56 protein-coding genes and 5 pseudogenes are annotated in these 47,232 nt (G+C 48.3%); 52 read left to right on the top strand and 9 right to left on the bottom strand.

Features of this window, described 5'->3' with window-relative positions; genetic code table 11:
* Positions 1–58: 58 nt before the first annotated feature.
* A complete protein-coding gene (locus tag ACOI6Z_RS25310) occupies positions 59–721 on the bottom strand; it encodes a recombinase family protein (protein WP_001549893.1) in 663 nt (220 codons plus the stop codon).
* Between the two features lie 380 nt (positions 722–1,101).
* On the opposite strand from ACOI6Z_RS25310, the gene ACOI6Z_RS25315 reads away from it, so the two are divergent.
* From ACOI6Z_RS25315 to ACOI6Z_RS25330, 4 genes are all read left to right on the top strand, one after another.
* A complete protein-coding gene (locus ACOI6Z_RS25315; RefSeq protein WP_000516402.1) occupies positions 1,102–1,764 on the top strand; it encodes a division plane positioning ATPase MipZ in 663 nt (220 codons plus the stop codon).
* A 99-nt stretch (positions 1,765–1,863) separates the two neighbouring features.
* Positions 1,864–2,148, top strand: coding sequence for a hypothetical protein (locus tag ACOI6Z_RS25320; RefSeq protein ID WP_001185481.1), 285 nt, complete (start codon positions 1,864–1,866; stop codon positions 2,146–2,148).
* A gap of 205 nt (positions 2,149–2,353) precedes the next feature.
* Complete coding sequence (locus ACOI6Z_RS25325) at positions 2,354–2,665, top strand: hypothetical protein (protein WP_000469598.1); 312 nt, start codon at positions 2,354–2,356, stop codon at positions 2,663–2,665.
* 35 nt (positions 2,666–2,700) lie between these two features.
* The gene (locus ACOI6Z_RS25330; protein WP_001043731.1) at positions 2,701–2,985 is read left to right on the top strand and encodes a hypothetical protein; all 285 of its coding nucleotides are present in this window, start codon (positions 2,701–2,703) and stop codon (positions 2,983–2,985) included.
* A 20-nt stretch (positions 2,986–3,005) separates the two neighbouring features.
* Here the strand turns inward: ACOI6Z_RS25330 and ddp1 (ACOI6Z_RS25335) are convergent, their stop codons facing one another.
* The 3 genes from ddp1 (ACOI6Z_RS25335) to ACOI6Z_RS25345 all read right to left on the bottom strand — a co-directional run bounded on the left by ddp1 (ACOI6Z_RS25335) (position 3,006) and on the right by ACOI6Z_RS25345 (position 5,012).
* Entirely contained in the window at positions 3,006–3,359 is a 354-nt protein-coding gene (ddp1, locus tag ACOI6Z_RS25335; RefSeq protein WP_000877224.1) for a DNA distortion polypeptide 3, read from the bottom strand.
* Between the two features lie 187 nt (positions 3,360–3,546).
* Positions 3,547–3,990 carry a hypothetical protein gene (locus ACOI6Z_RS25340; RefSeq protein ID WP_001074369.1) on the bottom strand — a complete coding sequence of 148 codons (444 nt, stop codon included), beginning with the start codon at positions 3,988–3,990 and terminating at the stop codon, positions 3,547–3,549.
* 8 nt (positions 3,991–3,998) lie between these two features.
* Positions 3,999–5,012 carry a replication initiation protein gene (locus ACOI6Z_RS25345; RefSeq protein ID WP_001348704.1) on the bottom strand — a complete coding sequence of 338 codons (1,014 nt, stop codon included), beginning with the start codon at positions 5,010–5,012 and terminating at the stop codon, positions 3,999–4,001.
* A gap of 610 nt (positions 5,013–5,622) precedes the next feature.
* Between ACOI6Z_RS25345 and ACOI6Z_RS25350 the strand changes: the two are divergent.
* The 31 genes and pseudogenes from ACOI6Z_RS25350 to ACOI6Z_RS25500 form a co-directional block, all read left to right on the top strand.
* Positions 5,623–5,775: pseudogene (locus tag ACOI6Z_RS25350) on the top strand (DNA-binding protein); the annotation flags it as partial.
* 589 nt (positions 5,776–6,364) lie between these two features.
* Complete coding sequence (locus tag ACOI6Z_RS25355; protein WP_001025390.1) at positions 6,365–6,880, top strand: DnaJ domain-containing protein; 516 nt, start codon at positions 6,365–6,367, stop codon at positions 6,878–6,880.
* A gap of 58 nt (positions 6,881–6,938) precedes the next feature.
* Complete coding sequence (locus tag ACOI6Z_RS25360) at positions 6,939–7,175, top strand: hypothetical protein (RefSeq protein ID WP_000792381.1); 237 nt, start codon at positions 6,939–6,941, stop codon at positions 7,173–7,175.
* Between the two features lie 59 nt (positions 7,176–7,234).
* On the top strand, positions 7,235–7,786 hold the full coding sequence (locus ACOI6Z_RS25365) for a hypothetical protein (RefSeq protein ID WP_000662998.1): 552 nt from the start codon (positions 7,235–7,237) through the stop codon (positions 7,784–7,786).
* Between the two features lie 8 nt (positions 7,787–7,794).
* Positions 7,795–8,064 carry a hypothetical protein gene (locus ACOI6Z_RS25370; RefSeq protein ID WP_001006717.1) on the top strand — a complete coding sequence of 90 codons (270 nt, stop codon included), beginning with the start codon at positions 7,795–7,797 and terminating at the stop codon, positions 8,062–8,064.
* Positions 8,054–8,296 (top strand): hypothetical protein, encoded by a 243-nt coding sequence (locus tag ACOI6Z_RS25375; RefSeq protein ID WP_000008707.1) that lies wholly within the window; start codon positions 8,054–8,056, stop codon positions 8,294–8,296. The genes ACOI6Z_RS25370 and ACOI6Z_RS25375 overlap by 11 nt, the downstream gene beginning before the upstream one ends.
* Before the next feature lie 93 nt (positions 8,297–8,389).
* Positions 8,390–8,728: a hypothetical protein gene (locus ACOI6Z_RS25380; RefSeq protein ID WP_001099725.1), complete on the top strand. Its 339-nt coding sequence runs from the start codon at positions 8,390–8,392 to the stop codon at positions 8,726–8,728.
* Between the two features lie 74 nt (positions 8,729–8,802).
* On the top strand, positions 8,803–8,967 hold the full coding sequence (locus tag ACOI6Z_RS25385) for a hypothetical protein (protein WP_000004083.1): 165 nt from the start codon (positions 8,803–8,805) through the stop codon (positions 8,965–8,967).
* Positions 8,964–9,221 (top strand): hypothetical protein, encoded by a 258-nt coding sequence (locus ACOI6Z_RS25390; RefSeq protein WP_004199355.1) that lies wholly within the window; start codon positions 8,964–8,966, stop codon positions 9,219–9,221. Before ACOI6Z_RS25385 ends, ACOI6Z_RS25390 begins: the two co-directional genes overlap by 4 nt.
* Before the next feature lie 340 nt (positions 9,222–9,561).
* Positions 9,562–10,107, top strand: a complete 546-nt coding sequence (gene ddp1, locus ACOI6Z_RS25395; RefSeq protein ID WP_001348698.1) for a DNA distortion polypeptide 1 — start codon at positions 9,562–9,564, stop codon at positions 10,105–10,107.
* Positions 10,108–10,109: 2 nt separating this feature from the next.
* Positions 10,110–11,270 carry a MobP1 family relaxase gene (mobP1, locus tag ACOI6Z_RS25400; protein ID WP_004199101.1) on the top strand — a complete coding sequence of 387 codons (1,161 nt, stop codon included), beginning with the start codon at positions 10,110–10,112 and terminating at the stop codon, positions 11,268–11,270.
* Positions 11,271–11,622: 352 nt separating this feature from the next.
* Positions 11,623–12,132, top strand: a complete 510-nt coding sequence (locus ACOI6Z_RS25405; RefSeq protein ID WP_000455437.1) for a transcription termination/antitermination NusG family protein — start codon at positions 11,623–11,625, stop codon at positions 12,130–12,132.
* A 232-nt stretch (positions 12,133–12,364) separates the two neighbouring features.
* Positions 12,365–13,009, top strand: a complete 645-nt coding sequence (locus ACOI6Z_RS25410; protein ID WP_000953538.1) for a lytic transglycosylase domain-containing protein — start codon at positions 12,365–12,367, stop codon at positions 13,007–13,009.
* Entirely contained in the window at positions 12,993–13,283 is a 291-nt protein-coding gene (locus ACOI6Z_RS25415; RefSeq protein ID WP_000916156.1) for a TrbC/VirB2 family protein, read from the top strand. Before ACOI6Z_RS25410 ends, ACOI6Z_RS25415 begins: the two co-directional genes overlap by 17 nt.
* A 24-nt stretch (positions 13,284–13,307) precedes the next feature.
* The gene (locus ACOI6Z_RS25420) at positions 13,308–16,061 is read left to right on the top strand and encodes a VirB3 family type IV secretion system protein (RefSeq protein WP_015060057.1); all 2,754 of its coding nucleotides are present in this window, start codon (positions 13,308–13,310) and stop codon (positions 16,059–16,061) included.
* Between the two features lie 9 nt (positions 16,062–16,070).
* The gene (locus tag ACOI6Z_RS25425) at positions 16,071–16,841 is read left to right on the top strand and encodes a type IV secretion system protein (RefSeq protein ID WP_000716326.1); all 771 of its coding nucleotides are present in this window, start codon (positions 16,071–16,073) and stop codon (positions 16,839–16,841) included.
* Between the two features lie 9 nt (positions 16,842–16,850).
* A complete protein-coding gene (locus tag ACOI6Z_RS25430) occupies positions 16,851–17,108 on the top strand; it encodes an EexN family lipoprotein (protein ID WP_000759841.1) in 258 nt (85 codons plus the stop codon).
* Between the two features lie 11 nt (positions 17,109–17,119).
* Positions 17,120–18,175, top strand: coding sequence for a type IV secretion system protein (locus ACOI6Z_RS25435; RefSeq protein WP_000235886.1), 1,056 nt, complete (start codon positions 17,120–17,122; stop codon positions 18,173–18,175).
* A gap of 194 nt (positions 18,176–18,369) precedes the next feature.
* Entirely contained in the window at positions 18,370–19,098 is a 729-nt protein-coding gene (locus ACOI6Z_RS25440; RefSeq protein ID WP_004199085.1) for a virB8 family protein, read from the top strand.
* Positions 19,099–19,103: 5 nt separating this feature from the next.
* Positions 19,104–20,033, top strand: coding sequence for a TrbG/VirB9 family P-type conjugative transfer protein (locus ACOI6Z_RS25445; RefSeq protein ID WP_000783386.1), 930 nt, complete (start codon positions 19,104–19,106; stop codon positions 20,031–20,033).
* Positions 20,030–21,244, top strand: coding sequence for a VirB10/TraB/TrbI family type IV secretion system protein (gene virB10 / locus ACOI6Z_RS25450; RefSeq protein ID WP_001295060.1), 1,215 nt, complete (start codon positions 20,030–20,032; stop codon positions 21,242–21,244). The genes ACOI6Z_RS25445 and virB10 overlap by 4 nt, the downstream gene beginning before the upstream one ends.
* 1 nt (position 21,245) lies before the next feature.
* The gene (locus ACOI6Z_RS25455; protein ID WP_000629109.1) at positions 21,246–21,443 is read left to right on the top strand and encodes a DNA-binding protein; all 198 of its coding nucleotides are present in this window, start codon (positions 21,246–21,248) and stop codon (positions 21,441–21,443) included.
* Positions 21,440–22,474, top strand: coding sequence for a P-type DNA transfer ATPase VirB11 (gene virB11, locus ACOI6Z_RS25460; protein ID WP_000650512.1), 1,035 nt, complete (start codon positions 21,440–21,442; stop codon positions 22,472–22,474). The genes ACOI6Z_RS25455 and virB11 overlap by 4 nt, the downstream gene beginning before the upstream one ends.
* Before the next feature lie 2 nt (positions 22,475–22,476).
* The gene (locus ACOI6Z_RS25465; RefSeq protein ID WP_000053822.1) at positions 22,477–24,312 is read left to right on the top strand and encodes a type IV secretory system conjugative DNA transfer family protein; all 1,836 of its coding nucleotides are present in this window, start codon (positions 22,477–22,479) and stop codon (positions 24,310–24,312) included.
* Positions 24,309–24,701 carry a cag pathogenicity island Cag12 family protein gene (locus ACOI6Z_RS25470; RefSeq protein WP_000738524.1) on the top strand — a complete coding sequence of 131 codons (393 nt, stop codon included), beginning with the start codon at positions 24,309–24,311 and terminating at the stop codon, positions 24,699–24,701. The genes ACOI6Z_RS25465 and ACOI6Z_RS25470 overlap by 4 nt, the downstream gene beginning before the upstream one ends.
* Before the next feature lie 87 nt (positions 24,702–24,788).
* Positions 24,789–25,103 carry a TrbM/KikA/MpfK family conjugal transfer protein gene (locus ACOI6Z_RS25475; protein WP_000754496.1) on the top strand — a complete coding sequence of 105 codons (315 nt, stop codon included), beginning with the start codon at positions 24,789–24,791 and terminating at the stop codon, positions 25,101–25,103.
* 85 nt (positions 25,104–25,188) lie between these two features.
* Positions 25,189–25,515 carry a hypothetical protein gene (locus ACOI6Z_RS25480; RefSeq protein WP_004208538.1) on the top strand — a complete coding sequence of 109 codons (327 nt, stop codon included), beginning with the start codon at positions 25,189–25,191 and terminating at the stop codon, positions 25,513–25,515.
* Positions 25,512–26,006: a thermonuclease family protein gene (locus ACOI6Z_RS25485; RefSeq protein WP_001215543.1), complete on the top strand. Its 495-nt coding sequence runs from the start codon at positions 25,512–25,514 to the stop codon at positions 26,004–26,006. The genes ACOI6Z_RS25480 and ACOI6Z_RS25485 overlap by 4 nt, the downstream gene beginning before the upstream one ends.
* 82 nt (positions 26,007–26,088) lie before the next feature.
* Positions 26,089–27,351, top strand: coding sequence for an AAA family ATPase (locus tag ACOI6Z_RS25490; protein WP_000517490.1), 1,263 nt, complete (start codon positions 26,089–26,091; stop codon positions 27,349–27,351).
* Between the two features lie 3 nt (positions 27,352–27,354).
* The gene (gene topB / locus ACOI6Z_RS25495) at positions 27,355–29,682 is read left to right on the top strand and encodes a type IA DNA topoisomerase (protein WP_004199098.1); all 2,328 of its coding nucleotides are present in this window, start codon (positions 27,355–27,357) and stop codon (positions 29,680–29,682) included.
* Between the two features lie 11 nt (positions 29,683–29,693).
* Positions 29,694–30,149, top strand: a complete 456-nt coding sequence (locus tag ACOI6Z_RS25500) for an H-NS family nucleoid-associated regulatory protein (protein WP_001293458.1) — start codon at positions 29,694–29,696, stop codon at positions 30,147–30,149.
* 37 nt (positions 30,150–30,186) lie between these two features.
* On the opposite strand, the gene ACOI6Z_RS25505 is transcribed toward ACOI6Z_RS25500, so the two are convergent.
* Positions 30,187–30,837: a YkgJ family cysteine cluster protein gene (locus tag ACOI6Z_RS25505; protein ID WP_000351937.1), complete on the bottom strand. Its 651-nt coding sequence runs from the start codon at positions 30,835–30,837 to the stop codon at positions 30,187–30,189.
* Here ACOI6Z_RS25505 and ACOI6Z_RS25510 point away from each other — a divergent pair.
* The 7 genes from ACOI6Z_RS25510 to dqlB all read left to right on the top strand — a co-directional run bounded on the left by ACOI6Z_RS25510 (position 30,827) and on the right by dqlB (position 33,939).
* Positions 30,827–31,093: a hypothetical protein gene (locus ACOI6Z_RS25510; protein ID WP_032072053.1), complete on the top strand. Its 267-nt coding sequence runs from the start codon at positions 30,827–30,829 to the stop codon at positions 31,091–31,093. The two genes, ACOI6Z_RS25505 and ACOI6Z_RS25510, sit on opposite strands and share 11 nt — an antisense overlap.
* A gap of 16 nt (positions 31,094–31,109) precedes the next feature.
* Positions 31,110–31,289, top strand: coding sequence for a hypothetical protein (locus ACOI6Z_RS25515; RefSeq protein ID WP_000136657.1), 180 nt, complete (start codon positions 31,110–31,112; stop codon positions 31,287–31,289).
* Positions 31,286–32,107 (top strand): SprT-like domain-containing protein, encoded by an 822-nt coding sequence (locus tag ACOI6Z_RS25520; protein ID WP_000196235.1) that lies wholly within the window; start codon positions 31,286–31,288, stop codon positions 32,105–32,107. The genes ACOI6Z_RS25515 and ACOI6Z_RS25520 overlap by 4 nt, the downstream gene beginning before the upstream one ends.
* A 109-nt stretch (positions 32,108–32,216) precedes the next feature.
* Positions 32,217–32,471, top strand: a complete 255-nt coding sequence (locus ACOI6Z_RS25525; protein WP_000510385.1) for a hypothetical protein — start codon at positions 32,217–32,219, stop codon at positions 32,469–32,471.
* A 17-nt stretch (positions 32,472–32,488) separates the two neighbouring features.
* Entirely contained in the window at positions 32,489–32,764 is a 276-nt protein-coding gene (locus tag ACOI6Z_RS25530; protein ID WP_000557557.1) for a hypothetical protein, read from the top strand.
* A complete protein-coding gene (locus ACOI6Z_RS25535; RefSeq protein WP_001093608.1) occupies positions 32,761–33,039 on the top strand; it encodes a hypothetical protein in 279 nt (92 codons plus the stop codon). Before ACOI6Z_RS25530 ends, ACOI6Z_RS25535 begins: the two co-directional genes overlap by 4 nt.
* An 804-nt stretch (positions 33,040–33,843) precedes the next feature.
* Positions 33,844–33,939: a DinQ-like type I toxin DqlB gene (gene dqlB, locus ACOI6Z_RS25540; RefSeq protein WP_000609145.1), complete on the top strand. Its 96-nt coding sequence runs from the start codon at positions 33,844–33,846 to the stop codon at positions 33,937–33,939.
* 251 nt (positions 33,940–34,190) lie between these two features.
* Here the strand turns inward: dqlB and ACOI6Z_RS25545 are convergent.
* A pseudogene (locus ACOI6Z_RS25545) lies at positions 34,191–34,703 on the bottom strand (Tn3 family transposase); the annotation flags it as partial.
* 143 nt (positions 34,704–34,846) lie between these two features.
* On the opposite strand from ACOI6Z_RS25545, the pseudogene ACOI6Z_RS25550 reads away from it, so the two are divergent.
* The 7 genes and pseudogenes from ACOI6Z_RS25550 (at position 34,847) to ACOI6Z_RS25580 (ending at position 41,495) form a co-directional block, all read left to right on the top strand.
* Positions 34,847–37,864, top strand: a pseudogene (locus tag ACOI6Z_RS25550) (Tn3-like element IS3000 family transposase).
* Between the two features lie 234 nt (positions 37,865–38,098).
* Positions 38,099–38,206, top strand: a pseudogene (locus tag ACOI6Z_RS25555) (helix-turn-helix domain-containing protein); the annotation flags it as partial.
* 70 nt (positions 38,207–38,276) lie between these two features.
* Positions 38,277–39,257, top strand: coding sequence for an IS5-like element IS5 family transposase (locus ACOI6Z_RS25560; protein ID WP_000019402.1), 981 nt, complete (start codon positions 38,277–38,279; stop codon positions 39,255–39,257).
* 130 nt (positions 39,258–39,387) lie between these two features.
* Positions 39,388–39,570 (top strand): annotated as a pseudogene (locus ACOI6Z_RS25565) (IS30 family transposase); the annotation flags it as partial.
* A 100-nt stretch (positions 39,571–39,670) separates the two neighbouring features.
* Entirely contained in the window at positions 39,671–40,483 is an 813-nt protein-coding gene (locus ACOI6Z_RS25570; protein WP_004201164.1) for a subclass B1 metallo-beta-lactamase NDM-1, read from the top strand.
* 3 nt (positions 40,484–40,486) lie between these two features.
* The gene (gene ble, locus ACOI6Z_RS25575) at positions 40,487–40,852 is read left to right on the top strand and encodes a bleomycin binding protein Ble-MBL (protein WP_004201167.1); all 366 of its coding nucleotides are present in this window, start codon (positions 40,487–40,489) and stop codon (positions 40,850–40,852) included.
* Between the two features lie 4 nt (positions 40,853–40,856).
* The gene (locus ACOI6Z_RS25580) at positions 40,857–41,495 is read left to right on the top strand and encodes a phosphoribosylanthranilate isomerase (RefSeq protein ID WP_004201168.1); all 639 of its coding nucleotides are present in this window, start codon (positions 40,857–40,859) and stop codon (positions 41,493–41,495) included.
* 10 nt (positions 41,496–41,505) lie between these two features.
* Here ACOI6Z_RS25580 and ACOI6Z_RS25585 read toward each other — a convergent pair whose 3' ends face one another.
* Complete coding sequence (locus ACOI6Z_RS25585; protein ID WP_004201169.1) at positions 41,506–42,537, bottom strand: protein-disulfide reductase DsbD domain-containing protein; 1,032 nt, start codon at positions 42,535–42,537, stop codon at positions 41,506–41,508.
* A 4-nt stretch (positions 42,538–42,541) separates the two neighbouring features.
* Positions 42,542–42,871, bottom strand: a complete 330-nt coding sequence (gene cutA / locus ACOI6Z_RS25590) for a divalent-cation tolerance protein CutA (protein ID WP_004201171.1) — start codon at positions 42,869–42,871, stop codon at positions 42,542–42,544.
* A 193-nt stretch (positions 42,872–43,064) separates the two neighbouring features.
* On the opposite strand from cutA, the gene groES reads away from it, so the two are divergent.
* From groES to ACOI6Z_RS25605, 3 genes are all read left to right on the top strand, one after another.
* Positions 43,065–43,355: a co-chaperone GroES gene (gene groES, locus ACOI6Z_RS25595; protein WP_004201172.1), complete on the top strand. Its 291-nt coding sequence runs from the start codon at positions 43,065–43,067 to the stop codon at positions 43,353–43,355.
* Between the two features lie 55 nt (positions 43,356–43,410).
* A complete protein-coding gene (gene groL / locus ACOI6Z_RS25600; protein ID WP_004201176.1) occupies positions 43,411–45,051 on the top strand; it encodes a chaperonin GroEL in 1,641 nt (546 codons plus the stop codon).
* A gap of 236 nt (positions 45,052–45,287) precedes the next feature.
* Positions 45,288–46,769, top strand: a complete 1,482-nt coding sequence (locus ACOI6Z_RS25605) for an IS91 family transposase (protein ID WP_032723056.1) — start codon at positions 45,288–45,290, stop codon at positions 46,767–46,769.
* A 210-nt stretch (positions 46,770–46,979) separates the two neighbouring features.
* On the opposite strand, the gene ACOI6Z_RS25610 is transcribed toward ACOI6Z_RS25605, so the two are convergent.
* Positions 46,980–47,232: hypothetical protein (locus ACOI6Z_RS25610; RefSeq protein ID WP_094909534.1), on the bottom strand; the 253-nt coding region annotated here is incomplete at its 5' end.

Genomic DNA, 47,232 nt, shown 5'->3' on the forward strand with positions numbered 1-47,232 from the left:
GCATATACAGTATAAAGAATCAGTTTTATTCTTCAACACACTGTTTATTATGTTGTAACTACTCCCTACCTTCAGGTTCATGGTTCATTTTGTTAACGGTCTGTTGCTTCACAGCTTTGCTGATAGTCGCCCGGCTACAACCCAGCACTTTTTGAATCTGGCTCCAGGAGCTGCCGCTCGCAATCAGCCTGTTTATGGCGTCATAGCGAGACTGATTAACCTGGCGGCCTTTATACTTCCCTTCCCTTTTCGCCCTGGCGATCCCCTGCTGCTGCCGTTCCCGGCGCTGTTCATAGTCTCGCCTGGCGACGGCGGCCAGCATATCCAGCAACATATCGTTTATGGCCGAAAACATTCGGCTGTCAAAATCATTGTGACCCGATGCGAGCCAGGTTGTCGGAACGTTGACGGCCACAACCCGGATATCTTTCTGCCGGATCATTTTCTTCAGTGTGTTCCAGTCCTCCCCTACCAGGCGTGAAAGCCTGTCCACATCCTCTACCAGCAAGATATCGTTTTGCTGACAATCTTTCAGGAGCCGGAACAACTCAGGGCGTTCAAGCTTAGAACCTGATTCATTTTCAATGTAGTAGTTACAGATGCTCAGGCCGCGCTCGATGGCGAAGGTATTTATCGTGTCCAGGGCGCGTGTTGCATCCTGTTCAGTCGTGGATGCGCGTAAGTAAGCTCTGACAAAGCCTTTCGGTACTGTTTGAGTCATTATAGGGAACCAGTTCATTTTGAGTTAACCAGACACACCCATACAGTACCCATTTCAGTTGGTTCAGGGAAGGCACACTCAAAAAGAACCAGCAAACAGACCCCAGCCCTATAGTGACAACGTCACACTAAAAATTTACAACATAAAGATGATGTAAAGACACACCAAGATTTACACCATAAAGCGCACATAAAGACACAGCAACATTTACCATGTAAAGACACCATAAAGATAAATATATCTTTATTTGTGCTTTACATGGTAAAGCCATTGCATTATAAAGACACTGTAAAGACAAAAGTATCTTTACGAAAAACACACCATGTAAAGACATTCATATCTTTACATGAGCTTTACAACATAAAGAGAGGGATTCTGAAATGGGTAAAATCTTGCTTGTCGTATCAGATAAAGGTGGGGTAGGCAAAAGCACCTACGTGGCTAACACAGGCTCAATGCTGGTCAACAAAGGTAAGTCGGTAATTATCCTGAAGACAGATAAAAACCACGATCTGTTGAGCTGGAACGAAAAGCGGACAGATAACGGCTTACTCACTATCCCGGTTCACGCAGCTTACGGAAACGTCAGCAACGAAATTAAGCGCCTTAGTAAGCTGTGTGAAGTTCTCATTGTCGATTGCCCCGGCCACGACAGCCAGGAGTTCCGTAGCGCCCTGACAGTATCAGATATCGTGGTGACACTGGTTAAGCCGTCCTCTGATTTCGAAAGCGAAACACTGACCAGTGTTACAGAGAAAATCCGCACCGCTCAGAAAGCTAACGCAGCTCTGGAACCGTGGGTGCTGTTCACCAGAATCAACTCAGCGAAACCCCGCCACAGAAAAGCGGCCATTGATCTGGATAAATTACTGCGTTCGGACAACATCTGGATTCAACCTCTGAAAACCCGGATATCCGAGCTGGATGTGTATGAAAGCGCCTGTAATGAAGGGGCAGGGGTACATGACGTTAGCCGGGCATCGAGCCTTTCAACAGCGAAAGCACAGATTGAACTTGTGGCACAGGAAATTGGCATTTTATAGAAATATCAACAATATTCATCGAAATCTTTACATTGTAAATACACCATAAAGATACTATGATATTTACAATTAATGCATACCGTACAAGGGGAAATTTTCATGGCTTTAAAACTAAACCGCCCGAACATCGATGAATCTCAGCAACCAGCAACAAACGCAGAAACCGCGCGTTTTATCTCCGGCGCTACCAGAGCGCCTGTAGCGGGTAAACCAAAGTTGATGAACTTCAGACTGCCAGCGTACTTTGAGGAGATCCTGGAAGCGGAGGCGCAGAGAACAGGCCAGAGCAAGACAACCGTTCTAAAGGCAGCGCTGGCCGCATTCGATAACCTGGACGAGAACCTGAAAAACCACTGGCTGCTTGAATCTGCAAAATTAGGGTAGCGTTATGGCTAAGAAAAAGAGATATGTTGTGATGGTTAGAGATAAACCAAATACAGCGGCAATCAGCGATTATTAGCCTGGTTAGTATGGTTCGCTAACAGGCATAATAAGGCCGTTGCCTATGACTGCGGAGAATGGATTGTCGAACCATCACATTGGTTAAGAATTGGAAATCCAAAATAGAAAGAAACCTAAGGAAAGAAAAATGTTCATATTCAGATATATTAAAACTCTTATTAATATCTACTTGTTATACATCCAACCGATATTGGGGATGTTCCTTATAGGTATAGGCTTATGGGGGTTCTATGCACCTGATGAGGGAACTTGTACTAATCTCAATATTGAGTTATGCGCTGTATCAGCTATTGATGTTCTGAAGCCTGCTATTTTTGTATTTTTAGGCATTATTACCGTTGCCGGATGGTACTTTACCGAACTTCAGCCGAAGCTAAGGGGGGAGGGCAAGTATATGAAGGTAAAAACAGGTGTAAAACCGGAAGATTTCGTTAAGTAAAAACCGAGCCTAAAGACGTTAACCGTGGGGGATTTATGAATAAATCATGGCTTGAACAACAGGTGCAAAATGAAAAATTAAAAAAAGTACAGGAAGAGAAAAAAGATGGCACTATCCAAAAAGGATTGTACAGGGTTCGTATAAAAGACAAATACAGGTGGGATTTGTGGGAAAATGATTTCAGAGTTGTTATTGCTTATTCGAAAGATGATGCAGAGCTAAAATTTACAGAAATGACAGGTTTTAATGAGCATTACTATATAGAAAGCATTGAAAAAATAGTGCTTTCAGATATAGAAAAAATCTTACTGGAAAACTGAAAAGATAGTTATCCAGAGGTTTAGTTAAATAATGGCGTCAGTTTTTCAACCAGTAGCAGATCGCTTAAACCGTCTAAAGAAACAACTTCTATACCAGAATCAACAAGTGAATCAACTCCACATACTTCACCGAAGCCGATAACCATAATCGGCTTTCGGTCTATCAAATCAAAAATCACCAAAGGCAATATTACACTGTTAATCGCTTCAAACTCCTGAAAAAACATTTCAGAGCCGTATTCGCTGGCAGGAAAAAGAATCTCACTTAATCTCAAACCATAAAAAATATGGTAGTGTTCTTTAAGGTTATCCTTTAAAATATTAACAGCCTTAGAATATTTTTCGTTAATAAACTCTTTAACCTGATATTTCATAACTCTCTCCAACAAGAACCGACTGTAGGTCACCGGGCAAACGTTGCGGAATGGCGTCAGAGACGTCATTTTGCGGCGTTTGCCCTATCCTGCATCGCAGTGAAAAGAACTCGCCTCGTGCGCTATGATTAACCGATGATAAAAGGCTGAAAGAAGCACTGCAAGCCGACTGGATAACATTGTTGCTTCACGGCTGATCATCATTGGTTGCCTCAGTGCTAGTGTGCTTTGCATCAGGAACCAGAAGACGATACCACGGCATTTTTTTGTTAAGCAGCTCCATCAGGGGAGTGGCAAACAAACTCAATCCCCACAGCGTTACGATTACTGGAATCGTGAAATTTTGCGGCGTCCAGAACTGGCGCTCAAGGTGGAACCATGTAACAACACAGAGCATTCCACCAATCCAGAAAATAGCTTTACTGAAAGCCCCCAGGACTGCCAGAGAAATAACAGAGACTAAATGCAGTGCGCCAGCCGTAGCAAGACGTAGATAAAACCAGAACCATTTAGCGTGCCGGATAACCGGGTTACCGTTCGTTTCTCGCAATCGTTTTTTACGTTCCCGGATGATTTCTTTTTTCAGCTTACTTCGTTCGGCTCCCTGCGGAAACTCATATATTTTAGCCATGTTTTGCCTCACTTATTCTTTTTTGGTGGAACGACTTTGTCAAACTCCTCTAAAAATGCCATATCATCTTCCGAAAAGGATGAGGATTTTTCATTTATACTAAACTCAAATCTAAGCATGTGAGCCATTCTCCCTTTTTTCCCAACAACAGAGAAAGATAACTGATTTATTTCCGTTTTCTCAATTATCTCATTAATGCTTTTATTGATAACATCACGAACAAAAAATGAGTATTTAGGATACTTATATTTCTTCTCCCCTTCCTCAATAGTATAAAGTCCCATTTCCTCTTTTAAATCATCCACGGATATATCAAAAGATTTTTTTGAACTATTCTGACTGTAATATTTCCTAATGACTTGATAAAGGTTTGTTGAGTTTACACTGTTCAACAACACAACTGATTTCAATACCTGAGTGGTATATCTATTTTCAGAACCAATCAACTTAGAAAAATATCGCTTAGCTGTATTTGTGAATTTTATCCGTACAGTTGCAAGATGATCGTAATAGGCACAGAATTCTGTTAAGTTTAAATCCAAGCGATCAGGTATTTTATTCTTAGATGATAGTATCCCAAGTTCATCAGCCAAATTTTTTAAATCATCTCTGTTTAAAACTAACGTAGTTGAAGAAAGAACTTTAGCTCCCTCTTTCAGAGCTGCATAAGAGGCATATTTATCTAAAGAAGTAGCTTTTGAAAAAAAGTCAGCATCAACCTCCAAAATATCATCATCTAACATTTCCTTTGTATCAATCTGGCAAAGAGCCAGAAAAAGCACTCTTTTTGCTGAAAGGGAAAGGGATGCAAGAGTTACCCCAACTTCATTTCTATGTCTAACTTTCGTTAATCCCGTTACTGTCTTCACGATAAGCCTCATATAACCTTTCCTATGTAGGCAAATCATAACCCCACAAAGGTTGTAATTCAAGACAACAATACAACCTTTAATTAAAAAACCTCTCACCTTTAGATATGAAGATCTGAGGATCTTCATATCTAAAGATAGCAACAACCGCATGTTTCACTTGATGTTCAGTCAAACTGTGGAAACCGTTAAAAATCTTCTCACCTTACGTGAAAAATCCTCTCATCTTTAGTGAAAAATCTAACTACCTTAACTTAAAAATCTTCTCACCTTACGTGAAAAATCCTCTCACCTTACGTGAAAAATCCTCTCACCTTTAGCAATTTTTTTCCATAATTTTCAGGTAATTGAAGCGAGCTAAGTTTTTAAGTTTTTAAGATCAAGAAGAAAATATAAGGCTTTTAATGCACAGCGTCTGTGGATAACTCAGCATAAATCCAGAGGATAGATCCGTCTGGCCTCCCTGAGCACTGCACCACCAAAAATTGAGCAAATATTAACCTTAGCGCGTAAGTGCTCTATTGAAACCCCGTGGAAATTCCGCTTCCTCGCTCACTCGCGGGCTTCGCCCTGTCGTTCGGCTGCGGCGAGCGGTGTAATCTCTCTAAAAGATCCAGACGGGATCCTTTTCCGATCCAATTCTTAAATGCTCTCAAAAGCCCTCAGAGGCGTTTTAACCGCTTTAACCCGGTCATGGTTCAACGGAGCGGGTAAAATGCGCTTAGAACGTCATACAGCTCGTTTTTAACCTGATCCCTAATCAGGGGGTATAACAGAGGCGGCCAAAAAATCCGGCCTTGCTCGTCAGAGTATCTACCGCGCATTATCCCCGAACGGAAACCCGACCATCACAACACTTGCACAGCTTGCAGCAGTAGCCGGGTTACAGTTCACTCTCAGTAAGCCCAACCACTAACCTTTCAGACAAGCCCCTCATACCGGGGGGATTATTTCTTATGCCAGCAAAATTTCACGACCGGCGAGGATGGCCAAGTGTTTTTTGCTGGCAATTTTCGTGCAGCAGCTGGCGCCCGGATTCATTTTTTGCTGTCAGGCATCAATCGGTTTCAGCAACCCGCCCCGTAATTCGCTGCTAACGCATCTCATAACGCGCAGATACAGCGCCCCGCGCCAGTGTTTCACACTGACCCGGCGTACCGTTCGCAAGCTCACGCGCTAACTGCGACAGGCTAAACATCGTCTGATAGTCAGAAATTGGCCTGGCAGGGGTGAGGGGGGTTATCGCTCTCATTCGGGCTTGTTGGTTCGCCAGTCCTGGCGAACGTCTCCGGCGCGATGTTACGACAGCGCATTATGTAACTACAGTTCGCGCCTCTTTCGGAAATCCCTTCATGCGCGGTAAAGCAATATACATCTTTATGTAATCTTTACAATGTAAAGCATTAAAAATGATTCCATAACCATCATTTGATGGTATAATGAATTTGTTGGTTGGGAATGGTTCCCTGCCAGATTCCAGAAGCCCACACGGGCGGGAGCGAAAAATGAATATTCAGGAAGCATTAAACGTTTTTGGTTTATCCGGTGATCTGACTGAAAAGGACATCAAGGCGGCATACAAAAAAGCGGCTTTAAAATATCATCCAGACCGCAATCCATTGGGTGCCGAGCTGATGAAAGCAGTAAATGCTGCGTTTGATTTTCTCATGGCTAACATTGATAAAATCAATCAGTTTCAAAGCACTGATGAAAACGCACGTTACAACTACGGTGAAGATCTGGAAAAAGTTCTGAATACGCTTTCCGGCCTTACAGGGATTGTCTATGAAGTTATTGGTAATTGGGTCTGGATTAGCGGAGAAACTAAAGAACACAAAGACATTTTAAAGGAAATGGGCTGTAAGTGGGCATCTAAGAAAAAACAATGGTTTTACCGTCCTGAAGAACACAAAAGCCGCTGGAACCGTAAAGAACACAGCATTGAAGAAATTCGTGAAATGTATGGTACAGCGGGTAAACGTAAGGCGTCAGGCTGGACACGTGTAGAAGCAAGCGCATAACCGGAATGGGGGCGAAAGCCCCCTAGAACATGGCAAAGATTGATTCGGAGACACGTTGATGAAAAACAAGACCATAACGGAAGCGGAGCTGATAAACATTTTTGAAAGTTACGGAGCCTACATTTGCCCGGATGAGATCGAAGTTACAGCCAAAGAATGCAATGAAAATGGTTCAGTCTTGCACCGTGGCTTAAACGCAGAAGGATGGGCGCATCTTTTTGCGAAGGAAGAAGCATATCAGCAGGAATGCGAAGCCCAGGAAGCTGCAAGTGATGATGGACACTTTGATGAATAGTCTTAAAACTGCCGTAATTCGATTTACGGCTTTTTTATTGAGTTCAAAAGGCTGAATCGATGAAAGAACAGAAAAATTTCTTTGAACGGTATAAACCGGTGTTTGAAATCGTTTGTCGAATCCTGGGGAACGGCTGGCGTGTAAATCTGCTCGATGATTGCCAGTACAGGATTAAGCTAACCTCACCTGATTTTAAAAATTACTCTATACATATTCGAATGGAGAAAGGAAGGTTAGTTATCATTGGAAGCGTAGATAGTCGCAGCTGGAGAAGTCCTTACCATACTTGCACAGTATCGCCAGAGCGTAACCCTGTAGAAATCGCCGCCGATATTGAAAAGAAAATCCTGTCGGATGCTTTAGATAATGTAGATATGGCGCGAGAGTATGAACAACAGTTACAGCAAAAACGCGAGAAAAAACTGATCCTGAAAGGAATGCTATCTCGTTTAGTGCATCTTGAAAGCTGGCATGGGACATTGACCGGGTTTAAAGTTGAGAATGGGTTAGATGGTAACGTATCAGAACGGGGCGACGGATATGAAATGGTAATTCGTGGCCTGAGTGTAGATCAGCTCATAAAGGTAGCGGGGTTTATTAAACAGCTATGAGGCAAAAAATGAATGAAGTCCTGAGCGACAGGAAAAACAAAGGTAATGTAACATACAGGATTGTTGTGTCTGAAGATGCAACACGTTTGTTTATTGAACTTGAAAAACTGATGAAGGTACGCTCTAAAGAAGCGGATAAAAAAACAACTAAAAAGATTGTTTTCCAAAAATCATTTTATTACGAAGAATTCTCGAACGTTAAAGATGAAATTGATGATCCAATTTTATTGAAATTCTATACAGATACTATTGTGAAGGTACAAAATCATGAGTTTTAAGCCAACACCTGAAGAGGTGAAACAAGCACGTATTAAAGCTGGCTTTACGCAGCAGGAAGCCGCTGAACGGTTTGGTTTTACGTTATCAGCCTGGCAAGCCAAAGAAACATCCGGTAAAACGTCTCGTGGTTTAGCCGCTGGTACGTATGAATTACTTTTGCTCCTGGCTGATGAACATCCAGATTACCAGCTCGTTAAGAGAGAAAAAAATCAGGATAAAGTGACTAAATAAATTGCATTACCATCATATGATGGTATAATTTATTTGTAGGTCGGGAATAGTTCCTTACCATGATCCAGTAGCCCAAACGGGCGGGAGACTAAAATGAACACGTATGTTATCACTTTCCAGGCTTTAAACACTAAGAAAGAAAAAATCACCTGCTCTGCTTTTGTCCATTCAGAAACTCTCTTCCTTGCCGTTCATTCTTTCGAAGATAAAAATCGCGGTCGTGGTTATGTTATCACGTCTGTTAGTGAATTGTTGTCCGAGGAACTGACGGCGAAAAATTCCCTCAAGAAAAATATTAACTTTTGGTTTAATGAGTGTGGTTTAAGTAAATCTGAGGTTATAAACGAAGTAATTAACTGGAAGAATTTCGCATATACCCTTAAAGAACTGGAGGAAGCCAAAAATGAAGCGATAAGAGAACTGCGGAGTTAATCAATTAGGGGTGGTATCAGGTTGTGGAGGCAACCTGATACCGTGACACTCAATTCCCTCGCGAGGAATATAAAATGTCGGAACGCATGTTATCAGCAATACAGACTGTTGAAAAGGGTGGGCGTCCGGTTTTTCCCTTGATGCCATTCTCTGCTTTTCCTGAGTACATGGCATTACTCAGAAAAGCCCTGGAAAAGAAAGAAACAAAAGCACTGATAGAAAAACAGGAGGTGCTATGAAAAAACAGGAGTTTTTAGATTTTATCAGTGCAGAACAGAGGCGGGGAGCTGTCCGGTTTTCGCTGGGATTTAACAGCAAAGGGGAAATTGTATTGCACTGGACTAACGAGGCCGGGTTAAGAGTCTGGAGTATACTAAGCGGTAACAGGGGAAAAAGTCCCAGCCGGGCAAACCGGGAAAGAATGAGTAACCTCCGCCGCTGGCTCCATGATGCCCGGCAGGGCATGGAAGGCGACACACCAGAGGCAGAATAAAATTCCCGTTCCTGAATCGCCGAAGCCCTCCCGTTTACGGGAGGTGCTTTTTTTGTATATTCCGTAAAACAGCGCTCGCGCCCCCTGCCAGGCCATTCGCGTAGCGAATTTATTTCCGCCCAAGTTAGCCGCGAATCCGTTGTCTCCGGTCGCAGACGCACCAGATCACAGCCACGATAGCCTTTCATTTTTTGCATTTCGATGGACGCTGAAGCACAATTTATGTGTGGAGGTAGTTCACTGCGATGCAGGATAGGGCAAACGCCGCAAAATGACGTCTCTGACGCCATTCCGCAACGTTTGCCCGGTGACCTACAGTCGGTTCTTGTTGGAGAGTTTTATGAAAAAAGTTCAATTCAGGATTGAAGAAAGCCAACATGATGATCTACTTGATTGTCTTAAAACACTTTATCCAGATGAACCGGGTTTAACCGTGGCAAAAGGAATGAAGCTGCTTGCCAATGCTTTACTGAAAAGCAAGGTTAAAAATGAAGATGTTAATGTGTCAAAAGACAATGATGATTTTATCAAAACCACAATGTATTTGACAGGGAAACAAAGAACTTTAATAGAGAAAGCGGCTCATCGTCATGGCTGGAATTTATCCAGAGAATGTCGTTATCGAATCCAGACGACACTTGAAAATGAACTTGATTTTTTCGATCAGGAACTTCTGGTGATGAATCGTTGCCGTAATGCAATAGATAAAATAGGGCGAAACTTTCATTATATTATCGTTAATGATAATGCCAGAGTACTTGATAAAGATGGGTTCTATCAGGACGCTGAGCGGTTGAGTTCAGAGATAATGAGTCTCAAAAGTGAGTTTGAAAACTACATTATGTTATGCAAAGGGCGAACTGTTTCTAACAAGGTTGAGGTGTAATCATGGGCGTTTATGTTGACAAGGAATTCAGGGTTAAGCGTAAGTCCTCTGAAGCTGGCCGCAAGTCTGCTTTCGCCCATAAAGTTAAAAATGGTGGTAAAAACTATCAACGCAACGTTCAGGAACGTATCAACCGCAAGGGTGCCAGTAAGGAGGTTGTTGTCAAAATCTCAGGAGGTGCGATTACCCGGCAGGGAGTTCGAAACAGTATTGACTATATGAGCCGGGAGTCAGAGCTGCCAGTGATGAGTGAAAGCGGTCAGGTATGGAAAGGTGATGAGATTCAGGAGGCTAAAGAGCACATGATAGATCGTGCTAATGACCCTCAAAATGTTTTCGATGATAAAGGTAAGGAAAATAAAAAAGTAACCCAAAATATTGTGTTTTCACCGCCTGTATCAGCAAAGGTAAAACCTGAAGATCTGCTTGAGTCTGTCAGGAAAACGATGAACAAGAAGTACCCAAATCATCGTTTTGTGCTTGGCTATCATAACGACAAAAAAGAACATCCACACGTGCATGTCGTTTTTCGTATTCGTGATAATGACGGTAAACGAGCTGATATCAGGAAAAAAGATTTACGGGAAATTCGTACAGGTTTTTGTGAAGAGCTGAAGATGAAGGGCTATGACGTTAAAGCCACTCATAAGCAGCAGCATGGACTTAACCAGTCTATTAAAGATGCGCACAAAACAGCGCCAAAACGACAGAAGGGCGTTTATGAGGTTGTTGATGTTGGCTACGACCATTATCAGAACGATAAAACCAAACCAAAGCAGCATTTCATAAAGCTTAAGACACTGAACAAGGGCGTGGAGAAAACATATTGGGGGGCTGATTTTGGTGAGTTAACCACTCGCGAGAACGTTAAGAAAGGTGATCTTGTTAAGCTGAAGAAGTTAGGACAAAAGGAGGTGAAAATCCCTGCACTTGATAAGAACGGTGTACAGCATGGCTGGAAGACTGCACACAGGAATGAGTGGCAGCTAGAGAACCTGGGGGTTAAGGGCATAGACAGAATCTCTTCATCCAGTAAAGAGCTGGTGCTGAACAGCGCGGAGATGATTAAGAAACAGCAACTCCAGATGAGAAATTTCTCGCAAATAAAACAGTCGATGATTCAAAGCGAACAGAAAGTGAAAATCGGAATTCGTTTAGGATAATTCATACTCTCCGGTAACTTATTGATTAAGATCGATTTATTTATCTTGTTAGCAGAGTTTTTGTAAAAAGTAACTAGCGGTAAAAAATTTAGTTAACTTGACTATAAAATAAGCGCATGGTGATCAATCGATCTGCTTTTTTGTTATCAAATAGCATATGTATCTAGATATAAATAAAATACAAGCACAAACAAAATGAAATGTGTCGTAAATGCGATCTAAAGATCTGCTTGTGTGGTTGAACGCAGCACATGTAGCTGATAAAGTTTTTATGAGATGTAAATTTGTCCTTTTGTTTTTTTTCTCTGATTCGGGGTCATCCGAGTCGAGAGAGCGCCTGAAAGGAAAAACTATGGAATGGTATGTTTTGCAATTCACCACTACGAGATTTGCAGCAGTTTTTGCTCATCTCGAACGCCTGAACTTCTCTTACTTCTGTCCTATGGAGACTGAAAGGTATCGTCGCCCGGATAAGATAATTTCATATCGAGAAAGACGTTTGCCGCTTTTTCCCGGTTATCTTTTTATCCAGGCAGATTTTGAAGAGGTTCATTCCACTACAATAACTGCTATCCCTTACGTACAACGCTTTATCTCATTTGGCGGTGAGCCTTTACCTGTACCAGAAGATGTGATGGCGGAGCTTTTGTACAGACAATCACATACAACAGCTCAGGCAAATCTTTTAAGGAAATCAATTCCACACGATTTTGCTGAAATTCTACTCATGGATAATCCGCAGCAAAGAAGTATGGCTTTCATCCACTACATCACAGAGAGAAGCTTAACCCACAAAATGAAACGGAAGAAAAATGACTGCTACCCGAAAAAAAACCGCAACGAGACGCAAGCCCCAACGTAATACACTCTACCTGCCCTCAGCTTCTCGTGAGGAACTGGATAAAATTGCTCTGGAGATTGGCTATCGCAGGGGGCGACGTATTTCAAGCTCTGGTGTTGTCCAGTACCTCATAAAAAAATATTCCAGCCAGGCTATTGAGGAGCTGATAAACGAAGACGATGAAGACGATGACGACTTCGATGACTAACCATTCAGTCTAAACTTTCCGCGCTGTTCTGGCCGGGAGAAAATCATGTTATCTACTACTGCTTTTGCGGCGCTTGCTTTGCAATGCGCGGCCAGCGTTCATCCCGATACTGCGCATGAAGTTGCAAGGGTTGAATCTGGTTTTAACCCATATGCTATTGCCGAGATAATACCGAAGGTTGAACGTAAGCCCGGTGACAAAGGCGTAGTGTCCTACTTTCCCAAAACTAAGGAGGCTGCACTCCAGATCGTAAATCAAATTGAATCACGAAATCATCGTTACTCAGTCGGTCTTATGCAAATAACGAGTACGAATTTTGCAAACTTCAATACAACCGCTGAGAAAATGTTTGACCCCTGCGAAAATCTCAAGGTTTCAGAGCAAATTTTGGTGGATTGTTATAAACGTGGTGGCGATATTTTACGTGGCCTGAGTTGCTATTATTCCGGCAATCCAGAAACAGGAACTAAACCTGAATCAGATTTTAATAACACCAGTTATATACAGCGCATAGGGTTTAATCCGCCTGATAACAAAAAAAACTGGGTGGTTCCTTCAGTTAAAGATGCAATCAGAAAGGAGAATGTAACACAGAGTATCAAACCTAAAGAAGTTACCGTATATCCCCAATATGCCATGCGTGGCACTGTTTTAGATGAAAAGGAAACAAACGATGTTAAAACTCAATAAACGTTATTTAACTCTTTCTGTATTTATGGCTGCATTGATGCTTTGTGTAGCAGAACCCGCCTTTGCTGATGATGTATCCACTAAAACAACTGGCTTCTTGCAGAAGATTATCGATTTTCTGACGGATATCCGTAAGCCAGCAATCACCATCATTGCGCTGGTAATTGGTTATATCGCTATCTTCTCACGCCAGCATGCAGCGTGGATTACGCCTTTAATTATCGGGATTATCATCTTTATTGTTGCGCCATATCTGCCTGACTGGTTAGCGTAATATGTAATAAAAGGGGGCGTAAAAATGAGTACCGTTTTTAAAGGGCTGACACGCCCCGCTTTGATTAGGGGGCTGGGCGTTCCGCTCTACCCCTTTCTTGGAATGTGCGTTATCTGCGTTTTGCTTGGTGTCTGGATTCATGAGGCTATGTATGCCCTCATCCTCCCTGGCTGGTATGCCATCAAGCGAGTTACGAAGATAGATGAACGCTTTTTTGACCTGCTTTATCTGCGAATGCAAATCAAAGGTAATCCTCTGGCAAACAAGCGCTTCAATGCCGTCCATTATGCGGGGAGTTCGTACGACGCAGTCGATATATCGAAAGTGGACAATTTTATGAAGCTTAAAGACCAGTCTTCTCTTGAAGAGTTAATCCCGTATTCATCACACATCACTGATAACCTCATTGTTACCAGAAACCATGATCTACTGGCGACCTGGCAGATTGACGGAGCTTATTTTGAATGTGTAGATGAAGCGGATCTAGCCTTGCTTACTGACCAGCTCAATACGCTGATACGTAGTTTTGATGGGAAACCCGTTACCTTTTATACGCATCGTATTCGGGTTAGAAAAGAAGTGCGACCTGTATTTGACAGCAAGATCCCATTCGTCAACAGAGTGATGAACGATTATTACGAATCGCTTTCGGCGGCTGAGTATTTTGAAAACAAATTATACTTAACCGTATGCTATAAACCGTTCAGCGCTGAAGATAAAGTGACGCATTTTCTTTCAAGGAAAAAGGGTAATAAAAATATCTTCGAAGAACCCATTAATGATATGAATGAAATATGTGGCAGATTGAGCACCTATCTCTCCCGGTTTCATTCCCGTCGTCTTGGGTTATATGAAGAAAATAATATAGTTTATTCAGAACAGCTTACGCTGTTCCAGAAACTGCTATCCGGGCGCTGGCAGAAAGTCAGAGTCACCAATAGTCCGTTTTATACATACCTGGGTGGTAAAGACCTGTTCTTTGGTAACGATGCTGGACAAATCACTGCCTCTGACCATGCCCGGTACTTTCGTTGCATCGAGATCAAGGACTACTTTCAGGAAACGGATGCCGGAATTTTTGATGCACTGATGTATCTCCCGGTTGAGTATGTACAGACTTCCTCTTTAACTCCGATAGACAAGCAGTCTGCAATCAAGGCGCTGGATGATCAGATCGACAAACTCGAAATGACCGATGATGCCGCTAAATCCTTGCTCGCTGATTTGAAAGTTGGTCTCGATATGGTCTCCAGCGGCTATATTTCTTTCGGGAAAAGTCACCAGACACTGATTGTTTACGCAGATTCGCCGGAGCGTCTGGTGAAGGACACCAATATTGTAACGACGACCCTGGAGGATTTAGGGCTGATCGTAACCTATTCAACCTTGAGTCTTGGCGCAGCGTATTTTGCTCAGTTACCTGGTAACTACACGTTACGGCCACGCCTGAGTTCTATCAGCAGTCTGAACTTTGCCGAAATGGAAAGCTTCCATAATTTCTTTACGGGCAAGGAGAAAGGAAATACCTGGGGTAACAACCTTATCACCCTGGGCGGCTCAGGAAATGATATTTATAACCTGAACTATCACATGACTACCGAGCATCAAAATTACTTCGGTAAAAACCCCACGCTGGGGCATACCGAAATTCTTGGTACGTCAAACGTGGGTAAAACGGTAGTGATGATGACTAAGGCTTTCGCCGCCCAGCAGTTCGGAACGCCGGAGTCTTTTCCACCTGAGAGGAAATTAAAGAAGTTAACTACAGTATTTTTCGACAAAGATCGGGCAGCGGAACCCGGTATACGTTCAATGGGAGGTGCTTACTTTCGGGTGAAAGAAGGAGAGCCGACTGGCTGGAACCCTGCGGCTTTGCCACCAACCAAACGAAATATTTCCTTTATGAAAGACCTGGTGAGGCTACTTTGTACGCTTAACAGTGAGCCGCTTGATGATTACCAGAACCGCCTGATTTCTGATGCCGTTGAGCGCCTGATGCAGAGGTCAAACCGCTCTTATCCGATCAGTAAGTTGCGACCACTCATTCTGGAGCCTGATGATACTGAAACCCGGCGGCATGGGCTTAAAGCACGCCTGAATGCCTGGGTGCAGGGAGGGGAATTTGGCTGGGTGTTTGATAACCCGGACGATACGTTTGATGTGGACAACCTGGACGTTTTCGGTATAGACGGAACGGAGTTTCTGGATAACAAAGTACTTTCCAGCGCCGCTTCATTCTATCTCATCTACCGTGTCACCATGCTGGCTGATGGCCGCCGACTCCTTATCTACATGGATGAGTTCTGGCAATGGATTAACAACGAAGCGTTCAGAGATTTTGTTTATAACAAACTCAAAACCGCGCGTAAGCTGGATATGGTGCTTGTCGTAGCGACACAATCGCCGGATGAACTAATTAAATCACCTATCGCGGCTGCCGTTCGTGAGCAGTGCGCAACACATATTTATCTGGCGAACCCCAAAGCGAAACGTAGTGAGTACGTAGACGAGTTGGAAGTGAGAGAACTTTATTTTGACAAAATTAAAGCCATTGACCCGTTATCTCGTCAGTTCCTGGTCGTCAAAAACCCACAGAGGAAGGGGGAAAGTGATGATTTTGCGGCTTTCGCAAGACTGGATTTGGGAAAAGCGGCGTATTACCTACCGGTTCTCAGCGCATCGAAACCCCAGCTTGAACTGTTCGATGAAATCTGGAAAGAGGGTATGAAGCCGGAAGAGTGGCTTGATACCTATCTGGAACGTGCAAACCTGATTTAAGGAATCCCTATGAAAAAGCATATCGTTGCGGCACTTATCGCCTCTGTTACGGTTATTTCTGGTGCTCAGGCTGGTGTTCCCGTTGCCATTGATGCAAACCCTGAATGGGCTGTCGAAGCGCAGCGCTGGACAGAACGCCTCAAACAGTGGCAGGACACCGTGAACCACTACCAGAAACAGATTAATGCCTATAAGCAGGAGCTGCTGACCAAAACGGGCATTCGTGATGTTCAGGGACTGGTGCAGTCTGCGCAATCTGTCAGTAAGGAGCTGGAGAATATTTACGACCAGGGGAACTCCTTCATTGATGATTACATTAAGAACCCGGAAGCCACCCTGTCTGAGCAAGCCAGATCACTACTGGCCGATTATAAGGTGACAAACACCTGTAAGGGGCTGGGATATACGGGCGACCTGGTGCGGGGCTGTGAAGCCTCGTTCCTGTCCCAACTGGCGGGGATCGAGTACGGCAATAAGCTGGAAAGTAAACTGCGTGAAGATAATCAGGAAATGGCCGACCTTATCGACCAGGTGAAGAACGCCCAGGACACGAAAGCCACGCAGGACGCGACAAACGCTGTATCTCTGGCAAGCCTGAAATTTAACAAGCTCAAATTTCAGTATGAAATGTATCGCGATAAGCAGCGCGATCTTGCAGAATACAAGGAGAAAATGTTACAGGCTGCTTTCCAGGAGAAACAATTAGGGGCTGTTAATAAAGAAACTCCAGTTGTTGATTATAAGGCAGCATTTGAGCAGCAGAGTTATGAAATGAACTGAGGGGGCATTTTGAAAAAATATGGATTAGTTGCGGCGTTGGGGCTTACATTCTTTCTTACCGGGTGTGAAGAGGTTAAATCTGTAGACTGGTGGCAGTCTCACGTAGACGATGCAACGAAAAAAGTAGCTGAATGCAAAAAGTCTGGGAGTGATAGCGAAAATTGTAAAAACGCTAAGGAAGGTTTGTTTAGGTATAAGCAATTACATCCTAAGCATGTTGACTATAAAGATGCATTCAAAAATGTATTGGGTAAAGATGGAAGTTAAAAGGAGCCACTATGGCAACTTCTAGGTATTTCCAGGCCGCTCATGACGTTATTGTTAAAACTCTTGACCAGTCTTTGACTGGTCAGTTAGATAACTTTTCTTCAATAGCGTCTCAGTTGGGTAAGTATGGTATTTCCATTTATATATTGTGGTATGCTTATACCACAATAGTTGGGAAGCAAAAAACCGCAGTGCAGGATTTTTTATGGAATCTATGTCGATTCTGGTTAATTCTTGTTTTTGTCAAAAATATGGGGGGGTGGTTAGATAGTGCAACTCAGGCCATTGATGGGCTGAAGGAAACATTTGCAGGAGGTGATCCTTGGAAATGGGTTGACGAGCTTTGGGAGAAAGTTCAGCAGGTAGCTGCATATCTTATGTCCAAAGATACTTCGAAGTATGTGAAAACAGATGGGGCAATCGCATCTTTATTAACATATGCTGGAGGGATAATTGCATTATTGCTAACTTCAATAGTTTATCTCGCCGCCGAAGTTACTATTAAGATACTTACTATTACCGCGCCGTTGTTTATTATTTGTCTTTCATTTGGTTTTTTAAGGCAGATGTTTAATAGCTGGCTTCAGTTAATATTTAGCTCATGCTTCATATTCTTGTTTTGTGGACTGGCAATTAAAGCGGGAATGACGTTCCTTAATGGCATTCTGACAATCTCGATAGCTAACGCAGATGAATTAAATCTGATATCAACAGGTGCTCAGGCCGGGGTTGCAGGTGCATTTATGGCCTGGATTATCTGGCAAGCCAAAACCTATGCTTCCCAGCTCGCAGGGGTAGGTGTTGAAGGCGCGATGCAAGGGGCAGCCGCAATGGGGATTGGTGCTGGCGTGTTCGGCGCTTCCCGTATGGGGCGTAATCTGCTTGGTATGGGTAAAAATGCAGGGATTGGCGCATGGAAAGGCGTTCGCCGTCAGGATGGAGGGTTCAACCAGTCTCCTGGTGTATCCGGTAAGTTGGGGAATCTGACCGGGCAGGGCGTTAATATTGGCGCTAAGAGGCTTCGCCAGGCTGCGATAGATGCGGCGAAAAAGAAATATGGAGGTTAACCGATTTATTATTTAAATCTGTCAACTCTGAGTATTCCGCAGTAAATATTCACTCCTCTATTTAGGTTCTCACATTATGAAACTACTTATCACGGCTATCGTGACGCTTTGCCTTGTCGGATGCCAGGCGTCACATAAACAACCTCCGGTATCCGGAAAAAGCGAACCTGTTAATTCAGCAGAGGTAATGCGCAATGGGGTTTAAACTCTCAGGATTAAAACTTCCCGGTTTTAACAAGAAAAAAGAAGTAACAGACTCTTCAACTACTTTTGAAGAGAAAAATGTATTGATGCAGGAGAAAATGAACCGCATTTATAAATTCGGTGGTATTGCAGGAATTGCCGTAGGTGTGTTGTCTCTGCTGGCACTGAATGGAGCGCTACCGTTAAAGAGTACGGTTGTCGAAGCTTATCTTATTAATGGTGTCACTGGCGTTGCTGAAAGACTGACTTCTGTTAAAAAAGAAAACCTCTCTGAAAATGAAGCGCTGGCGAAATACTTCATTACTCAGTATGTGAAGCGTCGTGAAGGGTATAACTATTTCAGTCTCCAGCATGATTATGATTATGTTCTGTTATACAGCGCTGAGAATGTGGCGACGGATTACAACGCTTTAATCAACGGCAACCAGTCACCAAAGGTTATTTATAATAAAGCGGAAAAAACCGCATCTGTTCAGGATAATCCGTCCGTGATTATCAGTCCGTCATCCCGGCGCGATGATAAGGATATGGGAGCATATATCCGGTTTAAATTAACCATTCGAAATGTCGCGACAGGCCAGGATGATTATGAATACTGGAACGTCCGGTTGACCTACCGTATTGAACCACAGGTCGAAATGGCATCGGGTGACCGAAACAATAACCCGCTTAAATTCGTTGTAACGAGCTATGTACGCGATAAAGAAGTGAAAGGGTGAAAACTATGAAAATGAATAAAGGAGCGCTAATTGTGGCGCTTCTGTTGGTGTCGCACGTCTGCCATGCAGCCGTTACGCCAGCAGCCAGCCGTTTTGATCCCCGTAATCAGATTGTCAGTTATAACCCGCAAAACACGACAGTCATAAACAGTGCGGTTGGCTATACAACCACACTGGTATTTGACGAGGATGAAACGGTCATCAGTGCCAGAACCGGCTTTCCCCAGGGCTGGGAAGTGAACAAAGAAGATAACCTGGTGTATCTCGAAGTGAAGCCCGTCAAACAGACCGTACAGAAGAACAGTACCGATGACAATGGCAACCAGTCTTCAGAGGTGGTCAGTGTAGCCCTTGATCCTGAAAACGACCTGGAACGCTGGCGAACAAACCTGTTTGTTCGCACAACAAAACGTAATTACAGCATGGAGCTGAACGCCCGAACGTTCCGGCAGCCGGATAAGATCGCGTTTGTTGTTAATTACCAGTACCCGCAGGAACGCCGGAAGGAGCAAGCCGAAATCGAGAAGAAACGGATTGAGGCTCTTAACAAGCGGCAGGAGGAGCAGGCAATCAACCGTTCTCTTGAAAATGCGAAGTCGCCCAAGAACTGGGATTACTGGAAGCGGGTAGCTGACGGCAGCCAGTCAATCAGCCCGGATTATGCGTATGACGATGGCCGCTATACCTGGTTTGGCTTCAGCCCCCTGAAGAAAATCCCCAGCGTCTTTGTTATGAGCGGCGAACAGGAAACGCTGACTAACCCGGTAGTCAAAAACAGCGGTAGTTTCACCGTTGTTGGTGTTCCTGTAGACCAGCGCTTTGTTTTGCGTATGGGAAATCAGGTTGTTGGGGTTGAAAACCGGGGCTTTGGCAAAGTCCGTCTTCCGGCAGGAGATACCGTTTCCCCGAACGTTGAGAAAGAGGTGATCCAGTGAGCGAACAGGAAAATAAAATCCCGACCGCTGTAGAAATTGAACAGGCACTACGGGAACGGCATCAGAAAGAAATTGAGCAAAACGATAAAACGGATAAGGGAGATGAAGATGACGGTAAATCAGTAAAACGCCTGGGTATCGAGAAGCTTAAAAAATCGCGTAAGGGGCTGGTGATTATTGTGGCCGCTTTCCTTCTGCTGGCCGCCGGGGTGTCTGTCTACTATATCCCGTCGATTATTCGTGCAATGTCCAGCGGTGATGATAAGCCTGCCAGTAATGCGGTATCTACTGGTTCAGTAAAACGCGCGACAGGACTCAGCGATGATGTTGATCCATTCAACACCAGGGAAGAACCGGCTAAGACGGAAGAACGGAAGGAAAGCAGCGGCAAAGCGGAAACGCCACCGGAAAAAGTACAACAAAACTTCAGTCGTGCGCTGGATGTGGCCTATGGGGGGAGCAGCTCTGCTTCCTCAAATTCCGGTGGTAGCTCATCAACGGCCAGCAATACCAGGAACGAGGGGGACGGCAGTGACAAACAGGCAGAGGTTCAGCCTGTTAATGCAGGGCAACCCGCGCAGCTTTCTAAAATTACGCGCGTTCCTTATGACCCTAACCTTTTCATTCCTGAAAATACCGCGATTAAGTGCTCGCTGGACAGACGATTTATTTCTGATCTGGCTGGCAAGCTGGTCTGTACGATTAATGAGGACGTATACAGTGCAAACAGGAATGTAAAGCTAATTGAAAAGGGAACAGCCGCATATCTGATGTATAAAACGGGCACGTTCAATCATGGTCAGGGAGCCGTGTTTATCGCTGCTACGAAGCTTAGAACACGTAAGGAACCTTTCATTGATATTCCGCTGATTGATACACAGGCGGCGGGAGCGCTGGGTGAGGCCGGGGCTTCAGGCTGGATTGACACACATTTTGCAGATCGCTTTATGGGCGCGATGATGGTTGGCATGATCCCCGATGTGGCACAGGCCGCAAGTGGAGCGGCTAAAAGTAATAAAGACAATCAGACCGACTATACAGCTAACAGTCGCCAGGCTTTTGCTGATATAGCACGCGAAGCGTTTGCAAACAGCGTAAATATCCCTCCAACGCTTTATAAAAACCAGGGGGAAATCATTACTCTGATCGTTGGTCAGGATTTGGATTTCTCCAGCATCTACAAATTAAAAATGGTGGGTACCCGGAGGTAATTTGATAACGCTGGATATCAAAGAGTTTTCAATGCTGTTAGGAATAAGGGAAAGCGAAATATACCATCATATTCGTAAGGGCATACCAATAAATGGCGTTCCTTTCCCCAAACCACTGAAACAAATCAAAACGCATCGATTTAATTACGAAGAAGTCATGCGTTTTATTGAAGATCTTAAAGGAAAAGGTGAATTATGAAGGATGCAGAGAACAGACATATTGTTTATGAAATAATAGATGAATACTTCCACCACTGGCTTAATGAAGTCGATGGTTTAACTGAAATCGCGGTAAATCGGCCTGATGAACTGTTTGTTAAAGTGAGTGGGAAATGGCAGCAGCATGAATTAAAAATGGATTTTAAAGATTGTATGTCATTTGCAGGGGCAATTTCTGATTATCATGATGGTGGGTCGGTTACGCCAGAATATCCCTTACGTTCTGTTACGCTCCCCGGAGGGGAGCGTGTACAAATAGTTATTCCCCCGGCAACGGAACGGGAAACGGTGTCTATTACAATCCGTAAGCCGTCCAGTGTGTTTATCGACCATGATACCTTTGTTAAACAAGGGTTTTACTCAAGGCTAAATCAAGGGGGGAAATTCAGGGATAAAGAAGATGAATTATCTTCAATGTTTAAAGATAATTGTTTTGAACAATTTGTCCCTGAATGCCTGGTTAAGGGTAAAACGATGGTATTTTGTGCCGGAACGGGGGCGGGTAAAACCACCTTTGCAAATGCCTGTCTTCAGTACATACCCCATCATTTACGATGTATTTCAATTGAAGATACAGATGAAGCAAAGTTCAGGTTCCACAAAAATCATGTGAAATTGTATTACCCGTCAGAAGGGGAAAGTAGCACTGTCAGTTCCGCTTCTCTTTTACGTTCTGGTTTTCGTATGAACCCGGACAGAATCCTCATGACTGAGGTTCGCGGCGCGGAAGCCTGGGATTTTCTCAAAGGCTCAAGTTCCGGCCATGCAGGGAACCTTACAACCGTCCATGAGAGCACCCCTGAAGATGCTGTGCTTGGACTGGTTCAACGGTGCTATATGAACCCTGAATGTCAGAATTTGCCTTATAACATTATATTGCGGAGGGTGTTAAGCAACGTCGATGTGATTATGAGTATTAAGTACATCGATGAGGAAGATAACCGATTTGCATCGGGTATTTACTATCGTGATATTCATTTTCAGGAATACTTTGAAAAGCTGAAGGAGTGATTATGTCTCTGAAACTACCCGATAAAGGCCAGTGGGCTTTTATCGGTCTGGTTATGTGTCTTGTGACGTATTATACTGGCTCAGTTGCTGTTTACTTCCTGAACGGAAAAACGCCGCTTTATATATGGAAGAATTTTGATTCCATGCTGCTGTGGCGGATAATAACAGAGAGTAATATACGGACAGATATCAGGTTAACCGCAATCCCCTCTCTTTTATCAGGTATGGTTTCGTCTCTCATTGTGCCTGTTTTTATTATCTGGCAACTGAATAAAACGGATGTTGCTCTTTATGGTGACGCGAAGTTTGCCAGTGATAATGATTTAAGAAAATCGAAACTTCTGAAATGGGAGAAAGAAAACGATACTGATATTCTTGTAGGTGCATATAAAGGTAAATACCTGTGGTATACCGCACCAGATTTTGTATCACTTGGCGCAGGAACCCGCGCAGGTAAAGGGGCTGCAATAGGTATTCCAAACCTGCTGGTCAGGAAACATTCCCTGATTGCATTAGATCCAAAACAGGAACTGTGGAAAATCACCAGTAAGGTACGTGAAAAACTGCTGGGTAATAAGGTCTATCTTCTTGACCCTTTCAACAGTAAAACGCATCAGTTTAACCCGCTTTTCTATATTGATTTAAAAGAAGAGAGCGGGGCTAAAGACCTGCTGAAGCTGATTGAGATCCTGTTCCCGTCTTACGGTCTGACCGGAGCGGAAGCACACTTTAATAACCTCGCGGGGCAGTACTGGACGGGGCTGGCAAAATTGCTTCATTTCTTTATTAACTACGACCCCTCCTGGCTTGGTGAGTTCGGGCTTAAACCTGTTTTCTCAATTGGTTCTGTAGTCGATTTGTACAGCAACATCGACCGGGAGCTGATACTCAGTAAGCGAGAAGACCTGGAGGGAACAAAAGGACTTGATGAAAACGCGCTGTATCATCTGCGCGATGCCCTGACCAAAATCAGGGAGTATCACGAAACCGAAGACGAACAACGTTCGAGTATTGATGGTTCGTTTCGTAAGAAAATGAGTCTGTTTTATCTTCCGACTGTTCGCAAATGTACAGACGGCAATGATTTCGACCTTCGCCAGTTGCGCCGGGAAGATATCACTGTTTATGTTGGCGTTAATGCTGAAGATATGTCCCTGGCCTATGACTTCCTCAACCTGTTCTTTAACTTCGTTGTGGAAGTCACGTTACGAGAAAACCCTGACTTTGACCCGACACTGAAACATGACTGTCTGATGTTCCTGGATGAGTTTCCGTCTATTGGTTACATGCCAATCATTAAAAAAGGTTCGGGTTATATTGCCGGGTTTAAACTCAAACTTCTGACGATTTACCAGAATATCAGTCAGCTTAATGAAATCTATGGTGTTGAAGGTGCCAAAACGCTGATGAGTGCGCATCCCTGCCGGATTATCTACGCTGTCAGTGAAGAAGATGACGCTAAAAAGATTTCGGAAAAGCTGGGCTATATCACCACCAAATCGACAGGTTCAAGCAAGACAAGCGGACGCTCAACGTCGAAAAGCAGTTCAGAAAGTGAGGCGCAGCGCGCCCTTGTGCTCCCGCAGGAGCTGGGAACGCTGGATTTTAAAGAAGAATTTATCATTCTTAAAGGTGAAAACCCGGTTAAAGCTGAGAAAGCCCTCTACTTCCTCGACCCGTATTTTATGGACAGGCTGATGATGGTAAGCCCCAAACTTACCGAGTTAACCGCCTCTCTGAATAAGACTAAAAAAGTATTGGGTGTTAAAGGGCTTAAATATCCTTCTAAAGAAAAAATGCTCTCCGTCGGTGAGCTGGAGTCAGAGGTTTTACTATGAAAAAAATGTTAATGGTCAGTGTCCTTTTTCTCTCTGCCTGTTCCTCTCCGCCTGAACCACCACAGGTTGACTGGGAACAGAATCCTGAAACGGTGAATACACAATTAATGGACTGGCAACCGACATACTCAGTTATTAAATCAGACAAGGTTAATTCATCGTGGGTTAAGGTTATCCATAATTTCAGGCCTGAAAACCGCCTTTACGATGATGCTGTTTTTTATTCTGTTGCACATTCTGATTCAGTGATTGTTGAAACCAGTAACGGAACAGACTTTTTCACAGCTAAAAACTGGTTGAGGGCGAACGGTGCAAACGGTGTCATACAGTATCGTTATAAAATGAACTGTTTTTCTTGCCGGACTACCAGTGTTTATTTATCACGATAACGCCGGATTAATAAAATTCTTGTAATTTTATTGAGCCGGGGTTGAACAACCGCAGGGCGTTAGTTGCCCGTTATCCATGAGGTGTATATGAAAAAGACCGTAACCACGGCAGTGCTGCTTTGTGCGTTCGCTGCCGGAACTGCTCATGCTGAGGAAAAGGCCGACCCGAACGATCCATGTGCAATGGTGTTATGCCTTGCCGGAAAACTTGACGGAAGTAGTCCGGCAGAATGTGACCCGATGTATAAAAGTTTTATGTCAATCAGGAAAAAGAATAAACATGGTTTTTTACCCGATCACACGGCAGATGCCAGAAAGAAAAAACTAAATGAATGTCCTGCGGCTGATGCAGGTACAGTAAGTAAAATTATTTCAAGCTTTGGCCGATTGAAAAACTTTTAATTCTGTTTGATTTAATTCTGATGTGAATACGCAAGTTTCAGGTTTGAGACTGGAACTTGCGAACATTTTTTACAGGGGTGGGAGGATGAAAATTATTAACGTACCTGATGCAAGAAGTGTGAGAATTGCCGGAATTGAAATTATCGATAGTGTCAAATCGGTCGCTTCTGTTTTTACTGAAATTTTGTTGTTTATGGTCTGGTTTCCGGCAATTGTCTATGGGCTTTATCGTTTTGTTATCGTTTTGTGGGATGCTTCCTTAAAGCCGCAATCGCTCATTGAGTTTATTAATTTCATGGTTGAGTTATACAGCTATGTACTTCCTTCGTTGGCTGTTATCGCAGTGGCTTTAGTCGTCGTTTTATCCATTTTTAAAAGACTCTCAGCAATATGGGAGGGAAGAAAGCAATGAGACATTTTTTTAATGTTCTTTCCTTTGCTGTTGCCCTGTTGCCAGCTACATTGTGTGCTGCTCAGATTCAGGGGAAAGTTATTCGCGTTCTCGATGGAGATACCATCGAAGTTAAAACACTACCCGCGAAAATTGTTGTGTATGAAGTTCCGATTCGAGTCCGATTGATAAATATCGATGCACCGGAAAAAAAACAACCCTTTGGTCGCTGGTCAACCAATCAACTTAAAGCCCTGCTGGCAGGGCAATCAGTTACCGTCTCTTATACGCAAACAGATCGCTACGGGCGAGTCCTGGGACGAGTGGTGACAGCGAACGGCACTGAGGCTAACCGCCAGCAAGTGCTAAAAGGGGCTGCATGGGTTTATGACAGGTACAACACCGATAACTCATTACCGGCTCTGCAACGGGAAGCTCAGACACAGAAGCGCGGCCTGTGGGCTGACAGTAATCCCGTTCCTCCGTGGGAGTGGCGTCATAAACAAAACTGACGCGCTTCGCTTGTCCAACCCCTCCTCTGCCTGAAGAAAATCTTCAGGCAACGTCACGGTTTTTAATATACATGGTGCGCATATGGGTAAATTAACTCTGGTAGAGCAGGCTTTACGGCTCCATAAAGAATATTACGGTGAAGATAATTTTGGTACTGTCGTAAAGGATTGTGATTACTATCCTAAAGTGGCAGAGATTTTTATAAACAGAAAGAATCGTAAAATTTATTCGAATCTTGATATCGAACCCGTTGCTTCAACCGTCGTTCATACGGGAAGTAGCCCTGTTATGGCTAAAGCCGGGAGGATTAAAAAGCTTATGTTTAAAGATGGTTCGGGAGCATACCGGATTCATCTTGGTCAAAATGAAGTGGTTCATATTATTCGCTTCATTCTTAACTCTAAAGTCAGAATGGAGTACGCAGTTGGCACAACCAAAAGTATGTCGATGCTTCATAATCTTTGCGAAGCTGGACGCGCTAAATTAAACCGCTCTTTACCCCGTAAAGGTATCTGGAAAATCGGGTGTTACGACGGCGTTTATTATCACGGTAAGGCAAGGAAGGAAGAAATAGAAAACGCTTTACGTTTTTCTGTTCATCCAAAGTTTAATGAGCTGGAGAATGACTTTAATCAGTTCTTTTCGGATATTGATTTCTACACCCGTTATGGTCAGTCAGGAATGCGAAAAGTGCTTTTTACTGGTCCTCCGGGCACAGGGAAAACGACTATCGCAAAAGCTTTGGGGGCAAAATATCAGGATAAATATGTATTTGTTTATGCTGATGATTACTTTAAAGATGTTTGCTATGCCGCAGCTCAAAAGAAAATACCCGTTATCATAATAGCTGAAGAGGTTGATGAACTTTATCGGGCTGATGCCGGAACGTTAAGTTTTCTTGATGGGGCTGATACACCGCGAAATCTTGCCGGGACATATGTTATTTTTTCAACGAACTATCCTAACCGGATTGATCCGCGCATCAGAAAACGCCCTGGCAGAATTGACAGAATCATATCTGTAGGTGCTTTTCGGACTAAAGCCGCTGCCGCTTGTGCCAAAATGTACTTACCAGACGATATAAATATTGACCTTAAAGAACTTGGCGCGGTGCTGGACAGAACGACTCCTGCTGAAATAAAGGAGATAATAAATATTGCTATTGGCATGATTCGCGGAACAAAAAACGAATTAACAGTAGATGTAATCAAGAATGCGCGTGCCTTTTTGAAAGGAACCCTTGACCTTAGTGTGCAGGAGGCAGAAGAAGACATAGAGGAAAGGGAAGAAATCTTTAAAAAGAATGGTGCGCAGCCTGACTATTCAAGTTACCTTGAGGATTGATTAATGAGACTTTTTATTGCAGAAAAACCGTCTTTAGCAAAGGCTATTTTTGAAGGACTGGGCGGAAATCCCAATACAGAAAAGAAAAACGGCTATTTTGAACACGGTTCTGATGTCGTTACCTGGTGTTATGGTCATATGCTGGAGCTTTACGACCCACAGGATTATGACGACAAATATTCCAACTGGCGTTATAGTGATTTACCCATTAAAGCGGTTTATCCGCCAAAATATAAAATCAAGCCTGAATCAGAAGCACAGACCCGCATTATTTTGTCTCTTATCGATAAAGCCGACAGCATCGTTCATTCAGGCGACCCCGATGATGAAGGATGTTTGCTGGTTGATGAGATTCTGGGTTATGCCGGAAACAAGAAACCCGTCCAGCGACTGCTTGTTGCCGACCTCAACCTTGCGCCAGTGCAAAAATCACTGTCGAATTTACAACCTAACGATAAATTTCGCGGTATGACGTTAAGCGCCCTGGCGCGTTCCCTGTGCGATCAGGGTTTTGGCTATAACATGACGCGGGGATGTACATTAAAAGGCCGTGAGAAGGGCTATGACGGCGTTCTGAACGTTGGCCGGGTACAAAGTGCCGTTCTTGGTCTGGTGAACATGCGCACGCTGGCGAACCAGAATCACACAGAAAGCTTTTATTACGATGTATTCGCCAGTCTGTCGATGAACGGGCATCAGATTAAGGCGAAATATCAGACAACAGACGACGATCAGATAGACGAGAAAAAACGCCTGATCTCCGAAGCTCAGGCCGCGCATATTGCCGGACGTGTTACGGGTAAGGATGCTATTGTTACTATCGCGACGACAAAGCCGGAAAATAGCAAGCCTCCGCTTCCGCTTAACCTTTCCACGCTTCAGCAGCTCTGCGCAAAGCGATTTGGTTATTCTGCAAAAGATACGCTCGATGTGATGCAGGGGCTGTATGAAACTCACAAGCTTCTGACCTATCCACGTTCTGACAATCGCTATCTTTCAGATGAGCATTATTACCAGGCCGGAGATATTGCCACTGCTATAGCGGCCACCGTACCCGAACTGGCGTCTGCGATCGTAGATATGGATAAAGGCCAGAAACACAAAGCCTTTAATGCCAGTAAGATTGAGGCGCACCACGCCATCATCCCGACGACAAAAAGCGGAGCCGGTATTCAGCTTAATGAAAAAGAGCGGAACGTTTATAACCTGGTGTCCGTCTACTTTATCGGGCTGTTCTACCCGGATGCGATCCGCAACAAGACGAAAATCCACTTTGATATTAAGGGGGATACCTTTACGGCCACACAGAGCGTTCTGGTACAAAAGGGCTGGGAAGCGCTGGGTAAGGATAGTGATGACGAGGACGAAACCGAAGATGCCGGAACGGACGGTTTTGACCTTTCATTGCTGAAATTTAATGACAGCGGCCTGTGTGAATCGGCAGACGTGGACAAGAAAAAGACTACACCACCTCGCTATTTCACAGAGTCAACGTTACTGGCCGCCATGACGAGTGCGGCAAAATTCATTGATGATCCGGCTCTCAGAAAGGCGCTGGAAGCGAAAGACGAGGGCAGCAGTGATCGTGGCAGTATCGGAACGGAAGCCACCCGCGCGGGTATTCTTGAGAAACTGGCGGCAAATACCGGGCTTATCTCCATCGAAAAAGAAAAGGGGTATTCGGAGCTGGTATGGAAAACCACAAAACAAGGCCAGGAGTTTTGCGCTGCACTGCCTCCTGAAATCACTAAACCGGATATCTCCGCTCTGTGGGCTGAAAAGCAGTCTCAGATCAAAGCCGGAGAGCTGACAGTTGAGGAGTTTATTAAGGAAAATGATGAGTACGTCCAGGGGTTAATCGACGAGCTGGACAGGAACGGAATTTCGATTTCTTCAAATGCCACGCCCTGCCCGGTTTGTAACAACGGTTTCCTGCGTAAGCGTAAGGGGCAAAATGGCTTTTTCTGGGGATGCTCCTGCTACCCTGAATGCAAGACAACATTCCCGGACAAAGACGGCAAACCGGATATGGAAGCAAAATCCAGATCAGAAGGTTCCATGTCCCGGCTCGAAGCCCCCTGCCCTTCATGCAGTAAAGAAATTATTATCCGGCCTAAAGGCTTTTTCTGTTCCGGGTGCGAGTTTAAAATCTGGTCTGAAGTGTCAGGAAAAAAACTGACACAAAATCAGGTTGAGACATTAATCAAAAAAGGTAAAACCGGAGAGATTAAAGGCTTTACCAGTAATAAAACCGGGAAAAAGTTTGACGCTGCAATTGTTTTGCAGGATAAAACTACGGGTAAACTTGGGTTTCAGTTCAGTAAAAAATAAGGATTAACTCGATGAGTGAAAATGAAACGTTTGACGCAACAAAAAAGCTACTCCTGAATATTCGCTCTGTTCGTGTTTTTGCGCGAGAAACCAGCTTTGAACAACTGCTGGAAATGCAGGAAAAGCTTAACGCCGTGATCGAAGAACGTCGTGAAGAAGCAGAGCGTGAGGCAGCAGAACGCGCAGAGCGCGAAAGAAAGCGCCAGGAACTGCTCCAGTTGATTGCCGGAGAAGGTTTTTCACCGGAAGAACTGCTTGGCCTGTCCGAAGATGCGCAAAAAACACGCAAAAAGACGTTGCCAAAAGCGCCGCCTAAATATCAGTTTGATGAAAACGGCGAAACGAAATACTGGTCTGGTCGTGGCCGGACACCAAAACCAATCGACGAAGCGTTAAAAGCTGGCCGTTCTCTTGATGAGTTTCTCATCAAAAAAGATGCTTCCAGCACTGCTGGTGACGAACAGTAATCTAACAAGCCTCTGACACTGCGTCAGAGGCTTTTTTTTAGCAAAAAGGGCGCGGGGGGTTATGGTGAAGAAATCTTTGGATATCTTCGCGGGGATAAGGGAAGTAGTCTCTGATATCTTTGGTTTCTAACTTACCAGTGCAGTGATACGTCTGAAAATAGATCCACTCTGCTATTGTTTTGTAGATGTGATTTCCCATGTTCGCGCTTTGAGAACCATACTGCATGACTTGTGCATCCAGGTCATTACACATCTCCGGCGGAGTGAGTACATGATATGTCCTGCATAACAGCGGGCGGTAATTGTAGATTGAGCATGTTCCCTTCTCAGACAAAAACGGACATTTTGACTCATGCCCGGTCGTAAGCGGGTTGTCTCTGGCAGTAAGTTTACTTGCTTGTGCAATATGTGTTGCCTCAAGCGCGGTTAAATGAACATCCATTTTACAGCACGAAGAGCACCCCTTTTGACAGGAGGTAAACGTGCTCACAAATTCTTTGTTAAAACGATCCAAAAAGGCGTACATCTGTTTTAACTTGAGGTAAATATTACCGGATTGAGTATTGAGTTTATTTATGAGTGCCTTTAACTCATCGAAATACTTATCAGGTACGGGTTTCAGATTGGTATAGCCGGGTAATGTTTCGCCTGGCTCCAGGTGGATCACTGAGTTAGGTTTGATATCCATTGCTTTTGCTTCCTATATTCTTCTCGCGCTGGTTGTTCATTTGACACTAAAACAAGCGTCATACAATGGCAAGGTGTCAAGCCCAGCAGTAAATCACGCTTGCCAGCAAACCAGTTTCCTGCAGCCGGTTTGGCCGTTGATTTTTGCCAGCAATATTACCCGCTCGATGCCCGCCCTGGGCGTGAAATTGCCAGCAAAAAAGATTGCCGCTATCAAAGGTGTGGTTTATATTATCTGTATCGTACGATACAGATAATGGAGAAGCTTAATAGATGACTGAAAAAATCACTGACGAGGAACTGGCAGATTTGTTGGAGGCGCTCAAAAGAGCACATGGTATGGGCGTTTGTTCAAAGGCGGTTAAGCTGGCACAGCGTTGCGCTGATGTGTTCCCTGCTATTGTTGCAGAGTTACAGGAATATCGGAACGCCGCTAAGCGAACTTCAGCATGACAAGAGCCACGGAACGCGCTTACAGCGAGCTACAACAGGCGTTTGATTTCTATAACCAGCGCCTTTTTGACGGCGAACTCCCTGACTGTCTGATTACGTTCCAGCGCGGCAAGAACACAATGGGCTATTTCAGTTACAGGCGCTTTGTTGCTGCTGACGGCAGCGGCAGGATGATTGATGAAATCGCCCTCAATCCTGAATACTTCCCGGTGTACCCGCTTATTGAAGTCATGCAAACGCTGGTTCATGAGCAGTGCCATATGTGGCAGTACCACTACGGCAACCCGTCGCGTAAGACGTACCACAATGCGCAGTGGGCGGCAAAAATGGAAAGTATCGGACTTATGCCCTCCTCCACCGGGAGACCTGGTGGTGCGAAAGTCGGCCAGAAGATTAATGACTATCCGATCCCTGGTGGCCGCTTCCAGCGCGTCACACTGGAACTGTTCCAGGGGCAATTTGCTTTGAGCTGGTTTGATCGCTTCCCTGTCCAGGTCGAACAACAAAAAGATATGACCGCCGTAATAGAGCAATGGCGCGAAACGCTTGCTCTGGCGCATCAAAATGCTGAGGCCGGGATTGATATAGAAGCGGTGCTTTCTATGGCTCTGCTGCCGTCAGTGTCACCGCAGAACGGGAGCCATTCAGATGATATGGCCGGGAGCAATGACAATGATTTGTCAGTTGCAGCATTTGAGGACAAGCCAAAACGAAATAAAGTTAAATATCAGTGTCGCGGGTGTGGCGCTGCCGTGTGGGGCAAAGCCGGACTGAATATTGAATGCGGCGATTGCGAGCTGGCTTTCATCGAAAATTAATTGCCAGCAAATTTTCCCGGTCACATCTGTTGGCCAGTGTTTTTTGCCAGCAAAGTTTCTTCCCGGGTTCGCGCCGGCAGCGCAAAAATGACAGCAAAAGAGGGGTATCATGGGGCATTACACAATCAGAACGAATGACGACGAAGATCAGGCCATTAAAAAGGCGCAGGAAGCGACCGGACAGGCATCAGCCAGCAAAACCTTTATGACGGCTATCCTTGAGCTTCAGCGTAACAGAGACGAGATGGCGCAGCTACGGCGTGAACTGGCGCAGGAAAAAGCGCGGAGTCAGGAGCTGGTATCATCGGTAAAACAATTCCGTTCCAGCCTGAACAATCTGTTTGATCTGGCTGACAACCCTTAAATAACAAGGAGCGAAACGTGCATACCACAAATGCGATTATCCTGTGCCTGGTGTCATATCCCTGCATCGTTGCATGGGTTATCTATAAAAACAGATTTGTCGATTACTTGTTTTTAACTCTGCTTGCTTGTTTGGGGAGCATTTTTTCAGTCGTATTGTATAAACAGCCCGACTACTCATTGACCATATATCAGGCCGTTGCTGTCGGCTATGCTGCCGTGATCATGCCAACGGTGTTAGTTTTGAGTGTCGTTAATATCTTCATGGGAAAAGCAGAGAGAACGTGCAAATGAATACACTGGCTGCACTGGAAAATACGTTTCGTGATATGAGAAAGCATGGCTGCCAAACAGTCATGGTCACGCAGTCTTTAGCTGATTTTGGCCGCTACAGCTATAAACCGCGCCCTGCATTTCAGGACTGGATCGAACGGCTGAAGACTGGCGAACGTCTGCCGCGAGGCCGTTACTTTGTTGGCAAGAAGCCTGGTGGCCGCCTGGTGCTCATTGATGAATTGGGGGGAACATGGACAGAAAAAGTAACAGTGATTCATACCAACGCTGGATGATAGAGAAGGCTGACAAAAGGGAAAGGACGCAAATCAGTATGTCGTTCGTAAAGATGAAGGACGTACTTTTTAACGTGCTGGCTATCGGTACTGTTTTAGCAGCCCTGGTGGTGATCTTTTATGAAGTGCAAAGCAGCTTATAAATTGATGGCCGTTGACAATGAATGTCATACTACCTGACCGGGCAATGCCGGAAGATTTCTTTCACGGGTGATGGTTTGTGATCCCGGCATTGTTCCGGCGCTCTCTCGTAAATTCTCGCGCCCAATCCCCCTCGCAAAACCTCAGAATTCACGTAACGCACCGCGATTTCGGCAACCATCAACCCTAACGTCCTTATGTTGTTGGGTTTGCCGCAGAACAATTTATTCATTTAAAATAGATTTAAACGAAGCGGGAAACCGCAGACGTAAAAAAACCGACTGGTGAGGTCGGCTTTTTTACGGTTCCGGTGCGAGCTGGTAACTCAGCCCGGAAGGGAAACTCTCTACAACTGACAATAGTATGATAATCCGTGAAGCCTGATTATGCAATATGACGGGCAGTGACTGTGCGTTAACGGTTTGCCTGAACGTTAGATAAACGTATAATCAGAGGGTTAGCTCTGTGGTGAGTCTCTCCCTGCATTCCGCTAAATGCGGCATGAACAGGTTCAAAGTCCTGACAGGTAATACAGGTGGTGCTGGTTATCTGTGCTCTGGCAGGAGTGAGACTCTCTACAACTGACAAGACGAAGAGAAGCCGTGGTGACAGGCAGTGTAAGAGCAAGCCACGGTGTCTTTACTCCATTTATGGAGAAAACGGATGATTAACCTGTTAATCATCGTTCTGAGGGCGGTAGCGGCGCTTGCAAACGCGCTGATTGCCATTCTGGAACTGATCCGCCAGTTCATCGACTAATGAACACGGAAACGTAATTAAGGCCGGAGGAACACCACCTCCGGCCTTTAATAAAAATATAGTTTAGTTACAACATTCACTAGTCTGTACTAACCACCACACACCTGACCTTCTGCGCACAAGTTACCTTTAATCACTCCTAAACAGGCATTTCATGAAACTCCCCTGTTCTTGCATCGGTAACAGGGGTCTGACGCTCAGTGGAACGAAAACTCACGTTAAGCAACGTTTTCTGCCTCTGACGCCTCTTTTAATGGTCTCAGATGTCCTTTGGTCACCAGTTCTGCCAGCGTGAAGGAATAATGGCCGAGCATATTGATATGTCCGTGGCAAAGCGGGGAGAGGCGTGCGATATCTTCATCATTCAGTGTTTCACCCTGCGCCCGGAGATGATCCAGGGCTGCCTGCATATAAATAGTGTTCCATAACACGACGGCGTTAGTGACCAGCCCCAGTGTGCCCAGTTGATCTTCCTGACCGTCGGTATATCGTTTTCTTATCTCACCTTTTTGACCGTGACAGATGGCTCTGGCAACGGCATGGCGACTTTCTCCCCGATTAAGCTGGGTCAGAATGCGCCGGCGGTAATCTTCATCATCAATATAATTAAGCAGATACAGCGTTTTGTTGATGCGCCCCACTTCAATGATTGCCTGAGTCAGTCCGGAAGGACGTTCACTTTTCAGCAATGAACGGACCAGCACTGAAACCTGTACTTTGCCCAGCTTCAGGGAGCCAGCGGTCCGGATCATTTCGTCCCACTGAGGGGTTCTAGGGATTTTCCGTCCAAAAACGACAAAGTGCTCTGGAGGCCCCGCCGTCTGTGGCCTCCAGAGGGGTATTACTTTTTTCGAGATCCCTATTTGGGCTCTGTTTGAGTAAGATTTAGTCTTTTTGGGCTAAATCCATGGCATTCGAAGAACGTGTCCAAATCTTGTCCGAGGCAGAACAAGATGAGTTATATGGACCCCCCGCTTTCACCTCCGCCGACCAACGCTTCTTTTTCTCGCTGAACGATAAGGAACTGGCGATCGCTAAAAGCCTCCGTCATCGGGGCCAGCGTTACATGCTGGTGGTACTGCTGGGCTATTTCAAAGCCAAGCCGGTGGTGCTGAATCCCGGCTTTCATCAGATCAAGCAGGACCTCAAATACGTTTATCAAACCGTTCTACCAGGCCCAGGCTGTAGACCCTTTAATCTCACGCCAAAAGAGAACGAACGGATTTACCAACGTGTTTTCCAGCTCTGCAACTACCAGCGCTGAAATGTCAAAGACCATGGAGCGGCGTTGAGAGATTACTTATCCCAGCAAGCCAGAGCCTGGACAGCGCCTAGGCACCTCTTCGATGCGGCCAATGAATATTGTTCGGGGCAGAAGATCGCAATCCCTGCCTACAGCACGCTGCAAAAGATCATCAGTCAGGTGGTGGGAGACGAACAGGAACACATGGCCGCGCACCTTGAGCGTGCAATGTCACGCGGTCTTAAGCAAGCACTGGCGGAGCTCGTGAACGGCACAGGTCCACTGCCGTTCCGACAGTTGCGACAATCGGCTCGTAACTTCACCGGAACCGAGTTGGAGAAAGAACTGATTGTCTATCGCCATATCCAGCATTGGATGCCGGAAGTGGATCTGCTGTTGAGCACGCTATCACTGTCGCAGAAAAATCTGCAACACCTGGCAGAGAAAGTCGACTACTACGGTGCCAAACTGAAACGTCAAACCGTAGGCAGCCAATGGCTGTATTTATTGTGCTATCTTCAAACGCGATGGCAGCAAGCGCTGGAACGTATTGCCGATGGCTTTGTGCATCATGTCAGACAGACCAAACAGAAGGCAAAGGATTATGCGCAGGAAGCGGTGTTTAAGGATTGGCAAAAAGCAGCTAAAAATGTCAGCAAGGCAGCTGAAGTACTGCACCTGTTCATTGATGACAGCATTGATCTGCAACTACCGTTTGCAACAGTAAGACAGCAAGCACTGAGCCTGCTGACCAAAAGGGATCTGGAATCTGTATGTCTCTTCCTGAACGAGCAGCGACGATCGGTCGATGAAGCCATGTGGCAGTACTGCGACGAGAAAGAAAGTCTGCGGAAAGGTTTGCTGCGAGAGTTGTTCCTATGTCTGCGCTTCGAAGGCTGCGACGGCACCCAGCACTTAGCGGCCGCCTTGGCGAAAACACAAAACGAACTCAACGGCCAGGACGCTCAGTTGCAAACTGCCGACACCAGACTCCTTTCCAAAAAATCACGTGAATTCCTGCTGGATGGTGAAGGGAATATCCTGATCGATCGTTATGAGTGGTTCCTCTATCAACAGATTCCTGATCGCCTGAATGGCCAGCTGACGCTGCCTGATATCACTAAATACCGGGCACTCGACGCCGACCTGATCGACGGGGAACATTGGCGAAAAAACAAATATACGCTGCTTCAACAGAGCCATTTTACAAAATTAGCGGAGGAGCCTGAAAAGCTGATCAAACAGATGGCCATGGAATTGGATACCCGTTTGTACGAAGTCGGCGAATATCTTGAACAGGAAGACAACCGGAATATCATCTTGCGTAATCCGCAGGGTAAACGCTTCTGGCGCCTGCCTTCGGCCAGCAAACATCATCTGGTCAACAATCCCTTCTTCCAGCAAATTCCCACAACGGGGATTGCGGATGTACTGCGCATGGTTGATCGTGACACCGGTTTCATTGACTGCTTCGCTCATGTGCTGGGTTCCCAATCCAGAAGCCGTTCCCATGAATATGACCTGTTGGCAATTCTGGTCGGCAATGCAACCAATCAAGGCATTTACGGCATGGCACAGATCTCTGATCGTACCTATGATCAGCTCAGCACTATCCAGGCGAACTATCTTCGCCTGGAAACATTGAATGCTGCTAACGACAACATCAATAACGCGACAGCCAAGCTACCCATCTTCCGGTACTACAACATCCAGGAAGATGTGATCCACGCCAGTGCCGATGGTCAAAAGTTCGAAGCCCGGCGCGAGACCTTCAAAACCCGTTATTCGTCGAAGTACTTTGGCACTCAAAAAGGTGTTTCTGCCATGACCTTGATCGCCAATCACGCTGCGATCAACGCCAGAGTGATCGGCGCCAACGAACATGAATCGCACTACATCTTTGATTTGTTGATGAGCAATACGTCAGACATCATTCCGGATGTGCTCTCAACCGATACCCATGGGGTGAACCATGTGAACTTCGCGTTACTGGATCTGTTCGGATACCAGTTTGCCCCACGCTATGCCCAGGTTGGCAAAGTGATCAATGACATGTTTGATGTCAAGGAAGACAAAGAACACCGAATTCAGCTGTGCTTAAAAAAGCCAATCAATACCCATCGTATTGCGCAGCACTGGGATACCATCCAACGGATTGCAGTATCACTTAAGCAGCGGAAAACAACGCAAGCCACCTTGGTGAGAAAGCTCTCGGAGTACAAGCGCAATCACCCGCTGCTGGAAGCCCTGACGGAATACAATCGCCTGGTGAAAGCGAATTATCTACTGTGCTACATCGATGATGCCAGTTTAAGAAACTATGTTCAGCGCGCGCTGAACCGGGGAGAGGCCTATCACCAACTGCGTCGGGCCGTGAGCAGCGTCAATGGGGATCAGTTCCGGGGCAGTTCAGACGAAGAAATCCAGCTATGGAATGAGTGCGCTCGCCTGGTCACCAATGCCATCGTTTACTTCAACTCCAGGATACTCAGCCAGCTGTTGACCAGCTTCGAATACCAAGGAGATACCAAGAGAATAGATATCGTCAAACAGGCATCCCCTGTGGCCTGGCACAACATTAACCTCAAGGGGACTTACCACTTCGAATTGAGCGAAAAATTGCCAGATCTGGAGGAGCTTATGCGCTCAATCGAGGGATATTTACCCGTCAGCGAAAAGTAATACCCCTCTGGAGGCCACGGACGGCGCGGCCTCCAGAGCACTTTGTCGTTTTTGGACGGAAAATCCCTAGAACCCCATTATCTAAAAATACTTAATTGTCTTTTAACGTCGCTAAATTTTAAATAAATAAGTGAAGAGTGTTAGTGGAGCCACTGATTTAAAGTTGGCAGAGTAAAACTTGAAGTGCGACATAAACCACCTAATTAATTTAAAGGGTTTATGGAGTATATAAAATTGTCATACCATCATCTTAACTTTGAAGATCGTACTGCATTAATGCTTGAGTCAAGAAAAGAAGGCTTTTCAGCCAGAAAATTTGCTGAACTCATTAAAAGACATCCTAGGGAAGGTGCGAACAAGTCCCTGATATGAGATCATGTTTGTCATCTGGAGCCATGGAACAGGGTTCATCATGAGTCATCAACTTACCTTCGCCGACAGTGAATTCAGCAGTAAGCGCCGTCAGACCAGAAAAGAGATTTTCTTGTCCCGCATGGAGCAGATTCTGCCATGGCAAAACATGGTGGAAGTCATCGAGCCGTTTTACCCCAAGGCTGGTAATGGCCGGCGACCTTATCCGCTGGAAACCATGCTACGCATTCACTGCATGCAGCATTGGTACAACCTGAGCGATGGCGCGATGGAAGATGCTCTGTACGAAATCGCCTCCATGCGTCTGTTTGCCCGGTTATCCCTGGATAGCGCCTTGCCTGACCGCACCACCATCATGAATTTCCGCCACCTGCTGGAGCAGCATCAACTGGCCCGCCAATTGTTCAAGACCATCAATCGCTGGCTGGCCGAAGCAGGCGTCATGATGACTCAAGGCACCTTGGTCGATGCCACCATCATTGAGGCACCCAGCTCGACCAAGAACAAAGAGCAGCAACGCGATCCGGAGATGCATCAGACCAAGAAAGGCAATCAATGGCACTTTGGCATGAAGGCCCACATTGGTGTCGATGCCAAGAGTGGCCTGACCCACAGCCTAGTCACCACCGCGGCCAACGAGCATGACCTCAATCAGCTGGGTAATCTGCTGCATGGAGAGGAGCAATTTGTCTCAGCCGATGCCGGCTACCAAGGGGCGCCACAGCGCGAGGAGCTGGCCGAGGTGGATGTGGACTGGCTGATCGCCGAGCGCCCCGGCAAGGTAAGAACCTTGAAACAGCATCCACGCAAGAACAAAACGGCCATCAACATCGAATACATGAAAGCCAGCATCCGGGCCAAGGTGGAGCACCCATTTCGCATCATCAAGCGACAGTTCGGCTTCGTGAAAGCCAGATACAAGGGGTTGCTGAAAAACGATAACCAACTGGCGATGTTATTCACGCTGGCCAACCTGTTTCGGGCGGACCAAATGATACGTCAGTGGGAGAGATCTCACTAAAAACTGGGGATAACGCCTTAAATGGCGAAGAAACGGTCTAAATAGGCTGATTCAAGGCATTTACGAGAGAAAAAATCGGCTCAAACATGAAGAAATGAAATGACTGAGTCAGCCGAGAAGAATTTCCCCGCTTATTCGCACCTTCCCTAAAGGGATTGATTTAAATCAGGCAGATCAGCATTATTTAAATCAAGTTGCCATGTCACTGAATACTCGTCCTAGAAAGGCGTTAGATTGGCTTACACCATTAGAGAAATTTGCTCAGCTTGTTGATTATCATATGGCTTTTGAAACTGTCGCACCTCATGTTTGAATTCGCCCCATATTTTTGCTACAGTGAACCAAATTAAGATCATCTATTTACTAGGCCTCGCATTTGCGGGGTTTTTAATGCTGAATAAAAGGAAAACTTGATGGAATTGCCCAATATTATGCACCCGGTCGCGAAGCTGAGCACCGCATTAGCCGCTGCATTGATGCTGAGCGGGTGCATGCCCGGTGAAATCCGCCCGACGATTGGCCAGCAAATGGAAACTGGCGACCAACGGTTTGGCGATCTGGTTTTCCGCCAGCTCGCACCGAATGTCTGGCAGCACACTTCCTATCTCGACATGCCGGGTTTCGGGGCAGTCGCTTCCAACGGTTTGATCGTCAGGGATGGCGGCCGCGTGCTGGTGGTCGATACCGCCTGGACCGATGACCAGACCGCCCAGATCCTCAACTGGATCAAGCAGGAGATCAACCTGCCGGTCGCGCTGGCGGTGGTGACTCACGCGCATCAGGACAAGATGGGCGGTATGGACGCGCTGCATGCGGCGGGGATTGCGACTTATGCCAATGCGTTGTCGAACCAGCTTGCCCCGCAAGAGGGGATGGTTGCGGCGCAACACAGCCTGACTTTCGCCGCCAATGGCTGGGTCGAACCAGCAACCGCGCCCAACTTTGGCCCGCTCAAGGTATTTTACCCCGGCCCCGGCCACACCAGTGACAATATCACCGTTGGGATCGACGGCACCGACATCGCTTTTGGTGGCTGCCTGATCAAGGACAGCAAGGCCAAGTCGCTCGGCAATCTCGGTGATGCCGACACTGAGCACTACGCCGCGTCAGCGCGCGCGTTTGGTGCGGCGTTCCCCAAGGCCAGCATGATCGTGATGAGCCATTCCGCCCCCGATAGCCGCGCCGCAATCACTCATACGGCCCGCATGGCCGACAAGCTGCGCTGAGCCATGGCTGACCACGTCACCCCCAATCTGCCATCGCGCGATTTCGATGTGACAGAGGCGTTTTATGCGAAGCTGGGCTTTGCGACGAGTTGGAAGGATCGCGGCTGGATGATCCTGCAGCGCGGCGGTTTGCAGCTCGAATTCTTCCCCTATCCTGACCTCGACCCAGCTACGAGCTCGTTCGGCTGTTGCCTGCGGTTGGATGATCTCGATGCCATGGTGGCATTGGTGAACGCGGCGGGAGCCGAGGAAAAAAGCACCGGCTGGCCGCGCTTCAAAGCTCCGCAACTGGAGGCGAGCGGCCTGAGGATCGGCTACCTGATCGATCCCGACTGCACGCTGGTGCGGCTGATCCAGAACCCCGACTGACCGCATGCCCGCGAAAATCAAGATTTGCGGGATCAGCACACCCGAGGCGCTCGATGCGACCATCGCGGCGCGGGCGGACTATGCCGGGTTGGTGTTCTATCCAGCGTCGCCCCGTGCGGTTACGTCGAATGTCGCGGGCGCTTTGACATCGCGCGCAGCTGGCCAGATCGCCATGGTCGGTTTGTTCGTCGATGCGGATGATGCTGTCATCGCCGACGCACTGGTGGCAGCCAAGCTGAACGCGCTGCAGCTGCACGGTTCGGAATCGCCCGAACGCGTGGCCCAGTTGCGCGCGCGGTTTGGCAAGCCGGTGTGGAAGGCGCTGCCCGTCGCCAGCGCCAGCGATGTCGCACGCGCCGCAGCCTATGCCGGGGCGGCGGACTTGATCTTGTTCGACGCCAAGACCCCCAAAGGCGCGCTGCCCGGCGGCATGGGGTTGGCGTTCGACTGGTCGCTGCTGGCCGGATATCGCGGTGCCTTGCCGTGGGGGCTGGCAGGCGGGCTAAATCCGACGAATGTTGCCGAGGCGATTGCGCGCACCGGAGCGCCGCTGGTCGATACCTCCAGCGGCGTCGAAAGCGCGCCGGGCGTCAAGGATACCGACAAGATTACCAATTTCGCCTTTGCGGTGCGCTTGGCCTAAATCGCGTCGATCAATAGGCGTCGTTCAGCGCAAAGATCGGCTTGCGGGTGCGCCACTGCCCTCGGGTGAAGTCGGGAAAATCTAACGTGCGATTGCCCTCAGCAATCGATTGTTCCGACAGAGGCGTGATCGCGCTCCAGGCCAGCGCGTCGTAAATGTCGATTGGCATCGGGGCCTTGGCCTTCAGCGCCTCGACAAAAGCGTGGATCACGAACCAGTCCATCCCGCCATGCCCGGCCCCTGCCGCCAGATCGGCGTAGCGTTTCCATAGCGGGTGATCGTATTTCGCAAACCAGCCCTCGGCAGGCTCCCAGCGGTGCGGCTGTGGGCTCTTGCCCTCCAGATAGATCGACTTGTTGACGTCCATCCACAGCCCCTCGGTGCCTTGCACCCGAAAGCCGAGAGAATAGGGGCGCGGCAGCGAGGTGTCGTGGCACAGCATGATCGTTTCACCATTAGTGCAGCCGATCATGGTGTTGACCACATCACCCAGTGCGAATTTCACCTCGGCGTTGGGATGATCGGCAGAGCCGTTCTTGACGACATAATCATGCAGCCCGCGCGCCTTACAGCCGAAGCCGCCAGCGCCCGCTTCGCCCGGCAACGCGACCTTCAGGGTGCGGGTCTGCGGCGGGTAGCACACGCCGGCATCGGCGCAGCCCTGGTACTTCACGGTCAGGGTGGTCGCGCTCGCGCCGGCCGCGGGCGTGCCGGTGAGGGTGCCGAGCAATTCCTTGCGGTAGGTTTCGACGTCGCCGAAGAATTCGTCGCGGTAGGCCTTGCCCTTCGGCAGCGCCATGGTCGCGCCGGTGAAGGCGGCATCGGCCTTGACCGAGGTGCGGTGCCGGTACAGGTAATAGCCGTCGGCGATCCGCCAGCGCACCTCGATGCGGTCCGGCGCGGTGGCCTGCGCGGACAGGACGAAGACCTCGTCGACCGGCGGCAGTTCGAAGTCCTGGGCGACGGCCGAGGTCGCGGGCAGCGCAAGCAGCAGGGCGAGCCCGGCCAGCCAGCGGCGCAGGCGGATCGTGGATGCGGTCATTGGCTCAGTTTACCGGTCGGCTCTCGGCGGCCAGCCATTGCAGGTATTCGGGCAGGCCGGACGCGGCTTCGACCGCGAGCAGCTCCGGGAGTTCGTAGGGATGCAGTTGGCGCAGGCGTTCCTGCAGGGCGGGGTAGGCCTCGGCACTGGTCTTGACCAGCAGCAGGACCTCGGCCGCGGCCTCGACCTTGCGTTGCCAGCGATAGACCGAACGCAGGCCGGGCAGGAGGTTGACGCAGGCGGCCAGGCGCTCGGCCACCAGCGCGGTGGCGATGCGCTCGGCGCTGTCGGCGTCGGGACAGGTGCAGAAGCAGATCAGGGCGCTCACCGGCATAGGGTAGCGGCTGCCCCGATCCGGCGGGCCTGGCGGACATCCGCGTGCGGCCCTTGAAAGTCGGCGGGCCCGCCCCATCTCGGTGGCATGCCGGGTTCGCCCGGTTCTGTTGTCCGCGGTTTGGCACTCGCTTCGCGCGACTGCTAAAATCGCCGGGTTTTTCCACGTCAATCAACCATTTACCGAGGTTGCCATGTCCAATATCAAGCCGCTGCACGACCGCGTGGTCATCAAGCGCATGGAAGAAGAGAAGCTGTCCGCCGGCGGGATCGTGATCCCGGATTCGGCCACCGAGAAGCCGATCAAGGGCGAAGTCGTCGCCGTCGGCACCGGCAAGGTGCTGGACAACGGCCAGGTCCGCGCGCCGCAGGTCAAGGTCGGCGACAAGGTGCTGTTCGGCAAGTACAGCGGCACCGAAGTGAAGCTGGACGGCGTCGAGCTGCTGGTGGTGAAGGAAGACGACCTGTTCGCGATCCTCGGCTGATCGCGCGTCGCTCCCACACATTTCTCATCCGAATAATTTTTCGAGGTAATTCGCAATGGCTGCCAAGGACATTCGTTTCGGCGAAGACGCGCGCTCCAAGATGGTGCGCGGCGTCAACGTGCTCGCCAACGCCGTGAAGGCGACCCTCGGCCCGAAGGGCCGCAACGTCGTGCTGCAGAAGAGCTACGGCGCGCCGACCATCACCAAGGACGGCGTCTCCGTCGCCAAGGAAATCGAACTGGCTGACGCGTTCGAGAACATGGGCGCGCAGATGGTGAAGGAAGTCGCTTCCAAGACCTCCGACAACGCCGGCGACGGCACCACCACCGCCACCGTGCTGGCGCAGGCGTTCATCCGCGAGGGCATGAAGGCGGTCGCCGCCGGCATGAACCCGATGGACCTGAAGCGCGGCATCGACCAGGCGGTGAAGGCCGCGGTCGGCGAACTGAAGTCGCTGTCCAAGCCGTCGTCGACCAGCAAGGAAATCGCCCAGGTCGGCGCGATCTCCGCGAACTCGGATGCCAACATCGGCGACCTGATCGCGCAGGCGATGGACAAGGTCGGCAAGGAAGGCGTGATCACGGTCGAGGAAGGCAGCGGCCTGGACAACGAACTCGACGTGGTCGAGGGCATGCAGTTCGACCGCGGCTACCTGAGCCCGTACTTCGTCAACAACCAGCAGTCGATGTCGGCCGACCTGGATGATCCCTTCATCCTGCTGTACGACAAGAAGATCTCCAACGTGCGCGACCTGCTGCCCGTCCTCGAGGGCGTGGCCAAGGCCGGCAAGCCGCTGCTGATCGTGGCGGAGGAAGTCGAAGGCGAAGCGCTGGCGACCCTGGTGGTCAACACCATCCGCGGCATCGTCAAGGTCTGCGCGGTGAAGGCCCCGGGCTTCGGCGACCGTCGCAAGGCGATGCTGGAAGACATGGCGATCCTGACCGGCGGCGTGGTGATTTCCGAGGAAGTCGGCCTGTCGCTGGAGAAGGCCACCATCAAGGACCTCGGCCGCGCCAAGAAGATCCAGGTGTCGAAGGAAAACACCACCATCATCGATGGCGCCGGCGAAGGCGCGGGCATCGAGGCGCGCATCAAGCAGATCAAGGCGCAGATCGAGGAGACCTCCTCCGACTACGACCGCGAGAAGCTGCAGGAGCGCGTGGCCAAGCTGGCCGGCGGCGTTGCGGTGATCAAGGTCGGTGCCGCCACCGAAGTCGAGATGAAGGAAAAGAAGGCGCGCGTCGAAGACGCCCTGCACGCGACCCGTGCGGCCGTCGAGGAAGGCATCGTCCCGGGCGGCGGCGTCGCCCTGATCCGTGCCAAGGCGGCGATCGCCGGCATCAAGGGCGTGAACGAAGACCAGAACCACGGCATCCAGATCGCCCTGCGCGCGATGGAAGCCCCGCTGCGCGAGATCGTGACCAATGCCGGCGATGAGCCGTCGGTCATCCTCAACCGCGTGGTCGAAGGTTCGGGTGCGTTCGGCTACAACGCCGCCAACGGCGAGTTCGGCGACATGATCGAGTTCGGCATCCTGGACCCGACCAAGGTCACCCGCACCGCGCTGCAGAACGCCGCGTCGATCGCGGGCCTGATGATCACCACCGAAGCGATGGTGGCCGAGGCCCCGAAGAAGGACGAGCCGGCGATGCCGGCCGGCGGCGGCATGGGCGGCATGGGCGGCATGGATTTCTAAGCCCCGCGATCCATCAAGCAAGACCACAAAGCCCGGCCTCGTGCCGGGCTTTGTGCGTTCTGGCGTCCGAGGCGGGAGACTTCCTACCCGCCCCGCGGCAATGTCTGACGCGAAGATCAGAAAACGCCGATATGAACGCGTGCTCGCGGGCGCAACCCTGAGCAGCCGTCCCTGCAACGGAGCGCTGCGTGCCGCGCCTGACCGCACCCCGGCGGCAGGCCGAGGTGTGCGCGCCACTGCCGGCCGCCCACGCCGCTGCGCGTTACGCGCGCCACCTGCCCGAGCGCACGCTGCTGTACGCGCTAGTGCAGGCGCACTACCCGGACTTCATCGCGCGTCTTGAGGCCGAAGACCGCCCGCTGCCCGAGTATGTGCGCGAGGAGTTCGAGACCTACCTGCGCTGCGGCGTGCTCGAGCACGGCTTCCTGCGCGTGGTCTGCGAGCACTGTCGTGCCGAGAGGCTGGTGGCGTATTCCTGCAAGAAGCGCGGGCTGTGCCCGAGCTGCGGCGCACGGCGCATGGCCGAGTCGGCGCGGCATCTGGTGGACGAGGTGTTCGGCCCGCGGCCGGTGCGGCAATGGGTGCTGAGTTTCCCGTACCCGTTGCGCTTCCTGTTCGCCAGCAAGCCTGAGGCGATCGGCCCGGTGCTGGGCATCGTGCATCGTGTGATCGCCGGTTGGCTTGCCGATCAGGCCGGCGTGCCGCGGGATACGGCGCAATGCGGCGTGGTGACCCTGATCCAGCGCTTCGGCAGCGCGCTGAATCTCAACATCCACTTCCACATGCTGTGGCTCGACGGCGTGTACGAGGACACCACCGAGCGTCCGCAGCGCAAGCCGCGCCTGCACCGCACCCGTGCGCCCACATCGGCGCAACTGACGGAACTGGCCAACACCATCGCGCATCGCGTGTGCCGGCACCTGTCGCGCCGCGGCTGGCTCGAAGGCGAAGACGAATCCGTGTTCCTGTCCGACAGCGCGGGTAGCGACGACGGCATGGATGGGCTGCGGATGAGTTCGATGACCTACCGCATCGCCACCGGTCGCGACGCTGGCCGCAAGGTCGTCACGCTGCAAACGCTGCCTGGCGACGCCGGTCCGCTGGAGGGCGACGCCGGCAAGGTCGGCGGCTTCTCGCTGCATGCCGGCGTGGCCGCGGAAGCACACGAAAGCCACAAGCTCGAAAAACTGTGCCGCTACATCACGCGCCCGGCGATCAGCGAGCAGCGGCTATCGATCTCGCCACAGGGCAGGGTGCGTTACCAGCTCAAGACGCCGTGGCGCAATGGCACCACGCATGTCGAATGGGATGCGGTGGACTTCATCGCCAAGCTGGCGGCACTGGTCCCGCCGCCACGCGCGCATCTCACCCGCTTCCACGGCGTATTCGCCCCGAATGCAAACCTGCGCGCGCAGCTGACGCCCTCGGGGCGCGGCAGGCGGCCTGCGGGCGATGCGGCGCCAGTGGACGTCAGCGCCCACGACGAGCCGCGCAGCCCCGAGCAGAAGCGCCGTGCGATGAGCTGGGCGCAACGGCTCAAGCGGGTCTTTTCCATCGACATCACCACCTGCGCCCACTGCGGCGGCGCGGTGCGGATCGTCGCCAGCATCGAAGACCCCAAGGCCATTCGCGCCATCCTCGCCCACTTCGAGAAACACGGCGCGCTGGAGCAAGCGCACTACCGGCCCGCAGCGCGCGCCCCGCCGCCCGCCGCGTGATGAGGCGCCGGCCACACAGCCGGCAGCCAAGCCAGAGTCCGATCCGATGCGGCCACGACCCCGCAGGGCTGCGCTCGGCCCTGTGCCGGGATTCGGTGAGAAATGGCTACGCACTGAGCCGCTGCGTGGCCCCGCGATGTCGAAAACCCACGCATGAACCCCCGATCTGTGCCCGATCTGTGCCCAAAGCGGCGCTTGCGCGGCCGCTTCCTACCCGCCAGACTCGCCAAAAAGGGCGGTTGAACTTCCTATACCCATATCCCACTTTAGGTTTGGCAGCACCTTTTCAATCAGGTGGTTGTTTACACCAATCCAGCTATTGGCCAATTGAATATTGGTTTCGTCTACTTTTTTTGATTTTTTAAACAGCTTGGTAAAACCGAGTGCCAAAACAGGGGGACCATGTAAAAACGTGCTTCCTGTAATGACTGAACCAACTGTGAGTCCTTTACTGACTTTTTGC

It is taken from the genome of Klebsiella sp. C239, from assembly GCF_048822715.1.
GTDB lineage: Bacteria > Pseudomonadota > Gammaproteobacteria > Enterobacterales > Enterobacteriaceae > Klebsiella > Klebsiella quasipneumoniae.

What these genes read in the sequence shown, in the direction of transcription:
- ACOI6Z_RS25415 (WP_000916156.1), top strand. Translation starts at nt 12,993, where the DNA reads ATGTTAAAACTCAATAAACGTTATTTAACTCTTTCTGTATTTATGGCT.
- ACOI6Z_RS25520 (WP_000196235.1), top strand. Translation starts at nt 31,286, where the DNA reads ATGACAAGAGCCACGGAACGCGCTTACAGCGAGCTACAACAGGCGTTT.
- ACOI6Z_RS25535 (WP_001093608.1), top strand. Translation starts at nt 32,761, where the DNA reads ATGAATACACTGGCTGCACTGGAAAATACGTTTCGTGATATGAGAAAG.
- ACOI6Z_RS25340 (WP_001074369.1), bottom strand. Translation starts at nt 3,990, where the DNA reads ATGGCTAAAATATATGAGTTTCCGCAGGGAGCCGAACGAAGTAAGCTG.
- ACOI6Z_RS25500 (WP_001293458.1), top strand. Translation starts at nt 29,694, where the DNA reads ATGAGTGAAAATGAAACGTTTGACGCAACAAAAAAGCTACTCCTGAAT.
- ACOI6Z_RS25380 (WP_001099725.1), top strand. Translation starts at nt 8,390, where the DNA reads ATGAACACGTATGTTATCACTTTCCAGGCTTTAAACACTAAGAAAGAA.
- ACOI6Z_RS25445 (WP_000783386.1), top strand. Translation starts at nt 19,104, where the DNA reads ATGAAAATGAATAAAGGAGCGCTAATTGTGGCGCTTCTGTTGGTGTCG.
- ddp1 (WP_001348698.1), top strand. Translation starts at nt 9,562, where the DNA reads ATGAAAAAAGTTCAATTCAGGATTGAAGAAAGCCAACATGATGATCTA.
- ACOI6Z_RS25310 (WP_001549893.1), bottom strand. Translation starts at nt 721, where the DNA reads ATGACTCAAACAGTACCGAAAGGCTTTGTCAGAGCTTACTTACGCGCA.
- ACOI6Z_RS25315 (WP_000516402.1), top strand. Translation starts at nt 1,102, where the DNA reads ATGGGTAAAATCTTGCTTGTCGTATCAGATAAAGGTGGGGTAGGCAAA.
- ACOI6Z_RS25490 (WP_000517490.1), top strand. Translation starts at nt 26,089, where the DNA reads ATGGGTAAATTAACTCTGGTAGAGCAGGCTTTACGGCTCCATAAAGAA.
- ACOI6Z_RS25375 (WP_000008707.1), top strand. Translation starts at nt 8,054, where the DNA reads ATGAGTTTTAAGCCAACACCTGAAGAGGTGAAACAAGCACGTATTAAA.
- ACOI6Z_RS25420 (WP_015060057.1), top strand. Translation starts at nt 13,308, where the DNA reads ATGAGTACCGTTTTTAAAGGGCTGACACGCCCCGCTTTGATTAGGGGG.
- ACOI6Z_RS25505 (WP_000351937.1), bottom strand. Translation starts at nt 30,837, where the DNA reads ATGGATATCAAACCTAACTCAGTGATCCACCTGGAGCCAGGCGAAACA.
- ACOI6Z_RS25390 (WP_004199355.1), top strand. Translation starts at nt 8,964, where the DNA reads ATGAAAAAACAGGAGTTTTTAGATTTTATCAGTGCAGAACAGAGGCGG.
- groL (WP_004201176.1), top strand. Translation starts at nt 43,411, where the DNA reads ATGGCTGCCAAGGACATTCGTTTCGGCGAAGACGCGCGCTCCAAGATG.
- ACOI6Z_RS25525 (WP_000510385.1), top strand. Translation starts at nt 32,217, where the DNA reads ATGGGGCATTACACAATCAGAACGAATGACGACGAAGATCAGGCCATT.
- ACOI6Z_RS25355 (WP_001025390.1), top strand. Translation starts at nt 6,365, where the DNA reads ATGAATATTCAGGAAGCATTAAACGTTTTTGGTTTATCCGGTGATCTG.
- ACOI6Z_RS25325 (WP_000469598.1), top strand. Translation starts at nt 2,354, where the DNA reads ATGTTCATATTCAGATATATTAAAACTCTTATTAATATCTACTTGTTA.
- ble (WP_004201167.1), top strand. Translation starts at nt 40,487, where the DNA reads ATGGCTGACCACGTCACCCCCAATCTGCCATCGCGCGATTTCGATGTG.
- ACOI6Z_RS25330 (WP_001043731.1), top strand. Translation starts at nt 2,701, where the DNA reads ATGAATAAATCATGGCTTGAACAACAGGTGCAAAATGAAAAATTAAAA.
- ACOI6Z_RS25470 (WP_000738524.1), top strand. Translation starts at nt 24,309, where the DNA reads ATGAAAAAAATGTTAATGGTCAGTGTCCTTTTTCTCTCTGCCTGTTCC.
- ACOI6Z_RS25410 (WP_000953538.1), top strand. Translation starts at nt 12,365, where the DNA reads ATGTTATCTACTACTGCTTTTGCGGCGCTTGCTTTGCAATGCGCGGCC.
- ACOI6Z_RS25405 (WP_000455437.1), top strand. Translation starts at nt 11,623, where the DNA reads ATGGAATGGTATGTTTTGCAATTCACCACTACGAGATTTGCAGCAGTT.
- ACOI6Z_RS25580 (WP_004201168.1), top strand. Translation starts at nt 40,857, where the DNA reads ATGCCCGCGAAAATCAAGATTTGCGGGATCAGCACACCCGAGGCGCTC.
- ACOI6Z_RS25385 (WP_000004083.1), top strand. Translation starts at nt 8,803, where the DNA reads ATGTCGGAACGCATGTTATCAGCAATACAGACTGTTGAAAAGGGTGGG.
- ACOI6Z_RS25345 (WP_001348704.1), bottom strand. Translation starts at nt 5,012, where the DNA reads ATGCGGTTGTTGCTATCTTTAGATATGAAGATCCTCAGATCTTCATAT.
- virB11 (WP_000650512.1), top strand. Translation starts at nt 21,440, where the DNA reads ATGAAGGATGCAGAGAACAGACATATTGTTTATGAAATAATAGATGAA.
- ACOI6Z_RS25465 (WP_000053822.1), top strand. Translation starts at nt 22,477, where the DNA reads ATGTCTCTGAAACTACCCGATAAAGGCCAGTGGGCTTTTATCGGTCTG.
- ACOI6Z_RS25515 (WP_000136657.1), top strand. Translation starts at nt 31,110, where the DNA reads ATGACTGAAAAAATCACTGACGAGGAACTGGCAGATTTGTTGGAGGCG.
- ACOI6Z_RS25440 (WP_004199085.1), top strand. Translation starts at nt 18,370, where the DNA reads ATGGGGTTTAAACTCTCAGGATTAAAACTTCCCGGTTTTAACAAGAAA.
- mobP1 (WP_004199101.1), top strand. Translation starts at nt 10,110, where the DNA reads ATGGGCGTTTATGTTGACAAGGAATTCAGGGTTAAGCGTAAGTCCTCT.
- ACOI6Z_RS25475 (WP_000754496.1), top strand. Translation starts at nt 24,789, where the DNA reads ATGAAAAAGACCGTAACCACGGCAGTGCTGCTTTGTGCGTTCGCTGCC.
- ACOI6Z_RS25360 (WP_000792381.1), top strand. Translation starts at nt 6,939, where the DNA reads ATGAAAAACAAGACCATAACGGAAGCGGAGCTGATAAACATTTTTGAA.
- ddp1 (WP_000877224.1), bottom strand. Translation starts at nt 3,359, where the DNA reads ATGAAATATCAGGTTAAAGAGTTTATTAACGAAAAATATTCTAAGGCT.
- ACOI6Z_RS25480 (WP_004208538.1), top strand. Translation starts at nt 25,189, where the DNA reads ATGAAAATTATTAACGTACCTGATGCAAGAAGTGTGAGAATTGCCGGA.
- groES (WP_004201172.1), top strand. Translation starts at nt 43,065, where the DNA reads ATGTCCAATATCAAGCCGCTGCACGACCGCGTGGTCATCAAGCGCATG.
- ACOI6Z_RS25365 (WP_000662998.1), top strand. Translation starts at nt 7,235, where the DNA reads ATGAAAGAACAGAAAAATTTCTTTGAACGGTATAAACCGGTGTTTGAA.
- ACOI6Z_RS25425 (WP_000716326.1), top strand. Translation starts at nt 16,071, where the DNA reads ATGAAAAAGCATATCGTTGCGGCACTTATCGCCTCTGTTACGGTTATT.
- topB (WP_004199098.1), top strand. Translation starts at nt 27,355, where the DNA reads ATGAGACTTTTTATTGCAGAAAAACCGTCTTTAGCAAAGGCTATTTTT.
- ACOI6Z_RS25570 (WP_004201164.1), top strand. Translation starts at nt 39,671, where the DNA reads ATGGAATTGCCCAATATTATGCACCCGGTCGCGAAGCTGAGCACCGCA.
- cutA (WP_004201171.1), bottom strand. Translation starts at nt 42,871, where the DNA reads ATGCCGGTGAGCGCCCTGATCTGCTTCTGCACCTGTCCCGACGCCGAC.
- ACOI6Z_RS25435 (WP_000235886.1), top strand. Translation starts at nt 17,120, where the DNA reads ATGGCAACTTCTAGGTATTTCCAGGCCGCTCATGACGTTATTGTTAAA.
- ACOI6Z_RS25320 (WP_001185481.1), top strand. Translation starts at nt 1,864, where the DNA reads ATGGCTTTAAAACTAAACCGCCCGAACATCGATGAATCTCAGCAACCA.
- ACOI6Z_RS25485 (WP_001215543.1), top strand. Translation starts at nt 25,512, where the DNA reads ATGAGACATTTTTTTAATGTTCTTTCCTTTGCTGTTGCCCTGTTGCCA.
- ACOI6Z_RS25370 (WP_001006717.1), top strand. Translation starts at nt 7,795, where the DNA reads ATGAATGAAGTCCTGAGCGACAGGAAAAACAAAGGTAATGTAACATAC.
- dqlB (WP_000609145.1), top strand. Translation starts at nt 33,844, where the DNA reads ATGATTAACCTGTTAATCATCGTTCTGAGGGCGGTAGCGGCGCTTGCA.
- ACOI6Z_RS25560 (WP_000019402.1), top strand. Translation starts at nt 38,277, where the DNA reads ATGAGTCATCAACTTACCTTCGCCGACAGTGAATTCAGCAGTAAGCGC.
- ACOI6Z_RS25585 (WP_004201169.1), bottom strand. Translation starts at nt 42,537, where the DNA reads ATGACCGCATCCACGATCCGCCTGCGCCGCTGGCTGGCCGGGCTCGCC.